Source organism: Streptomyces sichuanensis (assembly GCF_020328095.1).
Taxonomy (GTDB): domain Bacteria; phylum Actinomycetota; class Actinomycetes; order Streptomycetales; family Streptomycetaceae; genus Streptomyces; species Streptomyces cinnamoneus.
The window spans coordinates 1-57,671 of sequence record NZ_JAIXMK010000066.1 but is presented as its reverse complement, the minus strand read 5'-3'; the positions used below and the strand labels follow the sequence as shown (position 1 = coordinate 57,671).

Genomic DNA, 57,671 nt, shown 5'->3' with positions numbered 1-57,671 from the left:
CGCCCGTCGGACGGGGAGTACGCGCGGGCGACGACCGTCTCCCACTCGGCCTTCCCGGCGGTGTACGCGCTCGCGTACACGTCCGGGACGCGGTAGCCGCGCAGGCCCTCGGCCAGCGCCTGAAGGCCCGTGCGGGCGTCGGCGACGAGCGGCAGGCCGGCCATCTTGTGGGCGTCGTCGGGGGTGATGTTGAGGTTGACGAAGCGGACGCCGGGGGCGGTGAAGAGCGTCGCGGAGGCGGTGGTGAAGTCGCTGTAACGGGTGCCGACGCCGATGACCACGTCGGCGGCGCGGGCGAGCGCGTCGGCGACGGCGGTGCCGGTGTGGCCGATGCCGCCGACGTCCGCCGGGTGGTCGTGGCGCAGCGAGCCCTTGCCGGCCTGGGTGGAGGCGACGGGGATGCCGGTGGCGTCGGCCAGCGCGCGCAGCGCGTCCTCCGCCTCGCTGTGGTGCACGCCGCCGCCGGCGATCAGCAGGGGCCGCCGGGCGGACCGCACCGCCCGCACCGCCTCGGCCAGCTCGGCCGGATCCGGGCCCGGGCGGCGCACGTGCCAGACGCGCTCGGCGAAGAACTCCTCCGGCCAGTCGTACGCCTGCGCCTGCACGTCCTGCGGCAGGGCGAGCGTGACGGCCCCCGTCTCGACGGGGTCGGCGAGGACGCGCGCCGCCCGGAGGGCGGCGGGGACCAGCGCCTCGGGGCGGGTGATCCGGTCGAAGTACCGGGAGACCGGGCGCAGGCAGTCGTTGACGGAGACGTCGCCGGCGCCGGGGTGTTCGAGCTGCTGGAGCACGGGGTCGGCGGGGCGGGTGGCGAAGGTGTCGCCGGGCAGCAGGAGGACGGGCAGGCGGTTGACGGTGGCGAGGGCGGCGCCGGTGACGAGGTTGGTGGCGCCGGGGCCGATGGAGGTGGTGACGGCGTGGGCGGAGAGCCGGTCGTGGTGGCGGGCGTAGCCGACGGCGGCGTGCACCATGGCCTGTTCGTTGCGGCCCTGGAAGTAGGGCAGCGCGTCCCCGCTCTCCAGCAGCGCCTGCCCGATCCCGGCCACGTTGCCGTGGCCGAAGATGCCCCAGCAGGCGGCGACCAGGCGCCGGCGGCGCCCGTCGCGCTCGGTGTACTGGCGGGCCAGGAACTCCACCAGGGCCTGGGCGACAGTGAGGTGCCGGGTGGTCATCGGTCCCCTCCGGGGCGGGTCAGCGGCAGGCGCGGGTCGGCGGCCTGACCGGGCCAGGTGGTCCGGATCCAGGCGTGGTCGGGGTGGTCGCGGATGAGCCACTCCCGCTCGGCGCCGGGGCCGGCCATGACGTTGAGGTAGTACATGTCGTGCCCGGGCGCGGCGATGGACGGGCCGTGCCAGCCGTCGGGGATCAGCACGGCCTCGCCGGTGCGGACCTCGGCGAGCACGTCGGTGCCCCCGTCGCGGGAGGGCGAGACCCGCTGGTACCCGAGGCCCGGGCGGCCCTCGGGGGAGTCCGCGATCTCGAAGTAGTAGATCTCTTCGAGCTCGGACTCGCGGCCCGGGTGGTGCTCGTCGTGCTTGTGGGGCGGGTAGGAGGACCAGTTGCCGCCGGGGGTGAGGACCTCCACCGCGATGAGCCGGTCGCACTCGAAGACGCCGGCGGCGGCGAAGTTGTTGACCTGGCGGGAGCAGCTGCCGCTGCCGCGCGTCTCGACGGGCACGGACCGGGCGGGACCGTACCGCGCCGGAAGCCGGCGCCCGCAACGCGCCCCCGCGAGGGCGATGCGCCCGCCGGCGGGCGTGGTGAGGGTGACGCGGGCGTCGCGCGGCACGTAGGCGAAGTCGGTGACGGCGGTGAAGACACCGGCGCGGCCGTGGAGGACGAAGGCGTCGCCGTCGGTGGTGGTGACGGTGACGTCACGGCTGCTGAGGGGAAGGACGATCCACTCGCTGCCGGCGGTGTCGAAGGTGTGACTGCCACCGGGCGGAAGGTCCAGGACGCGCAGGGAACTGTACGCCCAGCCGGCGTCCTCGGGGGCGATGTCCAGCGTGTAGGGGTGAGGGCTGGGCGCGGTCATGCGGGTTCCTCGTCTCGTGACACCGGTACGACACCGCCGGGATCGCCGTGGCGGCGGGCGTTCTCTCGCTGGTGGGCCGGTTTCCCGCCGGGGGGAGGCCCGGGGCCCGACCGGGGGCGGGGCACCGGCGGACGGCCGGGCGCCGGGGCCGAAGCCTCGCCTCGGGGCAGGGGGGCCGGGCAACCGGGACCGAAGCCCCCGCCCCCCGGGGGTCCGGGGCGCAGCCCCGGTTTCGGGAAGGGGCGGGACCGGGGAACCCCCCGCCGCCGCAGCGGCGACCGACCCACCGCGAGGCGACCGGCGGTGCCCAACGACCCGACCACAGGGGGCAGGCGGCCGGGCACCGGCACCGAAGCCCTCACCCCGCCGCAGGGGGCCGGGCAGCGCGAGCCGAAGCCCCCGCCGCCCCGGGGTCCGGGGCGCAGCCCCGGTTTCGGGAAGGGGCGGGACCGGGGAACCCCCCGCCGCCGCAGCGGCGACCGACCCACCGCGAGGCGACCGGCGGTGCCCAACGACCCGACCACAGGGGGCAGGCGGCCGGGCACCGGCACCGAAGCCCTCACCCCGCCGCAGGGGGCCGGGCAGCGCGAGCCGAAGCCCCCGCCGCCCCGGGGTCCGGGGCGCAGCCCCGGTTTCGGGAAGGGGCGGGACCGGGGAACCCCCCGCCGCCGCAGCGGCGACCGACCCACCGCGAGGCGACCGGCGGTGCCCAACGACCCGACCGCCCGGCCGCCGACGCACGTCACAGCAGCCCCACGGCCGTGTCCACGGCCCCCTCGACGTCCCCGTCCGGCGGATACAGCAACGCCCGCCCCACCACCAGCCCCTGAACGCTCGGCAGCCGCAGCGCCGACCGCCACCGCTCGTAGGCCGCCTCCTGGTCCTCCCCCACGTCGCCGCCGAGCAGCACCGCCGGCAGGGTCGAGGTCTCCATCACCCGCGCCATGTCGTCCGCGTTCCGGGTGACGGGCACCTTGAGCCAGGTGTACGCGGACGTCGCGCCGAGCCCGGAGGCGATGGCGATGGACGTGGTGACGGCCTCCGGGCCGAGGTCGTTGCGGACCGTCCCGTCGACGCGCCGGGACAGGAACGGCTCGACGAACACCGGCAGCCGCCGCGCGGCCATCTCGTCGATGGCGCGTGCCGCGGACTCCATGGTGGTCAGCGAGCCGGGGTCGTCGTAGTCGATGCGCAGCAGCAGCTTGCCGGCGTCGAAGCCGCGCCGGACGAGGTCGTCGGCGCGGGGGCCGGTGAAGCGGTCGTCCATCTCGAAGGAGGCGCCGAAGAGACCGCCGCGGTTCATGGAGCCCATGACGACCTTGTCCTCCAGCGCGCCGAGCAGCAGCAGGTCGTCGAGGATGTCGGCGGTGGCGAGCACGCCGTCGACGCCGGGGCGCGTGAGGGCGCGGCAGAGCCGCTCCAGGAGGTCGGCGCGGTTGGCCATGGCGAGGCTCCGCCCGGCGACGTCGAGGGCGCCGCGCGCGGTGTGGTCCGCGGCGATGATCATGAGCCGCCCGCTGTCGCCGAGGAGCGGCCGCCGCACCCGCCGGGCGGCGGCCTCGGCGATGGCCTCCGGATGCCGGCTGCGCACCCGGGTCAACTCCCCGATGCGCACGCCCTTCACGCGCCGCCCCCGGACAGCCGGCTCCCTGCCACGGGGCCACCGCCGGCGGTCCCGTTGCCCGGGCGGGCACCCGGACCGGCCTCGGGACAGTCGGCCTTGGGGCCGTCACTCCGGACGACCCCGAGGCCGGCAGCCCGGCCGCTGCCCGGGCCGGACGCCGGCCCCGGGCGCGGCCCGGCCTCGTCGGACGCCCCCGCACTCGCGGAGCTGGCACCGGCGCTCGCGCCGGGCATGGCGAGGCCGCAGGTCGCGGGGCCACCCCCCGGGCGGCCGGACCCAGGACCGTCCCCCACGCCGCCACCACCCACCGTCCCCCCGCCCCCCAGTACCTCCGCCACCTCGTCGCGCCCCGGCATCGCCGACGAGCACGCCAGGCGCGATGCCACGATCGCGCCCGCCGCGTTGGCGTAGCGCACGGTGCGGGGCAGGTCCCAGCCGGCGAGGAGGCCGTGGCAGAGGGCGCCGCCGAAGGCGTCGCCGGCGCCGAGGCCGTTGACGACCTCCACTTCCACCGGCGGGACCCGCACGGCGGTGCCGTCGCGGTGGACGGCGAGCACGCCCTCGGGCCCCTGTTTGACGACGGCGAGCTCCACGCCCGCGGCCAGCAGGGCCCGCGCCGCCGCGTGCGGCTCGCGCTCCCCGGTGGCGACCTCGCACTCCTCCGCGTTGCCCACCGCCACGGTGGCGTGGGCGAGGGCGGCCGCGTAGTGCGGGCGCGCGGCCGTCGCGCCGCCCGCGGCGGCCCAGAAGACCGGCCGCCAGTCGAGGTCGAAGACCGTCACCGCCTTCCGCGAGCGCGCCGCGAGCGCGGCGAGCGTCGCGCCGCGGCTGGGTTCCTCGCTCAGGCCCGTGCCGGTCATCCAGAAGACGCGGGCGGCCCGTACGGCGTCCAGGTCCAGCTCGTGGGCGTGGATCTCCAGGTCCGGCGCCTTGGGCCGGCGGTAGAAGTAGAGCGGGAAGTGGTCCGGGGGATGGATCTCGCAGAAGGTCAGGGGCGTGGGATAGGCGGCCACGGGCGTCACCCAGCGGTCGTCCACGCCGAAGTCGCGCAACGCCCGGTGCAGGAAGCCGCCGAAGGGGTCGTCGCCGGTGCGGCTGATCAGGGCGGTGCGGCGGCCCAGCCGGGCGGCGGCGACGGCGACGTTGGCGGCCGACCCGCCGAGGAACCTGCCGAAGGTCTCGGCATCGCCCAGCCCCACCCCGGTCTGCAGCGGATAGAGGTCCACCCCGAGCCGGCCCATGGTGATGAGGTCGTAGGGACCGGTCATGGTCTTCCCCTCCGCGCTTCGGCTCGCTCCGGGCTCAGGTCTAGCCGGGCGCGCACAGCCGTGTCAAGCATTTGTCCTTACATAAGGACGTGGCCACATCGGGGCGCCACCGAGGGAGGATTGACGTTACGTCCATATGTCCGGACGAAACCTTGACACTCCCCTGCCCAGCCAGGAAGCTACGGGCATCCCAGCCCTTGCCCGGTCACCGCCGGCCGGCGAGAGGAGAGCCGCCGCATGGATGCCGCCGCCCGACCGCCCCTTGCTCCCGCTCTGGACCGCATCCGCGTGGGCTCCGCGCCGGATTCGTGGGGCGTCTGGTTCGCCGACGACCCGGCCCAGGTCCCCTGGGAGCGCTTCCTGGACGAGGTCGCGGAGGCCGGCTACGAGTGGATCGAGCTGGGCCCGTACGGCTACCTGCCCACCGACCCCGCCCGGCTGCGCGACGAGACCGGCCGCCGCGGCCTGCGGGTCTCCGCGGGCACGGTCTTCACCGCCCTGCACCGCGGCCCCGCCGTCTGGGAGGAGACCTGGGAACAGGTGTCGCGCGTCGCGGCGCTGACGCGGGCGACGGGCGCGCACCACCTGGTCGTCATCCCCTCCTTCTGGCGCGACGACCGGACGGCGGAGATCATCGAGAGCCCGGAGCTGACCGCCGAGCAGTGGCGCCACCTCAACACCGGCATGGAGCGGCTGGCCGAGCGGGTCCTGGGCACGTACGGGCTGTCCATCGCCGTCCACCCGCACGCCGACACCCACATCGACACCGAGGCGCACGTCGAGCGCTTCCTCGACGCCACCGACCCCGGCCTGGTCAACCTCTGCCTGGACACCGGCCACTACGCCTACTGCGGCGGCGACAGCGTCAAGCTCATCAAGACCTACGGCGAACGGATCGACTACCTCCACCTCAAGCAGGTGGACCCGGCCGTCCTGTCCGACGTGCGCGAACAGGGCCTGCCCTTCGGCCCGGCCGTGCAGCGGGGCGTGATGTGCGAACCACCCCGCGGCGTACCCGCACTGGAGCCCGTACTGGCGGCGGCACAGGGCCTGGGCGTGGACCTGTTCGCCATCGTCGAGCAGGACATGTACCCCTGCCCGCCCGACCGGCCCCTGCCCATCGCCCGGCGCACCCGCGCCTTCCTGCGCTCCTGCGGCGCATAGCCCAGCGGTAACGAGCCTTCGAGGAACGAGCAATGACGCACAACGGAACCCTGGGCGTGGCCGTGATCGGCACCGGCCGGATGGGCTCGGACCACGTCCGGCGCCTCGACGAGGTCGTCAACGGCGCCCGCGTGAGCGCCGTGGTGGACATCGACGCCGCCCGCGCCGAGGCGGTGGCCGCCCGCATCCCCGGGTGCACCGCCTGGACCGATCCCGCCGCCGCCATGGCCTCGCCCGACGTCGACGCCGTGCTCATCGCCTCCCCCGGCCCGGCCCACGAGGCCGCGCTGCTGGCGGCGTTCGCACACGACCTGCCGGTCCTGTGCGAGAAGCCGCTCACCCCGGACGCCGCCTCCGCCCTGCGAGTGGTGGAGGCGGAGGTCCGGCTGGGACACCGGCGGGTACAGGTGGGCTTCATGCGGCGCTACGACGCCGAGTTCCGGCAGCTGAAGGCACTGCTCGACGGCGGCGGGCTCGGCCGGCCACTGATGCTGCACTGCACACACCGCAACGCCTCGACACCACCGGGCTTCACCAACCCGATGACGATCAACGACTCGGTGGTGCACGAGATCGACGCGACCCGCTGGCTGCTGGGCCAGGAGATCACGGCCGTCACCGTCCTGCGGCCCGCCCCCTCGGGCGGCGCGCCCACAGGGCTGAGCGACCCGCAGCTCGTCCTCCTGGAGACCTCGGGCGGCGCGGTCGTGGACGTCGAGATCTTCGTCAACTGCGGCTTCGGCTACCAGGTGCGCTGCGAGGCCGTCGGCGAGCGCGGCACCGCCCGGGCCGGTGACGCGCACGGGCTGTACGTCAACGCCGCCGGCCGGTGGGGCGGGGAGATCGCCCAGGACTTCGTGGTGCGCTTCCGGGACGCCTACGACCGCCAGCTGCAGAGCTGGGTCGACGCCACGCGGCGCGGCGAGACCGTGGGGCCGAGCGCCTGGGACGGCTACGCGGCCGCCGCCGTATGCGAGGCGGGCGTCCGGGCCCAGGAGACCGGCCTGCGCACACCGGTCGCCCTCGCCGAACGCCCCGGCCTGTACGCGGCCGACGAGACGAAGACCGACGAAGCGAAGGCCGACGAGACGAGGACCCACGAAGTGAAGGCGGGCCGGATGACGGCGGGCGGGATGACGGCGGGCGCGGCACAGGCCGACGAGACCCGGGCGGGGGCGGCGCAGGCCGACGCGGCGACGGCCCGCGAGGCGACGGCCCGCGAGGCGACGGCGGGTGAGCACCGTGGCCGGTGACCGTCTGCGGATCGGCGTGCTGGGCGCCGGCCGCATCGGCTCGTTCCACGCCCGCACGCTGGCCGCCGCCGCGGGCGTCGGGGAGCTGGTGATCGCCGACGCCGACCCCGCCCGGGCCACCGATCTGGCCGTCTCCCTCGCCGGATCCTCCGCGCAGGTCCGTACCGCCGCCTCGGCACAGGAGGTGCTCGCGGCGAGCGACGCGGTGGTCATCGCCACCGCCACCGCCGCGCACGCGGACCTGATCACCCGGGCGGCCCGGGCCGGGCTGCCCGTGTTCTGCGAGAAGCCCCTGGCCCTGGACCCGGCGGGCACCCGCGCCGCGCTGCGCGAGGCCGAAGCGGCGGGCATCCTGCTGCAGATCGGCTTCCAGCGGCGCTTCGACGCCGGGTTCCGGGCGGCACGCGAGGCGCTGCGGGCGGGCGCGCTGGGGCGGGTGCACACCATCCGGTGCGTGAACTCCGACGCCGTGCCGCCACCGGCCTCCTTCGTACCGCTGTCCGGCGGGCTGATCCGCGACTGCATGGTCCACGACGTCGACACCCTGCGCTGGCTGACGGGACGTGAGGTGGTGGAGGTGTACGCGCGGGGCTCCAACGGCGGCGCGGCCTTCTTCCGCGAGGCGGGCGACGTGGACACCGCCGCCGCGCTGCTCACCCTCGACGACGGCACGCTCGCCACGGCCACCGCGACCCGTTACAACGGCGCCGGCTACGACGTGCGGATGGAGCTGTCGGGCGAGCGCGACCAGTGGGTCGTGGGGCTCGCCGGGCGGACGCCCGTGACCTCGGCCGAGCCGGACGGCCCCGCAGCACCCGAACGGCCCTGGCCCGGCTTCCTGGAACGGTTCGCGGACGCCTACCGCGCCGAGGTGGCGGCGTTCCTGCGGGCCGTGCGGGGCGAGGAGGAGAACCCCTGCCCCGGCGAGGAGGGACTGCGGGCCCTCCTCGTGGCGGAGGCGTGCGAGCTCTCGCGCCGGGAGAACCGCCCGGTGCGGGTGGCCGAGGCGGCCGAGGCGGGCTGAGGGACCGGGGTGGGCCCGGGCCGCCGTCACCGCGCCCGTTGCGTCACTCCCGTGTAACGGTCGTCACACTCGCGCCGGGCTTCCGTCACAGAAGCCCGACAGCCCTCCGTCACGGTCACTCTCCGTCGTGGCCCGGGGACAGGCTTGCGGTCGAGAACGGCCGCGCCGCAGCTCCCCCAACGGACCCCCTCCGTGGCTGCGGCGCAGCGGAGAGGCGCGAGAGATGACCGACCGTCGACTCTGGTCCTACAAGGAGATCGCCGCGCACATCGGCGTGCAGACCGACACCGTGCGCTCGTACCGCAAGCACGGACTGCTTCCCTCCCCCGACCTCACGGAGGGCGGCAGACCCTACTGGTTCGCCGACACCATCCGCACCTGGGTGACCCAGCGGCCCGGCCGCAACGGACGCGCGCGCGGCCGGTCCTGACCCTTCTCCCCACCCACCGCCCCACCGGCCCGCAGAAACCTTCAATCCCTGCCCTTCACCCCCCGGGGAATACCCCCGGGGGGTACAGTGCTGTGACGTGCCGGACGGCACGAGCACGACACTTCCCGAGGAGTACGCCCATGACCACCACCGTCTACAAGGTGACCGGCATGACCTGCGGCCACTGCGAGTCCGCGGTCACCGAGGAGGTCTCCGCGCTTGCCGGCGTGACCTCGGTCGCGGCCGTGGCCGCCACGGGCCTGGTCACGGTGGTCTCCGCCGCACCGCTGGACGACGAGGCCGTCCGCGCCGCCGTGGACGAGGCCGGATACGAGCTCACCGGCCACGCCTGAGCCGTCCGGGCCGGGCCTTTCTTCACGCAATCCCCACAAGTAGGGTCTTGCCCTTTTACGCCCCGTTGCTCCGCGAGACCTAGATCACAGGGATTGGGAGGTAACCATCCCGGGGGGACATTGGTCTAACCAGGCAGTGCTGGATCGTCTTGGGGGACGGACCGGCCACGCGTGGCCGGGGCACGTACCCGGGGAGCTTTGAGCGGCCCTCCCGTACGTACGCGTCCCGGCAGATCGCGTCCGTCCGCTCCTGGCCGGATCCCGTGGGGGGAATCCGCGCCGGGACAGGAAAGCGCCTCGCTCCGACCCGTGGGGGGATCGGAGCCGGGGCGCTTTTCACTTGGTGCCTACACGTACGCAGTGCCCGCGTGTGCGGCCGCGGACATACGACGGCGCCCCGCACCGTGACGGTGCGGGGCGCCGCTGTACAGAGGGGCTGCGCCGGGGTCAGCGCTGCTCGACCGGCACGAAGTCGCGCTCGACGACGCCCGTGTAGATCTGGCGCGGGCGGCCGATGCGGGAGCCGGGCTCCTTGATCATCTCGTGCCACTGGGCGATCCAGCCGGGGAGCCGGCCGAGCGCGAAGAGCACGGTGAACATCTCGGTCGGGAAGCCCATGGCCCGGTAGATCAGACCGGTGTAGAAGTCCACGTTGGGGTAGAGGTTGCGCGAGACGAAGTAGTCGTCGGAGAGCGCGTGCTCCTCCAGCTTCAGCGCGATGTCCAGCAGCTCGTCGGACTTGCCGAGCGCCGAGAGGACATCGTGCGCCGCCGCCTTGATGATCTTCGCCCGGGGGTCGAAGCTCTTGTAGACGCGGTGGCCGAAGCCCATCAGGCGGACGCCGTCCTCCTTGTTCTTCACCTTGCGGATGAAGGAGTCGACGTCGCCACCGTTGGCCTGGATGCCCTCCAGCATCTCCAGCACCGACTGGTTGGCACCGCCGTGCAGCGGGCCCCACAGGGCGCTGATGCCCGCGGAGATCGAGGCGAACATGTTCGCCTGCGAGGAACCGACCAGACGCACGGTCGAGGTGGAGCAGTTCTGCTCGTGGTCGGCGTGCAGGATCAGCAGCTTGTCCAGGGCGCTGACGACGACCGGGTCCAGCTCGTACTCCGCGGCGGGCACCGAGAAGGTCATGCGCAGGAAGTTCTCGACGTAGCCGAGGTCGTTGCGCGGGTAGACGACCGGGTGACCGATCGACTTCTTGTACGCGTAGGCCGCGATCGTCGGCAGCTTGGCGAGCAGCCGGATCGTGGAGAGGTGGCGCTGCGTCTCGTCGAACGGGTTGTGGCTGTCCTGGTAGAAGGTGGACAGCGCGCTGACGACGGACGACAGCATGGCCATGGGGTGGGCGTCGCGCGGGAAGCCGTCGTAGAACCGCTTGACGTCCTCGTGCAGCAGCGTGTGCTGGGTGATCTCACCCTTGAACGCCGCGAGCTCGTCGACGGTCGGCAGCTCACCGTTGATCAGCAGGAACGCCGTCTCCAGGAACGAGCTGCGCTCGGCGAGCTGCTCGATCGGGTAGCCGCGGTAGCGCAGGATGCCCTGCTCGCCGTCGAGGTAGGTGATCGCGGACTTGTAGGCGGCGGTGTTGCCGTAGCCGGAGTCCAGGGTCACCAGACCGGTCTGCGCACGGAGCTTGCCGATATCGAAGCCCTTGTCGCCGACGGTGCTGTCGACCACCGGGTAGGTGTATTCGCCGTCCCCGTACCGCAGTACTACAGAGTTGTCGCTCACGTCATCCCTCACCGACGTTGTGCCTCTTCTTCGAGGTGCCCTGACTACCCCTACCTTCCCCCATTTGGACGATGTACGTGCACTCGGGGTCGGCCATAGGGCCTAAAGACGGCACTGAGTGCCGTCCAGCCTGCCCATCCTGCCCCCTTCGCCCGGATTGGTAAACCGCTCAGAGACGAATGCCACCTCCGAGGCGGTGATCCAGCGCCGTGCAACGCCTGCCCGCCGACACCGTGCGCACCGCCTGTGCCAGCGCACGCCGGGAGCCGACCAGCACCACGAGACGCTTTGCCCGGGTAACGGCCGTGTAGAGAAGATTGCGCTGCAGCATCATCCAGGCACCCGTGGTGACGGGGATCACCACCGCCGGATACTCGCTGCCCTGCGAGCGGTGGATGGTCACGGCATAGGCGTGGGCGAGCTCGTCCAGCTCGTCGAAGTCGTAGCCGACCTCCTCGTCCTCGTCGGTGCGCACGGTCAGCCGCTGCTCGACGGCGTCCAGCGCCGTGACCACGCCCACCGTGCCGTTGAAGACTCCGTTCTGCCCCTTCTCGTAGTTGTTGCGGATCTGGGTGACCTTGTCGCCGACGCGGAACACCCGGCCGCCGAAGCGCCGCTCGGGCAGGTCGGGCCGGGCGGGCGTGATCGCCTGCTGCAGCAGCCCGTTGAGCGTTCCCGCTCCTGCCGGACCGCGGTGCATGGGTGCCAGCACCTGCACGTCACGCCGCGGGTCGAGCCCGAACCTGGCGGGGATGCGCCGGGCGGCCACGTCCACGGTCAGCCGGCCCGCCTCTTCGGTGTCCTCCTCGGCGAAGAGGAAGAAATCCTTCATCCCCTGAGTGATGGGCGGCACCCCGGAGTTGATGCGGTGTGCATTCGTCACCACGCCGGACTGCTGTGCCTGCCGGAAGATGCGCGTGAGCCGGACGGCCGGGACGGGGCTGCCCGGGGCCAGGAGGTCGCGCAGCACCTCGCCGGCGCCCACCGAGGGCAGCTGGTCCACATCCCCGACGAGCAGCAGGTGGGCGCCCGGGGCCACGGCCTTGACCAGCTTGTTGGCCAGCAGCAGGTCGAGCATGGACGCCTCGTCGACCACCACCAGGTCGGCGTCCAGCGGCCGGTCGCGGTCGTAGGCGGCGTCACCGCCGGGCTTGAGCTCCAGCAGCCGGTGGACGGTGGAGGCGTCGGCGCCGGTGAGCTCGGACAGGCGCTTGGCGGCCCGGCCGGTGGGCGCCGCCAGCACGACCTTGGCCTTCTTCGCCCGGGCCAGCTCGACCACCGACCGCACGGTGAAGGACTTGCCGCAGCCCGGCCCGCCGGTGAGGACCGCGACCTTGCTGGTGAGGGCGAGCCGGACGGCCTCCTGCTGCTCGGGCGCGAGCTCCGCGCCCGTCCGGCCGGCGAGCCAGTGCAGGGCCTTGACCCAGTCGACGTCCCGGAAGGCGGCCAGCCGGTCGTCCGGGGTGCGCAGCAGCCGGGTCACCTGCCCGGCGAGGGAGAGCTCCGCGCGGTGGAATGGGACGAGGTAGACGGCGGTGACCGGCTCCCCGCCGTCCGGCCCGGGAACCTGCTCGCGGACCACTCCCGGCTCGTCCTCGCCGTCACCGCCCGGCGCGGCCAGCTCGGCGAGGCAGTCGATGACGAGGCCGGTGTCGACCTGCAGCAGCTTCACCGCGTCGGCGATCAGCCGCTCCTCGGGCAGGAAGCAGTGGCCCTGGTCGGTGGACTGGGACAGGGCGTACTGCAGGCCCGCCTTGACGCGCTCGGGGCTGTCGTGCGGGATGCCGACGGACTGGGCGATGCGGTCGGCGGTGAGGAAACCGATGCCCCAGACGTCGGCGGCCAGCCGGTAGGGGTGGTTGCGGGTGACGGAGATGGAGGCGTCGCCGTACTTCTTGTAGATGCGCACGGCGATGGAGGTGGAGACGCCGACGCCCTGCAGGAAGAGCATCACCTCCTTGATGGCCTTCTGCTCCTCCCAGGCGGCGCCGATGGACTCGGTGCGCTTGGGGCCGAGCCCGGGGACCTCGATCAGGCGCCGGGGGTCCTGTTCGATGACGTCGAGGGTGTCGGTGCCGAAGTGGGTGACGATGCGGTCGGCGATGCGCGGGCCGATGCCCTTGATCAGGCCGGATCCCAGGTAGCGGCGGATGCCCTGGATGGTGGCGGGGAGGACCGTCGTGTAGTTCTCCACGGTGAACTGCCGGCCGTACTGCGGGTGGGAGCCCCAACGGCCCTCCAGGCGCAGCGACTCGCCCGGCTGGGCGCCGAGGAGCGAGCCGACCACCGTCAGGAGGTCGCCGCCGCCACGGCCGGTGTCGACGCGGGCGACCGTGTACCCGCTCTCCTCGTTGGCGTAGGTGATCCGTTCGAGGACACCTTCGACCACTGCCAGTTGCACCATGCCCCGACGGTACCGCCGGGGTCCGACAGGGCGTTCGGGCCTGTGGATAGCCGGGATTCCGCTTCGCGGACGGCCGGGATTCCGTTCGGCGCCGCGCGGCGGTCCGGACGACGCCCCGTGGCGGCGCACGTGATTCGAGGGGCCCGGTCCGACGACCGAGCCCCTCGCGTTCCCCCCGGAACCGGCTTCCTCCGAATCCCCCCGGATCCCTCCCCAGGAAGCCTGATGTACCTAACGACCCTCCAGACCGCCGAAGGGTTGCAGCGATTTCGAGGCGTTACCATTCCTTTACCTACCGTAGGGAACGTCCGTTCACAGCACGTGCTCGCGATAGCGCTCCAGCACCTCGGCCAGCACCTCCGCGCCCGGCCGCCGCCACAGCGCCGGGCTGAAGATCTCCACTTCGGCGGGGCCCGCGTAGCCCGCGGCGTCGAGCCGTTCGCGGAACCACCGCAGGTCCACGCACCCCTCCCCCAGCTGGCCCCGGCCCAGCAGGACCCCCTCGGGCAGCGGGGTGACCCAGTCGGCGAGCTGGAAGGCCGCGATGCGGCCGTCCCGCCCCGCCCGGACGAGCTGTCGGGCGACCGTGTCGTCCCACCACAGGTGGTACGTGTCCACGACCACGCCCACCTGCTCCGCGGGGAACCGCCCGGCCAGGGCGAGGGCCTGACCGAGGGTGGAGACCACGCAGCGGTCGGAGGCGAACATCGGGTGCAGTGGCTCGATCGCCAGCCGCACCCCGTGCCCGGCCGCGTAGGGGGCCAGCCCGGCGAGGGCGTCGGCGACCCGTTCGCGGGCGCCGTGCAGGTCGCGGCTGCCGGCCGGCAGCCCGCCGGAGACGAGCACGAGGGTGGCCGTGCCGAGGGCGGCCGCCTCCTCGACGGCGGCCCGGTTGTCGGCCAGTGCGGCGGCCCGGCCCGCCGGGTCGGCCGCGGTGAGGAAGCCGCCCCGGCACAGGCTGCTGACGGTCAGTCCGGCACGGCGCACGAGCCGGGCGGCCGCCGCGGTGCCGTACGCCCGCACGGGCTCCCGCCACAGCCCCACGGCGCGCACCCCGGCGGCCGCGCAGCCCGCCACGAGCTCGGGCAGCGACCACTGGCGCACCGTCTGCTGGTTGAGGCTGAACCTCTCCAGGCCCGGCGTCACCGCTCCACCCCGTGGACGGCCAGCAGGGCGGCCATGCGGGCCTCCGCCGCCTCGGGGTCGGGGAACAGGCCGAGGGAGTCGGCAAGTTCGTAGGCGCGCGCCAGGTGCGGCAGCGGGCGGGCGGCGTGCAGTCCGCCGGCCATGGCGAAGTGCCCCTGGTGACCGGCGAGCCAGGCCAGCAGGACGATGCCCGTCTTGTAGCAGCGCGTCGGCGGCGCGAAGAGGTGCCGGGCCAGCTCGACGGTGGGGTCCAGCAGGGCCCGGAAGCCCCGCCGGTCACCGCGGTCCAGGCGCCGCACGGCGTGGGCGGCCAGCGGGCCCAGGGGGTCGAGGACGCCGAGCAGGGCGTCGCTGTGGCCGTGCCCGTCGCCCTCGACGAGGCCGGGGTAGTGGAGGTCGTCGCCCGTGTAGCACCGCACGCCCGGCGGCAGCCGGCGCCGCAGCGCCCGTTCGTGCCCGGCGTCCAGCAGGGACACCTTCACCCCGTCGACCTTGTCCGGGTGGGCGGCGACGATCCTCAGCAGCGTGCCGGTGGCGGCGTCGACGTCGGTGCTGCCCCAGTAGCCCTCCAGGGCGGGGTCGAACACCGGGCCGAGCCAGTGGAGGATCACGGGCGCGGCCGTCTGGCGCAGCAGCCGCCCGTACACCTCCTCGTAGGGCTCCGGTCCGGTGGCGAGGGCCGCCAGGGCCCGGGAGCCCATCAGGACGGCCCGGGCGCCCGCCGCCTCCACGACCGCCAGCTGCTCCTCGTAGGCCGCCGTGACGGCCTCCAGGCGCCCGTACGGCGGCGTCAGCTGGTCCGTGCCGGCCCCGCACACCAGGCGGCCGCCCACGGCCCGCGCCTCGGCGGCGGAGCGGCGGACGAGCTCGGCCGCCGCCGGCCAGTCCAGCCCTGTGCCGCGCTGGGCGGTGTCCATGGCCTCGGCCACGCCCAGGCCGTGCTCCCACAGGTGGCGGCGGAAGGCGAGGGTGGTCTCCCAGTCGAGGGTGGCGGGGCCGTAGGGGGTGGTGTTGCCGAAGGGGTCCGCGACGACGTGGGCCGCCGCGAAGAGCGTCCGGCTCGCGGGAGGCGGCCCCGGCGGCAGGGGCGCCGCCGTCCGCCGGGACTCGTAGCGGCGCAGCGCCCCGGTGGCGTCCGGCAGCCGGATCACGGCGTCGCCTCCGGGACGGTCAGCCGGCGCCCCTCGTCGGAGGAGCGGCGGGCGATCTCGGCCAGCTGCACCCCGCGGGCGCCCGCGAACAGGTCGAAGCGCCAGGGCCCGCCGAGGGCCACGTGCCGCAGGAACAGCTCCCACTGCGCCTTGAAGGCGTTGTCGTCCCGGCCGTCGCCGGGCACCTCGTGCCATTGGGCGCGGTAGTCCTCGCGGGCGGGGGCGTCGGGGTCCCACACGGGCCGGGGTGTGGCGGTGCGATGCTGGGCGCGGCAGTGCCACAGCCCGGCGACGGCCGAGCCCTCGGTGCCATCGATCTGCAGCTCCAGCAGTTCGTCCCGGTGCACCCGTACGGCCCAGGAGGAGTTGAACTGGGCGATGGCGCCGCCCTGGAGTTCGAGGACGGCGTAGGCCGCGTCGTCGGCGGTCGCCTCGTAGGCGTCGCCCTGTTCGTCCCAGCGGCGCGGGATGTGGGTGGCCAGCCGTGCCTGGACGGCCCGTACGGGCCCGCACAGCTCGCGCAGGACGTACTCCCAGTGGGGGAACATGTCGGCCGCTATGCCGCCGCCGTCCTCGGCGCGGTAGTTCCACGAGGGTCGCTGGGCGGGCCGCCGGTCGCCCTCGTGGACCCAGTAGCCGAACTCGCCGCGCACGGAGAGCACCCGTCCGAAGAAGCCGCTGTCGGCGAGCCGCTTCAGCTTGCGCAGGCCGGGCAGGAAGAGCTTGTCCTGCACGACCCCGTGCCGCACCCCGGCCTCCTGTGCGAGCCGGGCCAGGGCGAGGGCGCCCGCGAGGCCGGTGGCGGTGGGCTTCTCGCAGTACACGTGCTTGCCCGCCGCGATGGCCTTGCGCAGGGCCGCCTCGCGCGCGGCGGTGACCTGCGCGTCGAAGTAGACGTCGACGGCGGGGTCGGCGAGGACGGCGTCGAGGTCGGTGGACCAGTGCGCGATCCCGTGGCGGGCGGCGAGCGCCTTGAGCCGGGGCCCGTCCCGTCCGACGAGCACCGGCTCCGGCCACAGCACGGTGCCGTCGCCGACGTCGACGCCGCCCTGCCGGCGCAGGGCGAGGACGGAGCGGACGAGGTGCTGGCGGTGGCCCATGCGGCCGGTGACGCCGTTCATGGCGATGCGCAGGGTCCTGACGGTCATCGGCCGGTCTCCTCCCGCCGTCGGATCGGCCGTCTTCGGCACCAAGGGCATTTCCCGCCGGGATGCGGGGAAACCGATGTGCATGAAGCTGGCGTTCTCCACCCTCGGGGTGCCCGGGATGTCCCTGCCCGACGTGGCGCGGCTGGCGGCCGCGTACGGCTACGACGGGGTCGAGCTGCGCGTCCATCCGGAGGAACCGGTGCACCCCGGTCTCTCCCCCGCCGGCCGGGCCGCCGCGGCCCTGGCCTTCGCGGACGCGGGCGTGGCGGTCCTGGCCGCGGCCGGGTACGCGCGCGTGGCCGCACCCGGGCCCGACGGACCGGTCCTGAAGGAGCTGGAGGACCTGGTCCGGCTCGCCGCGGACCTGGGGGCGCCGTACGTACGGGTGTTCCCCGGCGGCGAGGACCTGCCGGCCGGCGAGGCCGACGAGGTCGCGGCGCGCCGGCTCGCGACGGTGGCGCCGCTCGCGGCGGACACGGGCGTGCGGGTGCTGATGGAGACCCATGACTCGCACCGCCGGGCGCAGGACGCCGTGCGCGTCCTGGGCCCGGTGGGGCACGGCAGCGTGGGCGCGCTCTGGGACGTGCTGCACACCTGGCTGGGCGGGGAGGAACCCGCCGCCAGCTTCCCCGCCCTGGCCCCCCACCTGGGCTACGTGCAGGTCAAGGACGTCGCCTCGGCGGAGGAGACGGCGCCGCTGCCGCTGGGCGCGGGGGTACTGCCCCTGGGTGCCTGCGTGGGGACGCTCACGCGGGCCGGCTGGGACGGCTGGCTGTGCTGGGAGTACGAGAAGCGCTGGCATCCGCAGGCGGCCGATTTCCTGCAACTGGCGGGGCCGGGGGCCGAGTACCTGCGGGGGCTGCTGGCCGCCGCCCCGCGCGGGAGGTGAGCGCGACGCCGCCCACCAGCAGCACCGCCGCGGACCAGCGCAGCGCGCTCACGTGCTCCCCGAGCAGCAGCGCGGCCGACGACATGCCGAAGACGGGCACCAGCAGGGTGAAGGGGGCGACGGCGGAGGCGTCGTAGTGGCGCAGCAGGAAGCCCCAGGCGCCGAAGCCCAGGACGGTGGAGACCCAGGCGACGAAGAGGACGGCTCCCACGCCGGTCCAGTCGAGCGAGCCGAGCGCCTCGGCGTCGGCGTCCGGCCCTTCGAAGAGGAGCGAGAGCAGCAGCAGGGGCAGCACGGGGACGCAGCTGACCCAGACGATGAAGCGCAGCGCGTCCGGGGGCGCCGCCTTGCGGGTCAGGACGTTGGAGACGCCCCAGAAGGCGGCCGCGGCCACCACGAGGGCGAAGCCCAGGAGCGGCCCGGAGGTGCCCTCGTCGACGGCCGCCACGACGATGCCGGCCAGGGCCACGCCCATGCCGGCCAGCCGGGACCGGCCGGTGCGTTCGCCCAGGGCGGCCATGGCGAACAGGGCGGTGAAGACCGCCTGGATCTGGAGCACCAGAGAGGACAGCCCGGCCGGCATGCCGGCCCGCATCCCGATGAACAGCAGGCCGAACTTGCCCACGCCGAGCACCAGCCCCACGCCGATGATCCACCGCCACTTCACCGGTGGCCGTCCGACGAAGAACACGGCGGGCAGGGCGGCGGCGAGGAAGCGCAACGCGCAGAACAGCAGGGGCGGGAAGTGGTCGAGCCCCGCATCGATGACGACGAAGTTGACGCCCCACAGGGCGGCTATGAGGACGGCCAGGACGATGTGCAACGGACGCATGCGAGGAGCATCACGGCAGCCGACCATGTAGCACCAGCACACATTTCTTCATGATGGAGTTCAGCAGCGCTCAAACGACGCGGGCGCTGGGACCATGGGGGTGGGAAGACCATGCTGGACCTGTCGCGCCTACGGGCTCTGCACGCCGTCGCCGTGCACGGTTCGGTGAGCGCCGCGGCCGACGCGCTGGGATACACCCCCTCCGCCGTCTCGCAGTCGATCACCAAGCTGGAGCGGGAGACCCGCACCACGCTGCTCGAACGCCGCGGCCGGGGCGTGGTGCTGACCGACGCGGCGGCCCGGCTGGCGGCGACGGCGCAGGAGTTGCTGGCCATGGTCGAGCGGGCGGAGACCGACCTGGAGGAGCGGCGCGGGGTGCCGGCCGGCCGCCTGGTCATCGGCGCGTTCGCCTCCGCCGCCCGCGGCCTGCTGCCCGGTGCGCTGGCCGGGCTCAGCCGCGAACACCCCGCCCTGGACGCGCGTCTGGTCGAGGTCGACCCGCACCTGTCCGTCGGCCAGGTGGCCCAGGGCGTCCTGGACCTGACGGTCACCTTCGAGTGGGACATCAACCCGTTGCCCGCTCCGGAGGGCCTGGAGCGGGTGTGGATCGGCGACGACCTGTGCGACCTGCTGGTGCCGGCGGGACACCCGCTGGCCGGCCGGGAGGGCCTGCACCACCGGGACCTGGCGCACCAGCGCTGGATCTGCCAGCCGGCCGACACGGTCTGCCACGACTGGCTCGTGCGCACGCTGCGGGCCGCCGGCGCCGAGCCGGACCTCGCCTACCAGACGGCCGAGAACCACACCCAGGTCGCGCTCGTGGCGGCCGGCCTGGGCATCGCCCTGATGCCCAGGCTGGGCCGCGGCCCGCTGCCGGAAGGGGTCGTGGAGGTCTCCCTCGATCCCGTCCCGGTGCGGCGCCTGTTCGCGTACTGGCGCACGGGCGCCTCCCGCCGGCCGGCGATCACCGAGACGGTGCGGCACCTGCGGTCCGTCTGGCCCCGGCGCACCGTCTGAACTCCCTGTGCCGGCGGCGGACCGCCCGGTGGACGGCCGCGGGGGGCGCGGCCACCCTCCGCACACCCTCCCGCACGCCTGGCGTGCGCTGGTGGCCATCGGGTAACTCTTGAGGCTCGCACGGCGGGTTGGGGGAGATCATGCGCCATCGCGCGCTGCCGGAGGCGCTGTTCGCGTTGGCCGTCCTGTGCGGTGCGTGCGCACTGACGGGCTGTCACGCCCCGGCCCGTTCCGGCGCGGGGAACGTCGCCCAGGGCGAGAAGGCCGCCCTGTCGCCGGCCGAGGCGGGCCGCAACCCGACGTTCCTGGGCCGTGGTGCGTGCACGGGCCGGGGCCGGCCGGCCTACGAGGAGGTGGACTGTGCGAGCGAGCAGGCCGCCGCGAGCGTCCTCGCCCGTTATTACGGCCCGCAGGCCGGGGGTCCGCGCTGCCCCGAGGCCACCGACTTCGTCCTGCACATCACGGCCGTCAACACCGGCACGTCGGAGTCCGAGAGCGCCCCGGAGGGCTACGCCTGCATGCGCAATCTGCGGCCCCCGCACCCGGGCGACCCCGGCAGGGGCGGCGGCCCGCTGACGGTCGCGGGCGACTGCGTGTACACCGAGCGGCGCGGGGTGGTGAAGGAGACCGCCTGCGAGGGGGCACAGGGCCCCGCCCCGGAGTTCCGGGTGGAGGAGACGGTCGCCGCCCGCGAGGACTGCCCGCCGGAGACGGACCTGTACGTACAGGTGGGCGGCGGGGCACCCGTGGGGTGCGCCCGCCGCCTGCCCTGAAGGGCCTCGGCCCCGGGGGCCGGGCACGGCGTTACGGCCGCAGGGTGTTCCGCTTCTCCACCGGCGTGCGGTCGAGCTTGGCGTCGTACGGCGCCAGCGGCTTGGCGTGCTTCTCGTCCTTCTGCACGGCGGCGGGGGCGACGCCCGCCCAGCGCAGGACCTCGGCGGTGGCCACGGCGCGCTCGTCGGCGACGAGGTCGGAGATCTTGCTGCCGTGGTTGCCGCCCGGCGCGTAGAACCGGAAGTCGTGCCGTGCCGCGGCGTTCTTGCCCAGGCGGAACGGTTCAGCACTCCACGGGTCGTTCTGCCCGTAGACGAACAGCATGCGCTTGCTGTCCTCGCGCACCCAGCGGTCGACGTCCGCCATCGCACCGTTGCGGAAGGTCATCGGTATGTCGCGCGGCACGTAGTTGCGCGGCTGGTAGATGCCCGGGTACCGCAGCAGGCCCTTGAGGTGCGGCGACCTGAACGTCGGCGCGCCGAGCTCGGTGCCCGCCTGGTAGTAGTACGGCGTGAACTGCTCCAGGCCCTGGTCGGTGTACGCCTCGAAGCCGGAGATGTCGTCGATGAACTTGTAGAGCTCGTCCGTGGACGCCTTGGTCGCCGGGACGGTCTTGCAGTCGCTCTGCAGGTGGTACTGCCAGAAGGCCCACACCAGGTCGAGGACGACGTTCTCGTACGCCTTGTCGGCGCTGCCGACGACCTTGAACGTCTTCTTGTTGGCGTCCGCCCACTTCTGGTAGCGGGCGACGATCTCGTCGCGGCGCACCAGCGCCTCGCGCTGCACGGACTCCAGCTGCGTGCGGCACGCCTTGTCGCCGACGCCCGCGAAGAAGCGGTCGTAGGCGGAATCCTCGTTGTTGACCACGTCGTTGGGTGCGACGTAGGCGACGGTGCCGTTCATGTCGTCAGGGTAGAAGCGCCGGAAGTAGGTGGCCGTCATGCCGCCCTTGCTGCCCCCGGTGGCCAGCCAGTTCTTGTTGTAGACCGGCTTGAGCGCCTGGAAGAGGCGGTGCTGGTCGCTGGCGGCCTGCCAGATGTCCAGCTTCGACCAGTCGGCGGGCTGGGGCCGCGACGGGGTGAAGTAGCGGTACTCCATCGACACCTGGTTGCCGTCGACGATGCGGGTCGGCTCGCTGCGCGACGGGTTGGTGCTGACGTTGTAGCCGGAGGTGAAGAAGACCGTCGGCCGGTCCGTGGCCTTGTGCAGCAGGGTGAAGCGCTGCTCGAAGGTGCCCTTGGCCGGGTTGCGGTGGTCGACGGGCTGTTTGTAGTTCAGGACGAGGTAGCGGTAGCCCTCGTAGGGCTTCTCCTCGACGAAGGTCATCCCCGGAATGCTCAGGATGCGTTGCTTTATGTCCGGCGCGGTGTCGGCGGTCGTCGCCGCACCCGCCGTCGCGCCGCCGGCACCGACCGCCCCTATGGACATGGTCAGTGCCAGCAGCGCTCTGACAGCCTTGCGCATGCGCCCTCCCCTGGGTTCGCAAAGGTCGCCGCGAACCTACCGGGGGCAACATCCGCCACGCCAGGGGCAGTCGGTTGTGATCTTGGCAGCGCCGGTCCGCGCCGGCCTGCGCCGGTGCTGCGCCTGCCTGCGCCGGGCTCAGGCGGCGGGGACGACCTCCCCCTTGAACGTCCGCCACAGCTCCGCGTACCGCCCGTCCTGCGCCAGCAGCCGCTCGTGCGGACCGTCCTCCACGACCCGGCCGTGGTCGAGGACGACCACGCGGTCCGCGCGGGCGGCCGTGGTCAGCCGGTGCGCCACCACCAGGGTCGTGCGCCGCCCTGCGAGCCGGTCCGTGGCCTGGTTGACCAGTGCCTCGGTCGCCAGGTCCAGCGCGGCCGTCGCCTCGTCCAGCAGCAGCACGTCCGGGCCGACCAGCTCGGCACGGGCCAGGGCGATCAACTGCCGCTGTCCGGCGGAGAGGTTGCGGCCCCGCTCGGCGACCGTGTGCAGGTAGCCGCCGTCCAGGGTGGCGATCATCTCGTGCGCGCCCACCGCCCGGGCCGCCGCCTCGACCTCGGCGTCGCTCGCGTCCGGGCGCCCGTAGGCGATGGCGTCGCGCACGGTGCCGGGGAAGAGGTACGGCTCCTGCGGCACGACGCCGAGCCGGTGCCGGTAGCCGACCGGGTCCAGCTCGCGCAGGTCGCGGCCGTCGACCAGAACGGCCCCCGAGGTGGGGTCGTAGAAGCGCGCCACCAGCTTGACCAGCGTCGACTTGCCCGCGCCGGTCTCGCCGACGAAGGCGACGGTCTGACCGGCGGGGATCGTCAGCCGGATGCCGGAGAGGGCGGGCTGCTCGTCGCCGGCGCCGTAGTGGAACGACACGTCGTCGAAGACGACTTCGCCGCTCAGTCCGCTCACCGCGCGCGGCTCCCGGGCCACCGGCGTCGTCGTCGGTTCGCGCAGCAGGTCCTGCACCCGGCCGAGCGAGACCGTCGCCTGCTGGTAGCCGTCGAAGATCTGCGAGAGCTGCTGCACGGGCGCGAAGAACAGGTCGATGTAGAGCAGGTACGCCACCAGCGCGCCGGCCGTCAGCGTGCCGTCGCTCACCCGGCCCGCGCCCACGATCAGCACCGCGGCCGCGGCGACGGACGACAGCAGCTGGACGAACGGGAAGTACACCGAGATCAGCCACTGCCCGCGCACCCGCGCCTGCCGGTAGGACGCGCTGCGCTCGGCGAACCGCCGGGCGCCCGGTGCCTCGCGGCGGAACGCCTGCACGATGCGCAGCCCCGCGACGCTCTCCTGCAGGTCGGCGTTGACGACGCCGACGCGCTCGCGGGCGAGCTCGTACGCCTTGACGCTCTGACGGCGGAAGAGGACCGTGCCGAGGATCAGCGGGGGCAGCGTGGCGAGCACGACCAGGGCCAGCTCGACGTCGAGGACCAGGAGGGCGACGAGTATGCCGAAGAAGGTGAAGACGGAGACCACGGCCGTGACCAGACCGGTCTGCAGGAACGTCGACATGGCGTCGACGTCCGTCGTCATCCGGGTCATGATCTTGCCGGTGAGCTCGCGCTCGTAGTAGTCGAGGCCGAGCCGCTGCAGCTGGGCGAAGATCTTCACGCGCAGCGCGTAGAGGACGCGCTCGCCCGTCCGCCCGGTCATCCGCATCTCGCCGACCTGCGCGGCCCACTGTGCCAGCACGACGAGCAGGGCGAGGCCGGACGCGGCCCACACGGCGCCCAGTGCCATGCGCTGGACGCCCTGGTCGATGCCGTGCCGGATCAGCACGGGCAGCAGCAGGCCGGCGACGGCGTCGAGGGCCACGAGCAGCAGGCTGACCGCCAGCGGCGCCCCGAAGCCGCGCAGCAGGTGCCGCAGGCCGTACGACTCCTCCGGCCGTGCGGCCTGCTCCTCGTCGATGCCGGGGGTGTCGGTGGCGGGCGGCAGGGCGTCCACCGCGGCGAGCAGCTCGGGCGTGGCGGGCATGCCGGCGAGGGCGCCGTGCCCGTGCCCGGGGACGTCGGGGGTCTCCTTGCGGATCCACAGGTGGGGGGTGACGCCGTCGGCGACGGGGCGGCCGCCGGAGTGGCCGGAGGCGTCGGCCAGGGTGTCGGCCAGGACGGCGCCAGCGGGGTCCTTGCCGACTCCGGCGAGCTCCTCGGGGTCCGTCAGCAGCGTGCGGTAGCGCTCGCAGCGGGCCTGGAGCTCCTCGGCGGTGCCGACGTCGACGAGCCGGCCGCCGTCGAGGACGGCGATGCGGTCGGCCAGGGCGAGGGTCGAGGCCCGGTGGGCGATGAGCAGGGTGGTCCGGCCGGCCATGACGCCGCGCAGGGCCTCGTGGATCTCGTGCTCCACGCGGGCGTCGACGGCCGAGGTCGCGTCGTCCAGGAGCAGCAGCCGCGGGTCGGTGAGGATCGCCCGGGCGAGCGCGATGCGCTGGCGCTGGCCGCCGGAGAGGGTCAGGCCCTGCTCCCCGACGCGGGTGGCGTAGCCGTCGGGGAGGGCGGTGATGAAGCCGTCCGCCTGGGCGGCCCGGGCCGCCGCCCGGACCTGCTCGTCCGTGGCGCCGGGGACGCCGTAGGCGATGTTGTCGCGGATGCTGTCGGAGAACAGGAAGCTGTCCTCGGGCACGAGCCCGATGGCCGCCCGCAGCGAGGACAGCGTCAGGTCGCGCACGTCGTGGCCGCCGACCTTCACGACGCCGGAGGAGGCGTCGTAGAAGCGCGGCAGCAGGAGGGCGAGGGTGGACTTGCCGCTGCCGGAGGCGCCCACGACGGCGACGGTCTCGCCGGGCTCGACGCGCAGCGAGAGGCCGTCGAGGACGGGGTGGGCGGGGTCGTAGCCGAAGGTGACGTCGTCGAACTCGACCATGGCGGGAGCGTCCTCGGGCAGCTCGTGCGCCCCGTCGCGCTCCTGCACCACCGGCTCGGTGTCGATGAGCTCCAGGACGCGCTCGACGCCGGCCCGGGCCTGCTGCCCGACCGTCAGGACCATGGTCAGCATCCGTACGGGCGCCACGAGCTGGGCGAGGTAGGTGGAGAACGCCACGAACGTGCCGAGCGTGACCTGCCCGCGGGTGGCCATCCAGCCGCCGAGCGCCAGCATGGCGACCTGCCCGAGCGCGGGCACGGCCTGCAGGGCGGGGGTGTAGCGGGCGTTCAGCCGGACCGTGCGCATCCGGCCGGCGAAGAGCCGGCGGCCGACCTCGCGCAGCTTCCCGGCCTCCTGCGCCTCCTGCCCGAAGCCCTTGACGACGCGCACGCCGGTGACGGCACCGTCCACGACGCCCGCGACGGCGGCGGCCTGTCCCTGCGCGTACCAGGTGGCGGGGAAGAGCTTGGTGCGGCTGTGCCGGGCCAGGAACCACAGGGCGGGGGCGACGGCGAGGGCGACGACGGTGAGCAGCGGCGAGAGCACCGCCATCACGACGAGCGAGATGACGAAGAGGAGGATGTTGCCGATCATCATCGGCAACATGAACAGCAGGCTCTGGATCAGCTGGAGGTCGCTGGTGGCCCGGCCGACGACCTGCCCGGTGGACAGCTCGTCCTGCCGTTTGCCGTCGAGGCGGGCGAGCGCCGCGTACATCTCGGTGCGCAGGTCGTGCTGGACGTCGAGCGCGAGCCGGCCGCCGTAGTAGCGCCGGACGTAGGTCAGGGCGTAGACCACGACCGCCGCGGCCACCAGGAGGGTGGCCCAGGGGGCGAGGGGACGCTGGTGGGAGCCTATGACGTCGTCGATGATCAGCTTGGGTATGAGCGGGACGAGCGCCATGACGGCCATGCCGGCGAGGGACGATCCGAGCGCGAGCAGTACCGCGGTGCGATACCGCCAGCAGTACGACGTGAGCCTCCTGGCCCACCCCTGACCGGTTGTGTCCGTCGCCGCCACCCGAGACCTCCCGCTGCCCCGCTCCCCTGTTCTGACGGAAGGCCCCAACGCTCCGGTCTGCGGATTTCATCCCGCCGCAACGAAATCGGCAGGCCGGGTACGGGTCACATGCCCGGTACGTACTGGATGAGCAGGTCGATGAGCTTGATCCCGGCGAAGGGCGCGACGAGGCCCCCGAGCCCGTACAGGCTCAGGTTGCGGCGCAACAGCGCATGGGCGGAGGAGGGGGCGTAGCGCACGCCGCGCAGCGCCAGCGGGATCAGTGCGACGATGACGAGCGCGTTGAAGACGATCGCGGAGGCGATGGCGGACGTCGGGCTGTGCAGGCCCATGACGTTGAGCTTCTCCAGGCCCTCGTAGCCGGCGACACCGCCGAACATGGCGGGGACGATCGCAAAGTACTTGGCGACGTCGTTGCAGATGGAGAAGGTGGTCAGGGCACCGCGGGTGATCAGCAGCTGCTTGCCCACCTCGACGATCTCGATGAGCTTGGTGGGGTCGGAGTCGAGGTCGACCATGTTCCCGGCCTCCTTGGCGGCGGAGGTGCCGGTGTTCATGGCCACGCCGACGTCGGCCTGGGCGAGGGCGGGGGCGTCGTTGGTGCCGTCGCCGGTCATGGCGACGAGGTTGCCGCCGGTCTGCTCCTCCTTGATGCGGGCCAGCTTCTGCTCGGGCGTGGCCTCGGCCAGGTAGTCGTCGACCCCGGCCTCGGCGGCGATGGCACGGGCGGTGCGGGGGTTGTCGCCGGTGACCATGACGGTCTTGATGCCCATGGCCCGCAGCTCCGCGAAGCGCTCGGCGATGCCTGGCTTGACGACGTCCTTGAGGTGGACGGCGCCCAGCACCCGGGGCCCGTCGGCGTCCTCGACGGCGACGAGCAGGGGGGTGCCGCCGCCGGCCGCGACGGAGTCGGCGATCCATTCGGCCTCGGCGGGGACCGTGCCGCCGCGCCGGGTGACCCAGGCGCCCACCGCGCTCGCCGCGCCCTTGCGGATGCGGCAGAAGTCGCCCTCGAAGGAGAAGTCGACGCCGCTCATGCGCGTCCCGGCGCTGAACGGCACGAAGCGGCCGTGCACGAGCTCGCCCTCCGAGCGTTCGATGCCGAACTCCTGCCGGGCGAGCTCCACGATGGAGCGGCCCTCGGGCGTCTCGTCGGCGAGCGAGGACAGCTGGGCGGCGTCGGCGAGGAGCTCGGCGGGGATGCCGTGGACGGGCAGGAAGGCGGCGGCCCGGCGGTTGCCGAGGGTGATGGTGCCGGTCTTGTCCAGCAGAAGTGTGTTGACGTCGCCGGCGGCCTCCACGGCCCGGCCGGACAGGGCGAGGACGTTGCGCTGCACGAGCCGGTCCATGCCGGCGATGCCGATGGCGGACAGCAGGGCGCCGATGGTGGTCGGGATGAGGGTGACCAGCAGGGCGACCAGCACGGTGATGGTCTGCGGGGCGCCCGCCCAGCCGGCCATGGGCTGCAGCGACACCACGGCCAGGATGAAGATCACGGTGAGCGAGGCCAGCAGGATGTGCAGCGCCAGCTCGTTGGGGGTCTTCTGCCGACTGGTGCCCTCGACCAGGCTGATCATGCGGTCGAGGAAGGTGTGGCCGGGGCGCGAGGTGATGCGGACGACGATGCGGTCGGAGAGCACGGTCGTGCCGCCGGTGACGCCCGAGCGGTCGCCGCCCGGCTCCCGCACGACGGGCGCGGACTCCCCCGTGATCGCCGACTCGTCGATCGCCGCGACGCCGTCGACGACCTCCCCGTCGCCGGGCACGGTCTCGCCCGCCTCGACGACGACGAAGTCGTACGGCCGCAGGTCGCTCGCCGGGACGCGCTCCTCGGCCCAGTCCCGGCGGTCCATGCTCACCCGCCAGGTGCGCAGCCTGCGGGCCACGGTGGTGCTGCGGGTGCGGCGCAGCGTCTCGGCCTGGGCCTTGCCGCGTCCTTCGGCGACGGCCTCGGCGAGGTTGGCGAAGACCACGGTGAGCCAGAGCCAGACGCTGATGAGCCAGGTGAAGACGGAGGGGTCGAGGAGCGCGGAGACCGTGGTGAGCACGGAGCCCGCCTCGACGACGAACAGCACGGGGTGCCGGACCATCACCCGCGGGTGCAGCTTGCGGACGGCCTCCGGGAGGCAGGTGATCAGCTGCCGTGGCTCGACGAGCCCGCCGCCGACGCGGCGGTGCCGGCGGGCTCGTCGGGACACGGCAGCCCGGCGCGGTGCCGGGGCCTGCGGTGCGGGGTGCTGTTCGGGGGCTTCGGGCGCCAGGGGCAGCATCAGCGGAGGTGGCCTTCGACGGTCGGGGTGCGGCGGTCGGGATGACCGCCTCAGCAAACCGTCCGGACACGGGGCGTGGTCGCGTCCTGACGCCCCCTTGTCGTCGGCGGGGCACGGCCTTACGTGGCCTTTACGCCGCCACGTGGCCGCCCCGGGTGCGCGAACGCCGGAGGGGCCGGGATGGCGGCCCCTCCGGCGGGTGCGGAGCGGGGGTCCGGGGCCATGGCCCCGGGTGGGCTCAGCCGCGGGCGGCGGCGATCTGCCGGGACATGATCGTCGTCAGCTCGTACGCCGCGTGCGAGGCCGCCACGGAGGTGATCTCGGCGTGGTCGTAGGCCGGGGCGACCTCCACCAGGTCCGCGGAGACCAGGTTGCAGGAGGACAGGCCGCGGATGATCTCCAGCAGCTCGCGGGAGGTCAGGCCGCCCGCCTCGGGCGTACCGGTGCCGGGCGCGTGGGCCGGGTCCAGGACGTCGATGTCGATGGAGATGTACAGCGGGCGGTCGCCCACGCGCTGGCGCAGCTGGTCGGCGATCTCGTCGACGCCGCGGCGCATCACGTCCGCGGAGGTGACGATGCCGAAGCCCATCTTCTCGTCGTCCGTGAGGTCCTTCTTGCCGTACAGCGGGCCGCGGGTGCCGACGTGGGACAGCGCCTCGGTGTCGAGGATGCCCTCCTCGACGGCGCGGCGGAACGGCGTGCCGTGGGTGTACTCGGCGCCGAAGTAGGTGTCCCAGGTGTCCAGGTGCGCGTCGAAGTGCAGCAGGGCGACGGGGCCGTGCTTCTTCGCCACCGAGCGCAGCAGCGGCAGCGCGATGGTGTGGTCGCCGCCCAGGGTCATCATGCGGGCGCCGGTGCCCAGCAGGTCGTCCGCCGCACCCTCGATGGTCTCGACGGCCTCGTCGATGTTGAACGGGTTCGCGGCGATGTCACCGGCGTCCGCGACCTGCGCGAGGGCGAAGGGCGAGGCGTCCTGGGCCGGGTTGTACGGGCGCAGCAGGCGCGAAGCCTCGCGGATCGCGTTGCCGCCGAAGCGGGCGCCCGGGCGGTAGGAGACGCCGGTGTCGAAGGGCACGCCCACGACGGCGACGTCGGCGGTGCCGACCTCGTCGAGGCGCGGGAGGCGCGCGAAGGTCGCCGGGCCCGCGTAGCGCGGGATGCGGGAGGAGTCGACGGGGCCGCGCGGTTCACGGGGGGCGGGGGTGCTCATGCGGGAAGCCTCTCGGATCACGGACGGGGCGCCGACGGGTCACGGTCACGTCAACGTCGGAGCAGCGGCGATGGACGTACCCGAGGGTAGGCAGGGAGGCGGATTCCGCACATGTACGGAACTGAAGGGTCCGGCTTCGCCATATGGACACGGCGTCCATCGCGCACTCCGGGGGGAGAATGAGCCCATGCCGATACCACCCAGCCGTACCGAACTGATCGATCACCTCGTCCGTACGCGTATCGCGGGCCTCGTCGCCACGCCCCGTGAGAACAACCTCGCCCACTACCGCAGGCTCGCGCAGGGCGACCGGCACTACTGGTTCGGTGTGGAGCTCGGCGACCGCTGGCGGGACGAGCAGGACGTGCTGGCCGTGATGGCGGAGCGCTGCGGCGTGAGCGACGACCTGGACCACCGGATGGGCCAGGACTCGATCGACCCGGAGCTGACGGTGGCCGCGCTGGAGCGGATGGCGGCGTTCCTGCGCAAGGCGGCGGAGGGCCGGCAGCGGGTGCTGTTCGCCACCGGGCACCCGGGCGGGCTGCTGGACGTCCACCGCACGACGGCGGCCGCGCTGCGGGCGGCGGGGTGCGAGATCGTCTCGATCCCCAGCGGGCTGCGGGCGGACGACGGCTCGGTGTACCAGGTCGCGGACGTGGCGGTGTACGAGCGCGGGGCGACGCTGTGGCACACGCACTCCCCGGCCCCGATGGCCGCGATCCTGGACGGTCTGCTGCGCGAGGGCCGGCTGCTGCCGGACCTGGTGGTGGCCGACCACGGCTGGGCGGGGTGCGCGGCCCAGCGCGGCATCGACACGGTGGGTTACGCGGACTGCAACGACCCGGCGCTCTTCCTCGCCGAGGCGGAGGGCACCCTGCAGGTGGCGGTGCCCCTGGACGACCACGTCCTCGACCCGCGCTACTACGAGCCGATGACGGCGTACCTGCTGGATGCGGCGGGGCTGGCTGGCTAGGCCGCGCTGCGGCCGCCGTTCCATCCCCGGACGACCAGCCAGGAGCCGCCGTAGAGCACGGCGGCTTCGGCCGCCCGCAGGCCGAGCCCGGACACGACCCTGGCGGAGCCGGTGAGTTCGACGACCTCGGCGTGCCAGAAGAAGAACAGCACGATGCCCAGCGCCAGCATCACCACTCCCGTGGTGATCAGCAGGGCCCTCGTCACCATCGGCATCGTCGCTGCGGCGCGCGTCATCGTCGTCCTCTCCCCGGTGACCGTCCCCCTGACGGCCGGTCACCAGGGTAAGACGGCCGCTCAGCCCCGCGGCACGCGGACGACGCCCTCCTGGATGACCGAAACGGCCAGCTTCCCGTCCGCGGTGAAGATCCTGCCCTTCGCGAGCCCCCGGCCGCCCTGCGCGGTGGGGCTCTCCTGGTCGTACAGCAGCCATTCGTCGGCGCGGAAGGGCCGGTGGAACCACATGGCGTGGTCCAGGCTCGCGCCGACGACGTCGCCGACGGCCCAGCCGCCGCGCCCGTGGGCCAGCAGGACGGAGTCCAGGAGCGTCATGTCGGAGACGTAGGTGGCCAGGCAGATGTGCAGCAGCGGGTCGTCCGCCAGTTTGCCGTTCGTCCGGAACCACACCTGCGACGTGGGCTCGCGCGGCTCGCCCACGCTGGCGAACGGCGGCGCGTCGGCGTAGCGCAGGTCGACGGCCCCGCGGGCCTCCAGGATGCGGTCCACGACCTCCTGGCCGCCCAGCCGGCCGGCGTAGCGGGAGAGCAGCTCGGCGGGGGTGGGCAGGGTGAGCGGGTCCGGTGCGGGCGGCATCGGCTCCTGGTGCTCCAGCCCCTCCTCGTGCGTCTGGAAGGACGCGGAGAGGTGGAAGATCGGGTGGCCGTGCTGGACGGCGACCACGCGCCGGGTGGTGAACGAGCGGCCGTCGCGGATGCGGTCGACGGTGTACACGATCGGCACGTCGGGGTCGCCGGGGCGCAGGAAGTAGGAGTGCAGTGAGTGGGCGGGGCGGTCGGCGGGGACGGTGCGGCCCGCGGCCACCAGCGCCTGGGCGGCGACCTGCCCGCCGAAGACGCGCGGTACGAGGACCTGGCCGGCGGTGGTGCCGCGGAAGATGTCCCGCTCGATCCGTTCCAGGTCGAGCAGGCCCAGCAGGTCGTCCAGGGGGGTGAGGGGCTCGCTCATCGGCCGGTGGTCCTTTGACAGGCGGGGGTGCGGTGGTGGGGGTTCCGGGGCTGCGGCGGGTGCGCCCTACAGGCCCATGGACTTGGCGATGATCGAGCGCATGACCTCGCTCGTACCGCCGTAGATGCGGGTGACACGGGTGTCCGCGTACAGGCGGGCGATGGGGTACTCCATCATGTAGCCGTATCCGCCGTGCAGTTGCAGGCACTTGTCGATGACGACGGCCGCGCGCTCGGTGGTGAACAGCTTCACCGAGGCGGCGTCGGCCGCGGACAGCCCGCCCGCGTCGTGGGCCTCCAGGGCGCGGTCCACGACGGCTTCCATCGCGTCGACGTCCGCCCGGCAGTCGGCCAGGACGAACTTGGTGTTCTGGAACGAGGCCACGCTCCGGCCGAAGACCGTGCGGTCCTGCACGTACTCCTGGGCGAACCGCAGGGCGGCGACCGACTGGGCGTAGGCGTTGACGGCGATGCCCAGGCGCTCCTGCGGGAGGTTGTGCGTCAGGTAGCCGAACGCCTTGCCCTCCTCGCCCAGCAGGTCCCCGGCGGGGACCTTGACGTCGGTGAAGGAGAGCTCGGCGGTGTCGGAGGTCTTCAGGCCGAGCTTCTCCAGCTTGCGGCCGACCGCGTAGCCCTCGGAGGCGGTGTCGACGACGAGGATCGACAGTCCGCCGCGCCGGTCCTCGGGGGTGGCGGGGGCGGTGCGGGCGCAGACGAGCACGCGGTCCGCCTGGACGCCGCCGGTGATGAAGGTCTTGGCGCCGTTGAGGACGTAGTGCGTGCCGTCCTCGGAGAGCCTGGCTGTGGTCTTCATGCCGGCCAGGTCGGAGCCGGTGCCGGGCTCGGTCATGGCGATGGCGGTCATCATGTCGCCGGAGACGAACGGCGGCAGCCAGCGCCGCTTCTGCTCCTCGGTCGCGTAGGCGAGGAGGTAGGGCAGGCACAGCGCGGTGTGAACGCCGGCGCTGCCGAAGCTGACGCCGGCGCGGGCGCACTCCTCGGTGAGGACGGCCTGGAACTTGAACGTGCGCTGGCCGGCGCCGCCGTACTCCTCGGGGACCTCGATGCCGAAGACGCCGAGTGCGCCGAGCTTCTTGTAGAAGTCGCGCGGGACCGCGCCCGCCTCGCGCCACTCCTCGTGGAAGGGCACCACTTCGGCGGCGATGAAGTCGCGGACGGTCTCGCGGAACGCCTCGTGGTCCTCGGTGAAGACGGTACGGCGCATGACGCTCCCTCCGGCTGTGTAAGCGCTTGCTCAGCGAAGCTACCGGCCGGTCACCGAGGCTGTCCAGATCCCGTCGGCGCGAAACCGCCGCCGGTCAGGCGGACAGCGCGCCCAGCGCCCCCAGGGCGAGGCGGTGCAGCAGCGCGGCGGTGGCGGCCCGCCCGGAGACGACGCCGGCCCGGCCGAGGTGGGGGGTGGAGTTGAGCAGCCCGAAGACGGCGTGGACGGCGGTGCGCACCTCGGCCTCGGTGGCGCGCGGGTGCAGGGCGCGGACGACCTCGACCCACAGCTCCACGTACTGGCGCTGCAGGGAACGCACGAGCTTGCGGTCGCTGTCGCGGAGCTGGTCGAGCTCGCGGTCGTGGAGGGTGATGAGCGCGCGGTCGTCGAGGGCGAAGTCGATGTGCCCGCCGATGAGCGAGTCGAGCACCTCGGCCGGGCCCGCGCCCGCTTCGGACGCCTCGGCCACGCGCTTGCGGCCACCGGCGAAGAGCCGCCCGCTGATGCCCACCAGAAGCTCGGCGAGCATCGCGTCCTTGCCCGCGAAGTGGCGGTAGAGCCCGGGCCCGCTGATGCCCACCGCGGCCCCTATCTCGTCCACGCCGACACCGTGGAAACCGCGCTCGGCGAAGAGCCGGGCGGCCTCCCGCAGGATCTGCTCGCGTCGGGTGGGGGCGGGGGGAGCCGCCTCGGTCCGGGTCACTGCTTCTTTCACGAAAACAATTCTAGACAGCCGGGTTAGTGGTCGTTAACCTGAAGGAAAGTGTTAACGCTCATTAACCGAGCAAGGGAGCTCGTGGACATGCAGCAGGCACCGGTGCTGGGAAGCGCCGCGGATCCGGCCTCCGACGCCTGGCGGGCCAACGAGGCGGCGCACGGGGAGCTCACCGCGCAGCTGCGCGGGAAGCTCGCCGCGGCGCGCCTGGGCGGGGGCGAGAAGGCCCGGGCGCGGCACACCGCGCGCGGGAAGCTGCTGCCCAGGGACCGGGTGGACGCCCTGCTGGACCCCGGCTCGCCGTTCCTGGAGATCGCGCCGCTGGCCGCCGACGGGATGTACGGCGGGGCGGCGCCGGCCGCGGGGGTGATCGCCGGCATCGGCCGGGTCTCCGGCCGCGAGACGGTGATCGTCGCCAACGACGCCACGGTCAAGGGCGGCACGTACTACCCGATGACCGTCAAGAAGCACCTGCGCGCCCAGGAGATCGCCCTGGAGAACCGGCTCCCGTGCCTGTACCTGGTCGACTCCGGGGGCGCGTTCCTGCCCCTGCAGGACGAGGTCTTCCCCGACCGGGAGCACTTCGGCCGGATCTTCTACAACCAGGCCCGCATGTCCGGCGCCGGCATCCCGCAGATCGCCGCGGTCCTCGGGTCGTGCACGGCGGGCGGCGCCTACGTCCCGGCGATGAGCGACGAGGCCGTGATCGTGCGCGGACAGGGCACGATCTTCCTGGGCGGACCGCCGCTGGTGAAGGCGGCCACGGGCGAGGTCGTCACGGCCGAGGAGCTCGGCGGCGGCGAGGTCCACTCGAAGGTGTCGGGCGTCACCGACCACCTGGCCGAGGACGACGCCCACGCCCTGCGGATCGTGCGGACCATCGTCTCCACGCTTCCACGGCGCGGCCCGCTGCCGTGGTCCGTGGAGCCGGTGGAGGAGCCGAAGGCCGATCCGTCGGGGCTCTACGGCGTGGTGCCGGTGGACTCCCGGACGCCCTACGACGTGCGCGAGGTCATCGCCCGGATCGTCGACGGCTCCCGCTTCGCCGAGTTCAAGGCCGAGTTCGGGCAGACGCTGGTGACGGGCTTCGCCCGCATCCACGGTCACCCCGTGGGCATCGTCGCCAACAACGGCATCCTCTTCTCCGAATCCGCCCAGAAGGGCGCCCACTTCATCGAGCTGTGCGACCAGCGCGGCATACCCCTGCTCTTCCTGCAGAACATCTCCGGCTTCATGGTCGGCCGGCAGTACGAGGCCGGCGGCATCGCCAAGCACGGCGCGAAGATGGTCACGGCCGTCGCCTGCACCAGGGTCCCCAAGCTCACGGTCGTCATCGGCGGCTCCTACGGCGCGGGCAACTACTCCATGTGCGGGCGCGCCTATTCGCCGCGCTTCCTGTGGATGTGGCCCAACGCGAAGATCTCGGTGATGGGCGGCGAGCAGGCCGCCTCCGTCCTCGCGACCGTCAAGCGCGACCAGCTCGAAGCCCACGGCGAGCAGTGGAGCCAGGAGGACGAGGACGCCTTCCGGGCCCCGATCCGCGAGCAGTACGAGACCCAGGGCAACGCCTACTACGCGACCGCCCGGCTGTGGGACGACGGGGTCATCGACCCGCTGGAGACCCGGCAGGTGCTGGGTCTGGCCCTGACCGCCTGTGCCAACGCCCCGCTGCCCCAGAAGGACAGCGCGGCGCCCGGCTACGGCGTCTTCCGGATGTGAGGCGGAGCATGTTCGACACTGTCCTTGTCGCCAACCGGGGCGAGATCGCCGTACGCGTCATCCGTACGCTGCGCGCCCTCGGGATCCGTTCGGTCGCCGTCTTCAGCGACGCCGACGCGGACGCCCTGCACGTCCGCGAGGCGGACACCGCCGTCCGCATCGGCCCCGCGGCCGCCGCCGAGAGCTACCTCTCGGCCGAGCGCCTGCTGGCGGCCGCCGCCCGCACCGGCGCCCGGGCCGTCCACCCCGGCTACGGCTTCCTCGCCGAGAACGCCTCCTTCGCCCGCGCCTGCGCCGACGCCGGGCTCGTCTTCATCGGCCCGCCCGCCGGGGCGATCGAGCTGATGGGCGACAAGATCCGCGCCAAGGAGACGGTCCGCGCGGCCGGCGTGCCGGTCGTGCCCGGCTCCTCCGGGAGCGGCCTGAGCGACGACGAACTCGCCGCGGCCGCCCGCGAGATCGGGATGCCGGTGCTGCTCAAGCCCTCGGCGGGTGGCGGCGGCAAGGGCATGCGGCTGGTCCGGGACGCCGCGCTGCTCGGCGAGGAGATCGCCGCCGCGCGGCGCGAGGCGCGCGGTTCCTTCGGCGACGACACGCTGCTCGTCGAGCGGTGGGTCGACCGCCCCCGCCACATCGAGATCCAGGTGCTGGCGGACGGCCACGGGAACGTGATCCATCTGGGCGAGCGCGAGTGCTCCCTGCAGCGCCGCCACCAGAAGATCATCGAGGAGGCGCCCAGCGTCCTGCTCGACGAGGCCACCCGTGCGGCGATGGGCGCGGCGGCGGTCCAGGCGGCCCGCTCCTGCGGCTACACCGGCGCGGGCACGGTGGAGTTCATCGTGCCGGGCAACGACCCCTCGTCGTACTACTTCATGGAGATGAACACCCGCCTCCAGGTCGAGCACCCGGTGACGGAGCTGATCACCGGGCTGGACCTGGTGGAGTGGCAGGTGCGCGTCGCGGCCGGGGAGCGGCTGGGCCTCGCCCAGGAGGACGTCACCCTGACCGGCCACGCCGTGGAGGCCCGCATCTGTGCCGAGACCGCCCGGGTCGCGGGCGACCGCGTCGACTTCCTGCCGTCGGCGGGCACGGTCCTGGCCCTGCGCGAGCCGGCGGGCGAGGGGGTCCGGGTGGACTCCGGCCTCGTGGAGGGCGTCGAGGTCGGCACGTCCTACGACCCGATGCTCGCCAAGGTGATCGCCCACGGCCCGGACCGCGCAACGGCCCTGCGCCGCCTGCGGGCGGCCCTGGCCGGGACGGCCGTCCTGGGCGTGGACACGAACGTGGGCTTCCTGCGGCGGCTGCTGAGCCATCCGGCGGTGGAGGCCGGGGAGCTGGACACGGGCCTGGTCGACCGGGACGCGGCGACGCTCGTCCCGGCGGAGGTGCCGGAGGAGGTGTACGTGGCGGGCGGGCTGCTGCGCCAGCGGGGGCTGTTCCCCGGCGGGGAAGAGCCCGGGCCCGCCACGTGGGTGGACCCGTTCTCGGTCCCGACCGGCTTTCGCCTCGGCGGCGAAGCCGCCTGGACGCCCCACCACTTCCGCGCCCCGGGTCACACCCCGATGACGGTCCGCGTACGCGGTGACGTCTCGGAGGCGGAGTTCCTGCTGACGCCGGTGGACGAGCCCGTCCCCGCCGCCGCCCCGGCCGGCGCAACGCATCCGCCCACCACCGAGCAGCCCCCCGCCGGCGCGAAGCCGCTGTCGGCCGGGGCCTTGGGGGCCACCGCCGCGGACGACGCAGCGCATCCGTCCGCCACCGGCGCGAACCCCCTGCCGGCCGGTGCCGGGCGGACCACCGCACCCGGCACGCAGGCGCAGCCCGGCGGCCGCCCGGTGCCCGCCACACCCGGCAGCGCGAAGCTGCTGCCCTCCCGGGGGCCCGGGGGCCTGCCCCCCACGCGGCGGAGCCGCACATCGGTGGCGCCGGGACGGGGCGGGGTGGGGGAACAGCTCACGTTCCAGCTCGGCGGCAGCACCCGTACCCTCACCGTCGCCCACGCCCCCGACGGGGGCATCTGGCTGGCCCGCGACGGCGACGCCTGGCACCTCGTGCCGCACGACCCCGTGGAGGCCGCCCTGGGCGGCAGCGGTGCCGCCGCCCACGCCGGCGCCCTCACCGCCCCCATGCCCGGCACCGTCACCGTCGTCAAGGCGGCCGTCGGGGACGAGGTCGAGGCCGGGCAGAGCCTCCTCGTCGTGGAGGCGATGAAGATGGAGCACGTCATAGCCGCCCCGCACGCCGGCACCGTCACCGAGCTCGACGTGACCGCCGGCAGCACGGTCGCCATGGACCAGGTCCTCGCGGTCGTGGCCCCGAGGGAGGAGGCGTGATGAACGGCCTGCCCATGACCGTGCCCGACCCGGCCCTGCCCACCCGCGTCCGCATCCACGAGGTGGGCCCCCGCGACGGCCTGCAGAACGAGAAGACGATCGTCCCGACGGAGGTCAAGGCCGAGTTCGTCCGCCGCCTCGCCGACGCGGGCCTGACCACCGTCGAGGCGACGAGCTTCGTGCACCCGCGATGGGTGCCGCAGCTGGCCGACGCCGAGCAGCTGCTGCCCATGCTGGACGGCGTCGCGGCACGGCTGCCCGTGCTGGTGCCCAACCGGCGCGGCCTGGAGCGCGCCCTCGCGCTCGGCGCCCGCGAGATCGCCGTCTTCGGCAGCGTCACGGAGTCGTTCGCCAAGGCCAACCTCAACCGCACCGTCGACGAGTCCCTGGAGATGTTCGCCCCCGTCGTGGCGACGGCCCGCGAGGCCGGTGTCCGGGTGCGCGGCTACCTCTCCATGTGCTTCGGCGACCCCTGGGAGGGCCCCGTCCCCCTCGGGAGCACCGTCCGCGTCAGCCGGCGCCTCCTCGACCTGGGCTGCGACGAGCTCAGCCTCGGCGACACCATCGGCGTCGCCACGCCCGGCCACGTCACGGCGCTGCTGACCGCCCTCGGCGAGGCCGGCGTGCCCGCCGACCGGCTCGCGGTGCACTTCCACGACACCTACGGCCAGGCCCTCGCCAACACCCTCGCCGCCCTGCGGCACGGCGTGAGCACGGTCGACGCCTCGGCCGGCGGCCTCGGCGGCTGCCCCTACGCCAAGAGCGCCACCGGCAACCTCGCCACCGAAGACCTCGTGTGGATGCTCGACGGACTCGGCATCAGCACCGGGGTCGATCTCGGCCGTCTCACCGCCACCAGCGTGTGGATGGCCGGCCAGTTGGGCCGACCCAGCCCGTCCCGCACCGTGCGTGCCCTCTCCCACCAGGAGTCCTGAACCATGTCGCTGGACCACCGCCTCTCCCCCGAGCACGAGGAACTCCGCCGCACCGTGGAGGAGTTCGCACACGACGTGGTCGCCCCGAAGATCGGCGACTTCTACGAGCGGCACGAGTTCCCGTACGAGATCGTGCGGGAGATGGGCCGTATGGGCCTGTTCGGGCTGCCGTTCCCCGAGGAGTACGGCGGCATGGGCGGGGACTACCTCGCCCTCGGCCTCGTCCTCGAAGAGCTCGCCCGGGTGGACTCCTCCGTGGCGATCACCCTGGAGGCCGGGGTGTCGCTGGGCGCGATGCCCATCCACCGCTTCGGCACCGAGGAGCAGAAGCGCACGTGGCTGCCGAAGCTCTGCTCCGGCGAGATGCTCGGCGCGTTCGGCCTGACCGAGCCCGACGGCGGCTCGGACGCCGGCGCCACCCGCACCACGGCCCGTCTGGACGAGGCCACGAACGAGTGGGTGATCAACGGCACCAAGTGCTTCATCACCAACTCCGGCACGGACATCACAGGCCTGGTCACCGTCACCGCGGTCACCGGCCGCACGGACGACGGCAAGCCGCTGATCTCCTCGATCATCGTGCCGTCCGGCACGCCCGGCTTCACGGTCGCGGCCCCCTACTCCAAGGTCGGCTGGAACGCCTCGGACACCCGCGAGCTGTCCTTCTCCGACGTCCGGGTGCCGGCGGCCAACCTGCTGGGCGAGCGGGGCCGGGGCTACGCGCAGTTCCTGCGGATACTCGACGAGGGCCGCGTCGCGATCTCGGCGCTGGCCACGGGTCTGGCCCAAGGCTGCGTGGACGAGTCGGTGGTCTACGCGAGGACACGGCGGGCGTTCGGCCGGCCGATCGGCGCCAACCAGGCCATCCAGTTCAAGATCGCCGACATGGAGATGCGGGCGCACACGGCCCGCGTCGCCTGGCGCGACGCGGCCTCCCGGCTGGTGCACGGCGAGCCGTTCAAGAAGCAGGCGGCGCTGGCCAAGCTCTACTCCTCCGAGATCGCGGTCACCAACGCCCGCGAGGCCACCCAGATCCACGGCGGCTACGGCTTCATGAACGAGTACCCCGTGGCCCGCATGTGGCGCGACTCCAAGATCCTGGAGATCGGCGAGGGCACCAGCGAGGTCCAGCGCATGCTGATCGCCCGCGAGCTGGGCTTCACGGAGTGAGCCACCGGAGGGCCGGCTTCCGCCCGTCGGCCCTCAACCGGGCAAGATCCACCTGCGAGAATCCCGTCCATGGCTGAGATTTTCCAGACGGACGGCACGTGGTCCTTCGACGGCGTCGCGATACGCGTCGTGCCCGGCCGGGAGCGCGGGGTGCACCTGCTGCGGCAGACCCTGGGCGAGCTCACCGTCCCGCTGGCGGCCGTGGCGGGGATCGCCTTCGAGCCCGGCCGCAAGGGCGGCCGGCTCCGGCTGCGGCTGCGGGACGGCGCCGACCCGCTCACCCGGGCGACCCGCGGCCGGCTTCCGGACTCCGCCGATCCGTACCAGCTGGCCGTCGAGCCGGACCGCACGGGCGTCGCGGAGTACTTCGCCGAAGAGGTGCGCAACGCCCTGCTGCTGGAGCAGGTCCCGGCCGGGCCCACCGACCGCTACCTGCTGCCGGGCCCCTCCCTGCCGATCTCGGTGGGCGCGGGCGACGGCACGGCCACGTTCGACGGCGAGCGCGTCCGGCTCGAATGGAACTGGAAGACCGAGGAGGGCAAGAAGTCCGCCGGCACGCGCGTCCTGACGCTCGCCGACATCTCCGCGGTCGAGTGGCAGCCCTCCGCCGGCCTGGAGAACGGCTACCTCCGCTTCACCGTGCCGCCGGCGCCGGCCGGCATCCCTCCCAAGCACGACCCGCACGCGGTGGAGCTGTACGGCTTCAAGAAGGACCCGCTGATGGCGCTGGTGGCCGCCGCCGTCACCGCCCGCCTGCCGCATCCCTCCGCGCCCGCCCCGGGCGCCGGGGGCGGGCAGCACGGCGGCCGGCCCGCGCTCGCCAAGCCCGGACCGGACGCGGCCGGGGCCGCCCTCGCCCCGGCGGACCACCGGCCGCCCTCCGCGGCCGCCGACGATCACGACGCGCTGCTGCGCCGGCTGCGCGAGCTGGGCGAGCTGCACCGGTCGGGCGTCCTGACCGACGAGGAGTTCACGGCCGCGAAACAGGCCATCCTGCGTCGTTTCTAGGCGTTTCCAGGCGGTTCCGTCCGTTTCACATCACATTCGCTGGCATTCCTGCCCGAAATCGGGCAGGATTCTTGCGTAAGACCGGGGTACCCCTCAGTATCGACGGGTGCTCGAACGCCGTATGTCCCACGACGACCTGGTCGACCACCTGGTGCGCAGCACGCCGCTTCAGCGCGGCGAGGCCGCCCGGGTGGTGCTGGACGTGCTCGCGTACTTCGACGAGACGGCCGAGGAGTTCGTCCGTCGCCGCCACCGCGAGCTCCAGTCCGGCGGACTGAACAACGCGGAGATCTTCGAGCGGATCGCGGCAGAGCTGCCGCACCGCGCGGTGGCACCCCCGGAACTCTCACTGCGGCAGCTGCGCCGCATCGTCTACGGCTGACCGGCCGGGACGACCGGCACGGGTGAGGCGGTCCGCACACCGCCCCCGCTGCCGTTGCCGCCATCGGCACCACTGAACGTCTACCTGGGAGGGTCTCACCTATGTGTGGAATCGTCGGATACATCGGCAAGCGTGACGTCGCACCGCTGCTGCTGGAGGGGCTGCAGCGCCTGGAGTACCGCGGCTACGACTCCGCCGGTATCGCCCTGCACGCCAGCGGCAAGACCGGTGGCCTGAAGGCCGCCAAGGCCAAGGGCCGCGTCCGCGAGCTGGAGTCCCGCCTTCCCAAGCGCTTCAACGGCACCACCGGCATCGCCCACACCCGCTGGGCCACCCACGGCGCGCCGAACGACGTCAACGCCCACCCGCACCTGGACGCCGACGAGAAGGTCGCCGTCGTCCACAACGGCATCATCGACAACGCCTCCGACCTGCGCGCCAAGCTCACGGCCGAGGGCTTCGTCTTCGTGTCCGACACCGACACCGAGGTCCTCGCCCACCTCATCGCCCGCTCCGAGGCCGGCACGCTGGAGGAGAAGGTCCGCGAGGCCGTCAAGCACATCGAGGGCACGTACGGCATCGCCGTCCTGCACGCCGACTTCCCGGACCGCATCGTCGTGGCCCGCAACGGCTCCCCCGTGGTGCTGGGCATAGGCGAGAAGGAGATGTTCGTCTCCTCCGACGTCGCCGCCCTGGTCTCCCACACCCGCCAGGTCGTCACCCTCGACGACGGCGAGATGGCCACCCTGCGCGCCGACGACTACCGCACGTACACCACCGAGGGCTCCTCCACCTCGGCCCAGCCGACCACCGTCGAGTGGGAGGCCGAGTCGTACGACATGGGCGGCCACGACACGTACATGCACAAGGAGATCCACGAGCAGGCCGACGCCGTGGACCGCGCCCTGCGCGGCCGCATCGACGACCGCTTCTCCACCGTGCACCTGGGCGGCCTGAACCTCGACGCCCGCGACGCGCGCGCCGTGCGCCGCGTCAAGATCCTCGGCTGCGGCACCTCGTACCACGCCGGTCAGATCGGCGCCCAGATGATCGAGGAGCTGGCCCGCATCCCCGCGGACGCCGAGCCGGCCTCCGAGTTCCGCTACCGCAACCCGGTCGTGGACCCCGACACCCTCTACATCGCCGTCTCCCAGTCCGGTGAGACCTACGACGTGCTCGCCGCCGTCCAGGAGCTCAAGCGCAAGGGCGCCCGCGTCCTCGGCCTGGTGAACGTCGTCGGCTCGGCGATCGCCCGCGAGACCGACGGCGGCATCTACGTGCACGCCGGCCCCGAGGTCTGCGTCGTCTCCACCAAGTGCTTCACCAACATGGTGGTCTCCTTCGGCCTGCTCGCCCTGCACCTGGGCCGCACCCGCGACCTGTCCGTCGCCGACGGCAAGCGGATCATCGAGGGCCTGCGCAAGCTCCCCGGCCAGATCGAGGAGATCCTGGCGAACGAGGCGCAGATCGAGGAGCTGGCCAAGGAGTACGCCGAGGCCAAGTCGATGATGTTCATCGGCCGCGTCCGGGGCTACCCGGTGGCCCGCGAGGCGTCGCTGAAGCTCAAGGAGGTCTCGTACATCCACGCCGAGGCGTACCCCGCCTCCGAGCTCAAGCACGGCCCGCTGGCCCTGATCGAGCCCGCGATGCCGACCGTCGCGATCGTTCCGGACGACGAGCTGCTGGAGAAGAACCGCGCCGCGCTGGAGGAGATCAAGGCCCGCAGCGGCCGCATCCTCGCCGTCGCGCACCAGGAGCAGGAGAAGGCCGACCACACGATCGTCGTGCCGAAGAACGAGGACGAGCTGGACGCCATCCTCATGGGCATCCCGCTGCAGCTCTTCGCGTACTACACGGCGAAGGCCATGGGCCGCGACATCGACAAGCCGCGCAACCTGGCGAAGTCCGTCACCGTCGAGTAGTCCCGCCCGGGGCCCGCTCCTGCGGGCCCCCTCGGACCTCTCGGACCTGTCCGCACCTGTCCGCGACAGGTACGAGAGAACGGTCCCCCGCGCGTGCCACCACGCGCGCGGGGGACCGCCTCCCCTGCGCCGGCGTCGCCCTCACGCCGGCGGCGAGCCGCCGGTCCCGGGAACCGTCACCTCCCGTCCGGCAGCACGGCAGCGCCGTGTGCCGGGGTTGTACCCGCACCGCGCGCGCCATCCACCTCTACGCGCGAGTAGATTTCCGCAGGTGGCCGAGGCGTTCCGGCGTCATCGCCCGCCGCGAGCACGCCAGTTGGCGCATCTCCCCGGAGCGTGAACGATCTTCCGTACCCGTACGGGCGTCCCCCCGGGGGCTACGGGATGACGACCACGGGCCGCTGCGCCCGCCGCGCCAGCCGGCCCGCCACCGAGCCGAAGATCCGGCCGACCAGGCCGTGCGTGGAGCCGACCACGATCGCGTCGGCGGCGTACTCCCGCCCGACCTCTTCGAGCTCGTGGCAGATGTCCCCGCCGCGCTCCACCAGGATCCACGGCACTTCGGACAAATAGTCCGCGCAGGCCAGCTCCAGGCCCAGCACCTCGGTGCGGTGATCGGGTACGTCCACGAAGACCGGCGGCTCACAGCCCGCCCACACGGTCGTCGGCAGCCGGTTGGCCACATGGACGATGATCAGCCCCGAGCCCGAGCGCCGGGCCATGCCGATTGCATACGCAAGCGCTCGCTCGCTCGACGTGGAACCGTCGAAGCCCACCACGACGCCGTGCTGGAACGCCGGATCGCAGGAACGACGTGTTTCTTCCGCCGCTTCGGGATGCGCCGTCTGATCGGCGATCCGCTTGCGGTCCGCGGGTTCGGAGAATTCGTGACCGGCCATCGGTGTCTCGGCGAAGGAAGCCTCTTGTCGAGGGGAACGGCGGTGGACTGGTTGGAGTTGTCGAGGGGTGCGCCCGGCGATGGATCATGGACGGCGAAATCCGTCCGGGATTCATCTTTTCAAGGGCTTACCCCCCAGGGTACGGCGACACTCGCTGCCTGCCCAGAGGCTGCCCGACGGGGCCGGGACCCCGTGGGCGTTCCCCGGAGCATGCACGAGCGCGGCGCGTAGCGCAATGGCCCCGGCTCCGCTCCCCGGCGGCCGTTCCCCAGTGACCCCTGCCCCCGGGGCGCCGTTGTAATACCGCCAGCAGCCGCCAGCAGGGAGCCGCTCCGTGCCCGGAACCCGTGATTACGCCCGTGAGGACGCCGCCGAGGGGGAGTCCCCCGATCCGGTGAGCGACGTCGTGCGGTGGGCGGCGTTCAGCTGCGCCCTGGTCCCCGTCGTGCTGCTGATGTGCGGTCAGTCCTTCGGCGGCGCGGCCGGCACCGCGGCCGGTCTGGTGGCCCTCACCTGTGTCTGCCACGCCCTGCTGCGGCAGTCCGCGCGGACCGCCGCCAGGGTCTCCGCCGAGCAGTCCGTCCCGCACCGCGGACGGCGCGGCCGGACGGGCGGCGGCAGCCATCGCGGGGCCCGCCATCCGGGGCCCGGTAGCCCCGTCGACTGACCCCGTCGCACGCCTGGACCCGTAGGTTTTCAGCCAAGTTCAGGCCGAACTTCATACCTTGGCCGGAGGGCCCTCCAACAGCCGGTCGACCAGCAAGGAAAGCACCGCGGAGGGCGGTTGCCGCCTACGGACAGTGGGCATGGGCGAGAGGCGTACTTTTCACCGGAGCCTGCAGGTGCAACGCTTCGTGATCGAACGCTTCGCGCCAAGTTGTCATGTCGACTTAGAGGCGGGTGGTGAACTGGTCACCGCGTCTCCAAGCGACGCAGTAGATTCGATCTTGGCCATGACCGGCGGGGGAACCGTTCAGGACCGAGGGGAAACGTGCAGGACCGAGAGGACTCGACCGCCGAGGGGGGCTTAGCGCCATGAGCCAGGACTCCACGACCGTACCGGAGACCGCGCGCAAGCTCTCCGGACGCCGCCGCCGGGAGATCGTCGCCGTACTTCTTTTCAGCGGCGGCCCCATCTTCGAAAGCTCCATCCCGCTCTCCGTGTTCGGGATCGACCGACAGGACGCCGGAGTTCCCCGCTACCGATTGCTGGTGTGCGCGGGCGAAGATGTGCCATTGCGAACAACCGGCGGCCTGGAATTGACCGCACCGTACGGCCTGGAGGCACTCTCCAGGGCCGGCACCGTCGTCGTACCGGCCTGGCGGTCGATCACGCAGCCGCCACCGGCCGCCGCGCTCGACGCACTGCGCCGGGCCCACGAGGAGGGCGCCCGCATCGTCGGGCTGTGCACCGGGGCCTTCGTACTGGCCGCCGCGGGGCTGCTCGACGGCAGGCCCGCCACCACCCACTGGATGTACGCGCCCACGCTCGCCAAGCGCTACCCCTCGGTCCACGTGGACCCGCGGGAGCTCTTCGTCGACGACGGCGACGTACTGACGTCCGCGGGCACCGCGGCAGGCATCGACCTGTGCCTGCACATCGTCCGCACCGACCACGGGGCCGACGCCGCGGGGGCCCTGGCCCGCCGCCTCGTCGTCCCGCCGCGCCGCAGCGGAGGACAGGAGCGCTACCTCGACAGGTCTTTACCGGAGGAGATCGGCGCCGACCCGCTGGCCGAGGTCGTCGCCTGGGCGCTGGAGCACCTCCACGAGCAGTTCGACGTGGAGACCCTGGCCGCCCGCGCGTACATGAGCCGTCGCACCTTCGACCGGCGGTTCCGTTCGCTCACCGGGAGCGCCCCGCTGCAGTGGCTGATCACCCAGCGGGTACTCCAGGCGCAGCGGCTCCTGGAGACCTCGGACTACTCCGTGGACGAGGTCGCCGGGCGCTGCGGGTTCCGTTCGCCGGTGGCCCTGCGGGGTCACTTCCGGCGGCAGCTGGGGTCCTCCCCCGCCGCCTACCGGGCCGCCTACCGGGCGCGCCGGCCGCAGAGCGGCGCGGTGGACCGGCCGGAGCGGGGCGAGCGGGCGGAGCGCGCGGAGCGGCCGGAGCGCTCCGACCGCTTCGACCGGCCGGAGCCGGTGGAGCCCCGGTCGGGGGAGGCGCTCATGGCGATGCGGCGCACGGCCATGGCCCCGGCCCACGCGGTGACGGGCGCGTCCCTGGGCGCTCCCCCACCCCATGGGGGTCATGGCGGGCATCTCGGCCATATGCCGGGCCATGCCGGTGGACCCGGGACGAACATCCCGGATCCGGGCACACCGGAGTCGGACCTCTACGCCCCACGCCTGCCCGGTCAGCGGGAGCGCCCCGTAGGGTGAGACGTATGAACGATCGCATGGTGTGGATCGACTGCGAGATGACCGGGCTCTCGCTGTCGACCGACGCGCTCATCGAGGTGGCCGCACTGGTCACCGACTCTGAGCTGAACATCCTCGGGGACGGCGTGGACATCGTCATCCGCCCGCCCGCCGAGGCGCTCGCCACCATGCCCGAGGTGGTGCGCCAGATGCACACGGCCTCCGGGCTGCTGGCGGAGCTGGACGGCGGGACCACGCTCGAAGAAGCGGAGCGGCAGGTCCTGGCGTACGTCCGCGAGCACGTCCCGGAGCCGGGCAAGGCCCCGCTGTGCGGAAACTCGGTCGGCACCGACCGCGGCTTCCTGCTGCGCGACATGCCCGGCCTGGAGAGTCACCTGCACTACCGGATCGTGGACGTGTCCTCGGTGAAGGAGCTGGCGCGCCGCTGGTTCCCGCGCGCCTACTTCTCCAGCCCGAAGAAGAACGGCAATCACCGGGCACTGTCCGACATCCGCGAATCGATCGCCGAGCTCCGCTACTACCGCGAGGCGATCTTCGTACCGCAGCCCGGTCCGGACTCCGACACGGCGAAGGCCATCGCGGCCAAGCACGTCCTGCCCGTCCAGGCGTGAAAAGACGCAGCCAGGCAGAGTGACGCAGCTCGCTCCCGGCACGGCGAAAGCTGGGAGCGAGCACCCCTCCGGACCCTGTACACTTTTTCTCGGCCGGTGGGAAACACGGAAACAAACGCCGGACGTGGTGGGTATAGCTCAGCTGGTAGAGCACCTGGTTGTGGTCCAGGATGTCGCGGGTTCGAGTCCCGTTACTCACCCTCACCGAGCAAGGGCCCGGTTCGCGCAAGCGGACCGGGCCCTTGTCGTTTTGTAGTCCCCAGGAGTGACGCAGGGCGCGTACGGGGGAAGTTCGGGCCGGGTCCGGGGAATGCTGAGGTGCCGATACCGGACGAAGGGTCATGACCGATGGCAACAGGCACTGTGAAGTGGTTCAACGCCGAAAAGGGGTTCGGCTTCATCCAGCAGGACGACGGCGGCCCGGACGTGTTCGTCCACTTCTCCGCCATCTCGGTCCAGGGCTACAGGTCACTGGAAGAGAACCAGAGAGTCTCCTACAACGTCACCCAGGGGCCGAAGGGCCCGCAGGCCGAAGACGTCGTGCCTGAGTAGTGACCCCGGCCTGGTCGAGCGGCCCCTACCGGCGCCGGGCACTGCTGCTCCTCGCGGCCGCCGCGCTCGTCCTCGTCGTCACTCTCCTCGACGGCTGCACCCGGGACGGCGGCGACACCGATCGTCCCGGCGGCAGTGGGCGGACCACGGTCACCATCGGCACCTTCGGTGTCTTCGGCTACAAGCAGGCGGGCCTCTACGAGGAGTACGAGCGGCTGCACCCGGGCGTCACCATCAAGGAAAGCGTGATCGAGCGCAATGACGCCTACTACCCCCAGCTCCTCACCCACCTCGCGGCGGGCAGCGGGCTGGCCGACATCCAGGCCATGGAGGTCGGCAACATCCACCAGGTGACGGCCGCGCAGGGCGACCTCTTCGTCGACCTGGGCCGGGTGAAGGGGGTGCGCAGCAGCGACTGGCTGCCGTGGAAGTGGGCACAGGCCACCACCCGGGACGGCCGCACCATCGGCCTCGGCACGGACATCGGGCCGATCGCCGTCTGCTACCGCAAGGACCTCTTCCGCAGGGCCGGGCTCCCGACGGACCGGGAGGCGGTCGGCCGGCTGTGGGCCGGTGACTGGCGGAAATACATCGACACCGGCCGGGCCTACGCCCGGCGGGCCCCGGCGGGCACCGTCTTCACGGACTCGGCGGCGGGGATCTACAACGCCTCCGTCCACGCCTACCCGGAGCGCTACTACGACCGCCGCGGCAGACCCGTCTACGCGAACAGCCCGGCGGTCAGGGCCTCCTGGGACCTGGCCGTGCAGGCCGTCCGGGCCGGGCTGACCGCGCGGCTCAAGCAGTTCGAGAAGCCCTGGGACCAGGCGTACGCCAACGGCCGCTTCGCCACCGTCGCCTGCCCGCCGTGGATGCTCGGCTACATCAAGGAGAAGTCGGGTGCCGCGGGCCGGGACAAGTGGGACGTGGCCGCCGCGCCCCGGCCCGCCAACTGGGGCGGCTCCTTCATCGGCGTCCCGAAGGCGGCCCGGCACCGGGCCGCGGCGATCGAGCTCGCGGTCTGGCTGACGGCGCCCGCCCAGCAGGCCCGGCTCTTCGAGCGCCAGGCCGGTGTCCCCTCCACCCCGGCCTCCTATGCGATGCCGCAGGTCAGGGACGCCCGGAACGCCTACTTCGGCAATGCGCCCATCGGGGCGATCTTCACGGCGGCGGCCCGCTCCATCCCCACGCTCGTCCACGGCCCGATGGAGGCGCAGATGGGGACGGCCTTCACCGACGTCGGCATCCCGCAGGTCGAGCAGCAGGGCCGGCCGGCCCGGGCGGGCTGGCGGGCGGCGCAGAAGGAGATCGAGAACGCGGTGGACGGATGACCGCCACCACCACGGTGGTGGAGGGCGCCCCGGCCGGCGAGGCCGCGGGCCGGCGGCAGGGCCGGGCCGGCCCCGGCCCCTGGCGCAGCCGCCTGTACCGCTGGGACCTGCGCTACAGCCCCTATGCGTTCGTCGCGCCGTTCTTCCTCTTCTTCGCCGCATTCGGGCTCTTCCCCCTCCTCTACACGGGCTGGGCCTCACTGCACCGGGTGGAGCTGACCTCCCCCGGCCGCATGGAGTGGGTGGGGCTGCACCACTACGCCCGCCTGCTGGGCAACGACTTCTTCTGGAACGCCCTGCGCAACACCTTCACCATCGGCGTCCTCTCCACCGTCCCCCAGCTGCTGATGGCGCTGGGCCTGGCCCATCTCCTCCACCACCGGCTGCGCGCCGCCACGTTCTGGCGGGTCGCCCTGCTGGCCCCCCACGCCACCTCCGTCGCCGCGGCCACGCTCGTCTTCGTCCTGCTCTACGGGCGGGACTACGGCATGGTGAACTGGGCGCTGGACGCGGCGGAGATCGGCCCGGTCGACTGGCAGAACGGCACCTGGTCCTCCCGGTGCGCGGTGTCCTCGATCGTCATCTGGCGGTGGACGGGCTACAACGCGCTGATCTACCTGGCCGCCATGCAGGCGGTGCCGGACGAGCTGTACGAATCGGCGGCGCTGGACGGCGCCTCGCGGCTGCGGCAGTTCCGGCACGTCACCGTGCCGGCGCTGCGGCCGACCATCCTCTTCACGATCGTCGTCTCGACGATCGGGGCGACCCAGCTCTTCGGCGAACCGCTGCTGTTCGGCGGGGCCGGAGGGCAGAAGGGCGGCGCCGCGCACCAGTTCCAGACGCTCGGTCTCTACCTCTACGAGCAGGGCTGGTTCAACTTCCACCTGGGGCGGGCCTGTGCCGTCGCCTGGACGATGTTCCTGATCCTGCTGCTGATCGCCGCCGTCGGCGGGCTGATCGCGCGGCACCTGCGGAAGGAAGGGTGAGTCAGGGCCGTGACCTCCGGCAGCCCGAGGCCCGCGACCGCGGCGCGACCGCTCGTCCCGGCCCCCCGCGCGGGGCGGCAGCTGCACGGCGGGCCCCTCGCCTACGCCGTGCTGACGCTCTTCACCGCCGGCTCGCTCCTCCCCCTGGTGTGGACGGCGGTCGCGGCCTCCCGGGACAACGCCCGCCTGGCCCGCACCCCACCGCCCCTGTGGTTCGGCGGCAGGCTCCTGGAGAACCTCGGCTCGGCGTGGACCGACGCCAACATGGGGCTCGCGCTGTTCAACACGACCCTGGTCGCCGGGACCGTCGCGCTGGGCACCGTGCTCTTCTCCACCGTCGCCGGCTTCGCCCTCGCCAAGCTGCGCTTCCGCTTCCGCCGGGCCCTGCTCCTGCTGACCGTCGGCACGATGACGGTCCCGCCGCAGCTGAGCGTGGTGCCGTTGTTCCTGGTCGTCGCCCGCCTCGGCTGGACCGACCAGCTGCAGTCCGTCGTCCTGCCCACCCTGGTCAGCGCCTTCGGCGTGTTCTTCATGCGGCAGTACCTCGTCGAGGCGCTGCCCACCGAGCTGATCGAGGCGGCCCGCGTCGACGGCGCGAGCAGCTGGCGCGTGGTGTGGCACGTCGTCCTCCCCGTCGCCCGGCCGGCCATGGCCGTGCTGGGCATGCTCTCGTTCGTCCAGGCGTGGAACGACTTCTTCTGGCCCGTCATCGCCCTGACCCAGGAGAACCCGACCGTGCAGGTGGCCCTCACCGGACTCGGCCGCGGCTACGTCCCCGACCAGGCCGTCGTCATGGCCGGTGCGCTGCTGGGCACCCTGCCGCTGCTGCTCGCCTTCACGCTCTTCGGCAGACAGATCGTCGGCGGCATCATGCGGGGTGCGGTCAAGGGCTGATCCCGTCCTCCCTCCCCCCTTTCTCTCCCACCTCCCGGAGCGCTCTCGTGACCGTGAACTTCCCGTCCGGCTTCCTCTGGGGTGCCGCGACCGCCGCCTACCAGGTCGAAGGCGCCGCCCGGGAGGACGGCCGCACCCCGTCCATCTGGGACACCTTCGCCCGTACCCCCGGCAGGGTGCAGGGCGGCGACACCGGGGACGTCGCCACCGACCACTACCACCGCCGCCGGGAGGACGTGCGCCTGATGGCCGGGCTGGGCCTGGGGGCCTACCGCTTCTCCGTCTCCTGGCCGCGCGTCCAGCCCACCGGCCGCGGGCCCGCCTCCCGGCGCGGGCTCGACTTCTACCGGGCGCTCGTCGACGACCTCCTCTCCCACGGCATCAGGCCGGTGCTGACCCTCTATCACTGGGACCTGCCGCAGGAGCTGGAGGACGCCGGCGGCTGGCCCGAGCGCGAGACGGCCCACCGTTTCGCCGACTACGCGCACCTGGTCGGCGAGGCACTGGGCGACCGCGTCGAACTGTGGACCACCCTCAACGAGCCCTGGTGCAGCGCCTTCCTCGGCTACGCCTCCGGGGTGCACGCCCCGGGCCGCACCGACGACGAGGCCGCCCTGCGGGCCGCCCACCACCTCAACCTCGCCCACGGGCTGGGCGCTCAGGCGCTGCGCGCCGTCCTGCCCGCCCGGGCGCTGCTGACCGTCGCCCTCAACACCTGCGCCGTACGCGCCCGTACGCCCTCCCCCGCGGACGCGGACGCCCGGCGCCGCATCGACGCCCTCTCCACGCGTATCTTCACCGGGCCCATGCTGCGCGGCGCGTACCCCGCCGACCTGCTGGCCGACACGGCGACGATCACCGACTGGTCGTTCGTGCGCGACGGAGATCCGGACGTCATCAAGCACCCCCTCGACGTGCTGGGCATCAACTACTACGCACCGACAGTGGTATCAGCCGCCACTGACAGCCGCCCCGCCCGCGCCGACGGCCACGGCGGCGAGCGCTCCCCGTGGCCGGGCGCCGACGGCGTGGCCTTCCACCAGCCGCCGGGCAAGCGGACCGCGATGGGCTGGTCCGTCGACCCCACCGGCCTCCACGACCTGCTGATGCGCTTCTCGCGCGAGGCCCCGGACCTGCCGCTCGTCATCACCGAGAACGGTGCCGCCTACGACGACAAGCCGGGCGCGGACGGCACGGTGCACGACCCCGAACGCATCGCCTACCTGCACGCCCACCTGGAGGCCGTGCTGCGCGCCCTGGGCGACGGTGCGGACGTCCGCGGCTACTTCCTGTGGTCCCTCCTGGACAACTTCGAATGGGCGTACGGCTACAGCAAGCGCTTCGGTGCGGTCTACGTCGACTACGCCACCGGGGCCCGCATCCCCAAGTCCAGCGCCGACTGGTACGCCCGCCTGATCCGGACGGGGCAGCTTCCGCCCCCCTGAGGCCGCGGCTACTCGAAGACCGAGGGCGGCGGCGCGGGCGAGGGCCGGGCGTCGGCATCGGTGACGGGCGCCGCGCCACCGGTGAAGTCGTCGAGGGCCCGGCCGTGTTCGACCCGCCCCTGGTGCGGGTCGGTGGCCGCCCGGCGGGTGAGCTCGGCGACGGGCAGCTCGCGGTCGGCGGCCAGCAGGACGGCGTTGCCGAAACGGCGGCCGCGCAGCACCGCCGGGTCGGCGGTCAGGCACAGCTCCGGGAAGACGGTCCGTACGGTCGCGATCTGCGCCTTGAGGTGGGCGAGCGGCGGGCCGTCGGCGAGGTTCGCGGCGTAGAAGCCGCCCGGCCGCAGCGCGCGCCGCACCTCGGCCGTGAACTCGGTGCTGGTCAGGTGGGCGGGGGTGCGGGCGCCGCTGAAGACATCGGCGATGATCAGGTCCGCCCAGCCGTCCGGCACCTTGGCGAGCCCCTCGCGGGCGTCGCCGCCGCGCACCCGGATGCGCCAGCCGCTCTCCAGCGGCAGCTCGGCGCGGACGAACTGCACGAGCGGGGCGTCGATCTCCACGATCTGCTGGGTGGAGCGGGGCCGGGTGGCGGCGATGTAGCGGGCGAGCGTGAACGCGCCACCGCCGAGGTGCAGCGCCTGGACGGGCCTGCCGGGCGGCGCGACGAGGTCGGCGATGTGGCCGAGCCGGCGCTGGTAGGAGAAGTCCAGGTGCGCGGGGTCGTCGAGGTCCACATGGGACTGCGGGGCACCGTCGATCAGGAGGGTGCGGGCGCGCGGCCGGTCACGGTCGGGGACCAGCTCCGCGAGACCGCCCGCCACCTGCGCGGATATCGCTTCCGCGGTGCGCCCGCGCGCTTGTTTCTGCTTGCCCTTCGCCACCCGTCCAGTATCGCCGCTGCCGGCGGCCCGGCTTAACGGCAGCGGTCGACGGCCTCGATGGTGCGGGCGGCCTCGCCGAGCGCGGCGCGCAGCACCACGGGGTCGGTGGCGGTGCCGTAGGCGGCGTCCGGCGCGACGAGCCAGCCGGTGCCGGTGACGGGCGGCTCGGCGGGGGCGCCGGTGCGCAGCCCGCGTCCGTAGGTCTGGGTGCAGGCGCTGCCCGGCACGTCCCAGCCGTCCGCCGTGCCGGCGGGCACGAGGAAGCCGAGGGTGTCGCAGTCGCCGTCGTGCAGGACGGGTCCGACGCCGTCGCGCAGCCGCAGGATGTCCACCGCCTCCAGGCCCTGGCGGGCGGGGACGGTGACGAGGTCGCAGGGCCGGCCGTCGGCGGCGTCCTCACCGGCGGCCGGGGGCGGGGAGGCGCTGCGGTCCTGACGCGGCTGGTGCAGAGCCGTCGTCCGCGAACCGCCGCCGATGTCCAGTCCGGCCTCCGCCACGGGAAACCCCTCCTCACGCCGTGCTGTCCGCATCGGGTCCACATCGAGCCCGCGCTCACGCTGCACGGGGTTCAACGGCCGGGGGCGTCAACGGCTACGGCGCCATGCCGCTGCAAAGGATGGCAGTTCATGGCGGATGACAGGTGGGATATCCGTTTTGTAGCCAAACCGGACCTGGGCGCGCCGGTGCAGCCGGTACGGTCATCACGCCACACGGCAGCACAGCCGCCCGCCCCGCGGGTTGCCCGAGGGGCGGCTCGCCAGGGAGAGGGTCCGCCATGGCGTCGCACAGCGCGTCCTCGTCACCGCGTCCGAACACCGCCTTCCGGAAGCTGCGGGGGCAGCGCTCACCAGGCGAGTTCGCGGCGGCGGTGCGCCGGGCGGCGCGGGAGATCGGTGAGCACGTCTCGTGTGACGCGCGCTACGTCGGGCGCGTCGAGTCGGGCGAGATCCGCTGCCCCAACTACGCCTACGAACGGGTGTTCAGGCATATGTTCCCCGGCCTCGAACCGGCGGACATGGGCTTCGCACCGCGCGAGGCGGTGCGCGGACGGGGGGCGCGCAAGCAGAGCTCCGCGCCCCCCGGGCCATCCGAGAGCCCGGCCGAAAGCCGTACCTCCGGTGCGGTGGGCGACACCTTCGACAGCACCGAGGAGAGCGACGTGTTGCGTCGCGCGTTCATGACCACTGGTACGGCCGCCGTGGCCGCCGCCTCCCTGGGCCCCGCCCCCGCCGCCCTCGCGTCCTCGCAGCGCCGCGCGGGCGCGGCCGAGGCCGCCGCCGTGGAGCAGGCCGTGCGGCGCATCCGGCTGCTCGACGACCGGCACGGCGCCGACGGGCTGTACCGGCGCGCCACCCGCCCGCTGAAGGCGGCGTACGAGCTGCTCGACGCCCAGACCCGGCGGCGGTCGGTGGCGGACCGGCTGCACGCGGGGGCGGGTGAGCTGGCGATCTCCGTCGGCTGGCTGGCCCATGACTCGGGCCGGTTCGCCGACGCCCGTTCGCACTACGCGGAGGCCCTGGCCACCGCGCGGGTCGCGGGCGATCCGGCACTGGAGGCGCACGCCTTCTGCAACACCGCCTTCCTGGCGCGGGACGCGGGACGGCCGCGCGAGGCCGTGCGCGCCGCGCAGGCGGCCCAGCGGGCGGGGCAGCGACTGGGGTCGGCGCGGCTGCTGTCCCTGCTGTCCCTGCGCGAGGCGGGCGGCTGGGCCCTGCTGGAGGACCGGGCGGCGACGGAGGAGGCGCTGCTGCGGGCGCGGGCGCTGTTCGACCGGGGCACGTGCGAGGCGGACCCGGAGTGGATGAGCTTCTTCGGCGAGGCGGAGCTGGAGGGGCTGGAGTCGCAGTGCTGGTCGGCGCTGGGCGACTGGCGGCGCGCGGCGGAGCACGCGGAGCGGGCGGTCGGCCTGCAGGACCCGCACTTCGCCCGGAACACCGCCCTCTACACGGCGCAGCTGGCGGGCGACCTGGCCCGGGGCGGCGCCCCGGACGAGGCCGCCGCCGCGGGCGGGCGGGCGCTGAGCCTGCTGGGCCAGGTCCGGTCGACCCGTATCCGCGGCATGCTCTCGGCCACGACCCAGCTGCTCGGGCGGCACGCGGCCAACCCGGCGGTGGCCTCGTTCCTGGCCCGCCACCGGATGGCCGCACGGTCGGCGTGAGCCCCGGGGCCCGGCTCCCCGGGCGGGGTGGCCCGGCTCGTCAGGCGAGGTGGCCCGTGTCGTTCCAGCGCTCCAGCGCGGGGGCGCCGTAGGCCCAGCCGAGGACGGACAGCGACGTGGGGTCGAGGCGGATGCGGGAACCGAAGAAGACGTCCTCGCCCAGCCAGCGGGCCGCGATGGTGCGCAGGATGTGGCCGTGGGCGAAGATCAGCACGTCGCGGTCGGCCTCGCGGGCCCACGCCACGACCTCGTCGGCCCGCGCGGCGATCTCCGCCCGGGTCTCGCCCTCGGGGACGCCGTCGCGCCAGATGAGCCAGTCGGGGCGGCCCGCCTTGATCTCGGCCGGGGTCATGCCCTCGTAGGCGCCGTAGTCCCACTCCATGAGCGCGTCCCACTCGCTCGCCCGGTCGCCGAAGCCGGCCAGTTCGCAGGTCTCCTTGGCGCGCACCAGCGGGCTGGTGCGGACCTCCACGCCCGGCAGGGCGTCCCAGGGCGTCCGGTGCAGCCGCTCGCCCAGCAGCTTGGCGCCGCGCCGGCCCTCGTCCAGCAGCGGGATGTCCGTGCGGCCGGTGTGCTTCCCGGACAGCGACCACTGCGTCTGTCCGTGCCGGGCCAGCAGGATGCGCGGTGCCATGGCGAGGCCCCTCCAACATTTCGATGACGTTCCGCGTCCATCATCACTCACGTCACACCCAGGCAACCCTCGGGGCAATCCGGGCGTCTCCCTCCGAGCACCTCGGTGTTCGAGTGAACGCCGGGGCGGTGTGCGAGCAATGTGGCGTACACCGTACGGTTGCAAGCGCGCTTTTGGTCGCCTGAACAAATGGAGAGCCGTCCGCATGTACCGCACCGCACCACAAGGCAAGCGGCCGCGCTGGTGGACCGAACTGCCTCTGATAGCCGTGGTGTACGGGCTGTACTCGGCGGGACGGCTGCTGGTCCGGGGCGATGTGCAGTCGGCCGTGGATCACGGCCTCGCAATCCTCGATCTTGAAAAAACGTTCCGAATAAACTTCGAGCACCCGCTCAACCGGCTGTTCACCGAGCACGCCTCGATCGGCATACCCGCCGACTTCGCCTACGCCGCCCTGCACTACCTCCTCACCCCGGCCCTCCTGGTCTGGCTCTTCCGGCGCCGCCCCGACCACTACCGGCGGATGCGGACCTGGCTGATGATCTCCACCCTCATCGGCCTCATCGGCTTCACCCTCCTGCCCACCTGCCCGCCCCGGCTCCTCGACGGCTCCTACGGCTTCGTCGACACCATGCACCAGTACTCGCAGTACGGCTGGTGGGGCGGCGAGGCCAGTGCCCCGCGCGGCCTCGGCGGGCTCACCAACCAGTACGCGGCCATGCCGAGCCTGCACGTCGGCTGGGCCCTGTGGTGCGGGGCCGTGCTCTGGCGCCACAGCCGCGCCGCCTGGGCGCGGATCGCCGGCATCGCCTACCCGCTCCTGATCACCCTCGTCGTGATGGGCACCGCCAACCACTACTTCCTCGACGCCGCCGCCGGCGTCGGCGTCATGGGTGTCGGCTACCTGCTCGCCCGCCCCGCGCTGCGGCTCACCGCCCGCATCCGCGACCGCTTCACCGGCGCGACGGACGCGGAAACCACCGGGACGCCCGCGATTGTCAGTGCCGGGTGCGAGACTGCCGCGGGTACAGCGCTTCCCCGGACCACCGTCGCCGGCTTCCCCGCCGGAGCGGGCCGGCCGGGGGCGCCGGAGAGACTTCGCGAGGCGGACGCCAGTGACCAGATCCCTCGACAGCAGGCCCGGGGCGAGGCCGGGGACGACCGCGCCGACGACGCTGCGGCAGCGGCTCGCTGAGCTGCGCGGCCCCTCGGTCGCACCCCTCCCGCTGGACGCCCGCGCGCTCGCCGCGCTGGCCGCCAACCCCGGCTGCCACCGCCGCGCCCTGCTCGACGGCGCCGGTGTGGACAAGGCCGCCCTCGCGCGGGCCCTCGGCTCCCCGGCGACGTTCGGGCAGTCCCAGTTCGCGTTCGCCCGCGGCCACGCCTTCGAGGCGCGCGTCAAGGCGGACGGCGGCACGGAGCTCGTCCGGCTGCTCCACGCGCGCCTGGCCGGTGACGCGGCGGCGGCCCCGCCGCCCGGGCCGGACGACGTCCGCATCCCCGACCTCACCGCCGCCGGGCCCGAGGGGCGCACGGCCCGTACGGCCCTGGCCCTGCGCGAGGCCACGACCGCCGGCCGGTGGACGCTGCTGGACCACCCCCTGCTGGCCATGGACGTCGCCGGAACGCCCGCCTACCTGGAGCCGGACGCGGTGGTCGTCCACCCCGACGGCGGCTGGACGGTCGTCGAGATCAAGTCCTTCGCCATGGTCGACGGCTCGGCCGACGCCGCGAAGGTGGGCGCGGCCGCCCGGCAGGCGGCGGTGTACGCGCTCGCCCTGGAGCCCCTGGCCGGGCGCGTCGCCTCCGGTGCGGCGGTGCACCACCAGGTCCTGCTGGTCTGCCCCAAGGACTTCTCCAACGTCCCCGACGCCGCCCTCGTCGACATCCGCAAGCAGCTCGCCACCACGCGCCGCCAGCTCGGCCGGCTCACCGGCGTGGCCGACATCGCCGCCGCCCTGCCGGAGGGCACCAGCTTCGACCTGTGCCTGGACGACGACGGCCGCACGCCGCTGCGCCCGTCCGGCGAGCTGGCCGAGGCGCTCGACGCGGTCGCACCGGCCTACGCGCCGGAGTGCCTGGCCGCCTGCGAGCTGGCCTTCCACTGCCGCGCCCGGGCCCGGACGGCGGGCTCCGTGCAGACGCTGGGCCGCGGGGCCCGCGCCGAGCTGGGCGGCCTGACCACGATCGAGTCCGTCCTGGCGGCCGCGGCCGGAGAGGCCGGCGACCCCGGCGACCCCGCCGTCGCCGCCCTGCGCCGCGCGGCG

Annotated in this window: 47 protein-coding genes, 1 tRNA gene and 2 pseudogenes (1 of these 50 running past the window's edge); 28 read left to right on the top strand and 22 right to left on the bottom strand. The window is 73.4% G+C overall.

The window, feature by feature from the left end:
• The 4 genes from iolD to iolC form a co-directional block, all read right to left on the bottom strand.
• On the bottom strand, positions 1 to 1,172 hold the 5' portion of the coding sequence (gene iolD, locus LE181_RS19655) for a 3D-(3,5/4)-trihydroxycyclohexane-1,2-dione acylhydrolase (decyclizing) (RefSeq protein WP_225662619.1). Its footprint begins 712 nt before the window's first position; only the first 1,172 of its 1,884 coding nucleotides appear in the window; its start codon is at positions 1,170 to 1,172; its stop codon lies off the left edge, out of view.
• Positions 1,169 to 2,035: a 5-deoxy-glucuronate isomerase gene (iolB, locus tag LE181_RS19650; protein ID WP_225662618.1), complete on the bottom strand. Its 867-nt coding sequence runs from the start codon at positions 2,033 to 2,035 to the stop codon at positions 1,169 to 1,171. The genes iolD and iolB overlap by 4 nt, the downstream gene beginning before the upstream one ends.
• Positions 2,036 to 2,777: 742 nt before the next feature.
• Positions 2,778 to 3,644: a Cgl0159 family (beta/alpha)8-fold protein gene (locus LE181_RS19645; protein ID WP_443742923.1), complete on the bottom strand. Its 867-nt coding sequence runs from the start codon at positions 3,642 to 3,644 to the stop codon at positions 2,778 to 2,780.
• Between the two features lie 11 nt (positions 3,645 to 3,655).
• The gene (gene iolC / locus LE181_RS19640; RefSeq protein ID WP_225662616.1) at positions 3,656 to 4,927 is read right to left on the bottom strand and encodes a 5-dehydro-2-deoxygluconokinase; all 1,272 of its coding nucleotides are present in this window, start codon (positions 4,925 to 4,927) and stop codon (positions 3,656 to 3,658) included.
• A gap of 237 nt (positions 4,928 to 5,164) precedes the next feature.
• Here iolC and LE181_RS19635 point away from each other — a divergent pair, with 237 nt between their 5' ends.
• The 5 genes and pseudogenes from LE181_RS19635 to LE181_RS19615 all read left to right on the top strand — a co-directional run bounded on the left by LE181_RS19635 (position 5,165) and on the right by LE181_RS19615 (position 9,151).
• Entirely contained in the window at positions 5,165 to 6,091 is a 927-nt protein-coding gene (locus tag LE181_RS19635; protein ID WP_225662615.1) for a sugar phosphate isomerase/epimerase family protein, read from the top strand.
• A gap of 32 nt (positions 6,092 to 6,123) precedes the next feature.
• Positions 6,124 to 7,137, top strand: a pseudogene (locus LE181_RS19630) (Gfo/Idh/MocA family protein); the annotation flags it as partial.
• Between the two features lie 211 nt (positions 7,138 to 7,348).
• Positions 7,349 to 8,368 (top strand): Gfo/Idh/MocA family protein, encoded by a 1,020-nt coding sequence (locus LE181_RS19625; RefSeq protein ID WP_225662626.1) that lies wholly within the window; start codon positions 7,349 to 7,351, stop codon positions 8,366 to 8,368.
• A 223-nt stretch (positions 8,369 to 8,591) separates the two neighbouring features.
• Complete coding sequence (locus tag LE181_RS19620; protein WP_225662614.1) at positions 8,592 to 8,798, top strand: helix-turn-helix transcriptional regulator; 207 nt, start codon at positions 8,592 to 8,594, stop codon at positions 8,796 to 8,798.
• 92 nt (positions 8,799 to 8,890) lie between these two features.
• Positions 8,891 to 9,151: a heavy-metal-associated domain-containing protein gene (locus LE181_RS19615; RefSeq protein ID WP_372458417.1), complete on the top strand. Its 261-nt coding sequence runs from the start codon at positions 8,891 to 8,893 to the stop codon at positions 9,149 to 9,151.
• A gap of 447 nt (positions 9,152 to 9,598) precedes the next feature.
• Here LE181_RS19615 and LE181_RS19610 read toward each other — a convergent pair whose 3' ends face one another.
• The 5 genes from LE181_RS19610 to LE181_RS19590 form a co-directional block, all read right to left on the bottom strand.
• Positions 9,599 to 10,888, bottom strand: coding sequence for a citrate synthase (locus LE181_RS19610; RefSeq protein ID WP_225662612.1), 1,290 nt, complete (start codon positions 10,886 to 10,888; stop codon positions 9,599 to 9,601).
• A 169-nt stretch (positions 10,889 to 11,057) separates the two neighbouring features.
• Complete coding sequence (recD2, locus tag LE181_RS19605; RefSeq protein WP_225662611.1) at positions 11,058 to 13,292, bottom strand: SF1B family DNA helicase RecD2; 2,235 nt, start codon at positions 13,290 to 13,292, stop codon at positions 11,058 to 11,060.
• 312 nt (positions 13,293 to 13,604) lie between these two features.
• A complete protein-coding gene (locus LE181_RS19600) occupies positions 13,605 to 14,438 on the bottom strand; it encodes a sugar phosphate isomerase/epimerase family protein (protein ID WP_225662610.1) in 834 nt (277 codons plus the stop codon).
• Positions 14,435 to 15,589, bottom strand: coding sequence for a dihydrodipicolinate synthase family protein (locus tag LE181_RS19595; RefSeq protein WP_225662609.1), 1,155 nt, complete (start codon positions 15,587 to 15,589; stop codon positions 14,435 to 14,437). Before LE181_RS19595 ends, LE181_RS19600 begins: the two co-directional genes overlap by 4 nt.
• Positions 15,586 to 16,737 carry a Gfo/Idh/MocA family protein gene (locus LE181_RS19590; protein ID WP_225662608.1) on the bottom strand — a complete coding sequence of 384 codons (1,152 nt, stop codon included), beginning with the start codon at positions 16,735 to 16,737 and terminating at the stop codon, positions 15,586 to 15,588. The genes LE181_RS19595 and LE181_RS19590 overlap by 4 nt, the downstream gene beginning before the upstream one ends.
• A gap of 82 nt (positions 16,738 to 16,819) precedes the next feature.
• Here LE181_RS19590 and LE181_RS19585 point away from each other — a divergent pair.
• A pseudogene (locus tag LE181_RS19585) lies at positions 16,820 to 17,602 on the top strand (sugar phosphate isomerase/epimerase family protein); the annotation flags it as partial.
• On the opposite strand, the gene LE181_RS19580 reads toward LE181_RS19585, so the two are convergent.
• Positions 17,484 to 18,458, bottom strand: a complete 975-nt coding sequence (locus LE181_RS19580) for an EamA family transporter (protein WP_225662607.1) — start codon at positions 18,456 to 18,458, stop codon at positions 17,484 to 17,486. The pseudogene LE181_RS19585 and the gene LE181_RS19580 overlap by 119 nt on opposite strands.
• Positions 18,459 to 18,569: 111 nt before the next feature.
• Here LE181_RS19580 and LE181_RS19575 point away from each other — a divergent pair, with 111 nt between their 5' ends.
• Complete coding sequence (locus LE181_RS19575) at positions 18,570 to 19,475, top strand: LysR family transcriptional regulator (RefSeq protein WP_225662606.1); 906 nt, start codon at positions 18,570 to 18,572, stop codon at positions 19,473 to 19,475.
• A gap of 140 nt (positions 19,476 to 19,615) precedes the next feature.
• Complete coding sequence (locus tag LE181_RS19570) at positions 19,616 to 20,248, top strand: hypothetical protein (RefSeq protein ID WP_225662605.1); 633 nt, start codon at positions 19,616 to 19,618, stop codon at positions 20,246 to 20,248.
• Positions 20,249 to 20,279: 31 nt separating this feature from the next.
• Here the strand turns inward: LE181_RS19570 and LE181_RS19565 are convergent, their stop codons facing one another.
• From LE181_RS19565 to speB, 4 genes are all read right to left on the bottom strand, one after another.
• Positions 20,280 to 21,713, bottom strand: a complete 1,434-nt coding sequence (locus LE181_RS19565) for a S28 family serine protease (RefSeq protein ID WP_225662604.1) — start codon at positions 21,711 to 21,713, stop codon at positions 20,280 to 20,282.
• A 138-nt stretch (positions 21,714 to 21,851) separates the two neighbouring features.
• Positions 21,852 to 25,589, bottom strand: coding sequence for an ABC transporter ATP-binding protein (locus tag LE181_RS19560; RefSeq protein ID WP_225662603.1), 3,738 nt, complete (start codon positions 25,587 to 25,589; stop codon positions 21,852 to 21,854).
• 104 nt (positions 25,590 to 25,693) lie between these two features.
• Positions 25,694 to 27,859: a potassium-transporting ATPase subunit KdpB gene (gene kdpB / locus LE181_RS19555; RefSeq protein ID WP_225662602.1), complete on the bottom strand. Its 2,166-nt coding sequence runs from the start codon at positions 27,857 to 27,859 to the stop codon at positions 25,694 to 25,696.
• A gap of 238 nt (positions 27,860 to 28,097) precedes the next feature.
• The gene (gene speB, locus LE181_RS19550) at positions 28,098 to 29,069 is read right to left on the bottom strand and encodes an agmatinase (RefSeq protein WP_190111655.1); all 972 of its coding nucleotides are present in this window, start codon (positions 29,067 to 29,069) and stop codon (positions 28,098 to 28,100) included.
• A 187-nt stretch (positions 29,070 to 29,256) separates the two neighbouring features.
• On the opposite strand from speB, the gene LE181_RS19545 reads away from it, so the two are divergent.
• On the top strand, positions 29,257 to 30,042 hold the full coding sequence (locus LE181_RS19545; protein WP_225662601.1) for a phosphatase: 786 nt from the start codon (positions 29,257 to 29,259) through the stop codon (positions 30,040 to 30,042).
• Here LE181_RS19545 and LE181_RS19540 read toward each other — a convergent pair.
• From LE181_RS19540 to LE181_RS19525, 4 genes are all read right to left on the bottom strand, one after another.
• Positions 30,039 to 30,278 (bottom strand): hypothetical protein, encoded by a 240-nt coding sequence (locus LE181_RS19540; protein ID WP_225662600.1) that lies wholly within the window; start codon positions 30,276 to 30,278, stop codon positions 30,039 to 30,041. The genes LE181_RS19545 and LE181_RS19540 overlap by 4 nt on opposite strands.
• Before the next feature lie 60 nt (positions 30,279 to 30,338).
• Positions 30,339 to 31,226 (bottom strand): acyl-CoA thioesterase, encoded by an 888-nt coding sequence (locus LE181_RS19535; RefSeq protein WP_225662599.1) that lies wholly within the window; start codon positions 31,224 to 31,226, stop codon positions 30,339 to 30,341.
• 66 nt (positions 31,227 to 31,292) lie between these two features.
• On the bottom strand, positions 31,293 to 32,450 hold the full coding sequence (locus LE181_RS19530; RefSeq protein ID WP_225662598.1) for an acyl-CoA dehydrogenase family protein: 1,158 nt from the start codon (positions 32,448 to 32,450) through the stop codon (positions 31,293 to 31,295).
• Between the two features lie 94 nt (positions 32,451 to 32,544).
• Positions 32,545 to 33,165, bottom strand: coding sequence for an SACE_7040 family transcriptional regulator (locus tag LE181_RS19525; protein ID WP_225662597.1), 621 nt, complete (start codon positions 33,163 to 33,165; stop codon positions 32,545 to 32,547).
• A gap of 87 nt (positions 33,166 to 33,252) precedes the next feature.
• Here LE181_RS19525 and LE181_RS19520 point away from each other — a divergent pair, with 87 nt between their 5' ends.
• The 7 genes from LE181_RS19520 (at position 33,253) to glmS (ending at position 42,634) form a co-directional block, all read left to right on the top strand.
• Positions 33,253 to 34,884 carry a carboxyl transferase domain-containing protein gene (locus LE181_RS19520; RefSeq protein WP_225662596.1) on the top strand — a complete coding sequence of 544 codons (1,632 nt, stop codon included), beginning with the start codon at positions 33,253 to 33,255 and terminating at the stop codon, positions 34,882 to 34,884.
• 8 nt (positions 34,885 to 34,892) lie between these two features.
• Complete coding sequence (locus tag LE181_RS19515) at positions 34,893 to 37,217, top strand: ATP-binding protein (protein WP_225662595.1); 2,325 nt, start codon at positions 34,893 to 34,895, stop codon at positions 37,215 to 37,217.
• Positions 37,217 to 38,152, top strand: a complete 936-nt coding sequence (locus tag LE181_RS19510) for a hydroxymethylglutaryl-CoA lyase (protein WP_225662594.1) — start codon at positions 37,217 to 37,219, stop codon at positions 38,150 to 38,152. The genes LE181_RS19515 and LE181_RS19510 overlap by 1 nt, the downstream gene beginning before the upstream one ends.
• A 9-nt stretch (positions 38,153 to 38,161) precedes the next feature.
• Positions 38,162 to 39,322 (top strand): acyl-CoA dehydrogenase family protein, encoded by a 1,161-nt coding sequence (locus LE181_RS19505; protein WP_225662625.1) that lies wholly within the window; start codon positions 38,162 to 38,164, stop codon positions 39,320 to 39,322.
• 69 nt (positions 39,323 to 39,391) lie between these two features.
• Positions 39,392 to 40,330, top strand: coding sequence for a DUF4429 domain-containing protein (locus LE181_RS19500; protein WP_225662593.1), 939 nt, complete (start codon positions 39,392 to 39,394; stop codon positions 40,328 to 40,330).
• A 106-nt stretch (positions 40,331 to 40,436) separates the two neighbouring features.
• Positions 40,437 to 40,712 carry a hypothetical protein gene (locus LE181_RS19495; protein WP_190111646.1) on the top strand — a complete coding sequence of 92 codons (276 nt, stop codon included), beginning with the start codon at positions 40,437 to 40,439 and terminating at the stop codon, positions 40,710 to 40,712.
• A 101-nt stretch (positions 40,713 to 40,813) separates the two neighbouring features.
• On the top strand, positions 40,814 to 42,634 hold the full coding sequence (gene glmS, locus LE181_RS19490) for a glutamine--fructose-6-phosphate transaminase (isomerizing) (RefSeq protein WP_225662592.1): 1,821 nt from the start codon (positions 40,814 to 40,816) through the stop codon (positions 42,632 to 42,634).
• A 377-nt stretch (positions 42,635 to 43,011) separates the two neighbouring features.
• On the opposite strand, the gene LE181_RS19485 is transcribed toward glmS, so the two are convergent.
• Positions 43,012 to 43,533, bottom strand: a complete 522-nt coding sequence (locus LE181_RS19485; protein WP_190111644.1) for a universal stress protein — start codon at positions 43,531 to 43,533, stop codon at positions 43,012 to 43,014.
• Between the two features lie 334 nt (positions 43,534 to 43,867).
• Here LE181_RS19485 and LE181_RS19480 point away from each other — a divergent pair, with 334 nt between their 5' ends.
• From LE181_RS19480 to LE181_RS19440, 9 genes are all read left to right on the top strand, one after another.
• Positions 43,868 to 44,200, top strand: a complete 333-nt coding sequence (locus LE181_RS19480) for a hypothetical protein (RefSeq protein WP_225662591.1) — start codon at positions 43,868 to 43,870, stop codon at positions 44,198 to 44,200.
• A 368-nt stretch (positions 44,201 to 44,568) separates the two neighbouring features.
• Positions 44,569 to 45,915 carry a helix-turn-helix domain-containing protein gene (locus tag LE181_RS19475; protein ID WP_225662590.1) on the top strand — a complete coding sequence of 449 codons (1,347 nt, stop codon included), beginning with the start codon at positions 44,569 to 44,571 and terminating at the stop codon, positions 45,913 to 45,915.
• 5 nt (positions 45,916 to 45,920) lie between these two features.
• Entirely contained in the window at positions 45,921 to 46,526 is a 606-nt protein-coding gene (gene orn / locus LE181_RS19470; protein ID WP_225662589.1) for an oligoribonuclease, read from the top strand.
• 127 nt (positions 46,527 to 46,653) lie between these two features.
• Positions 46,654 to 46,726: transfer RNA gene (locus LE181_RS19465), tRNA-His, on the top strand.
• Between the two features lie 148 nt (positions 46,727 to 46,874).
• Positions 46,875 to 47,078, top strand: coding sequence for a cold-shock protein (locus LE181_RS19460; RefSeq protein ID WP_225662588.1), 204 nt, complete (start codon positions 46,875 to 46,877; stop codon positions 47,076 to 47,078).
• Positions 47,078 to 48,409 (top strand): ABC transporter substrate-binding protein, encoded by a 1,332-nt coding sequence (locus LE181_RS19455; RefSeq protein ID WP_225662587.1) that lies wholly within the window; start codon positions 47,078 to 47,080, stop codon positions 48,407 to 48,409. Before LE181_RS19460 ends, LE181_RS19455 begins: the two co-directional genes overlap by 1 nt.
• A complete protein-coding gene (locus tag LE181_RS19450) occupies positions 48,406 to 49,395 on the top strand; it encodes a carbohydrate ABC transporter permease (RefSeq protein WP_225662586.1) in 990 nt (329 codons plus the stop codon). The genes LE181_RS19455 and LE181_RS19450 overlap by 4 nt, the downstream gene beginning before the upstream one ends.
• Before the next feature lie 9 nt (positions 49,396 to 49,404).
• Positions 49,405 to 50,289, top strand: coding sequence for a carbohydrate ABC transporter permease (locus LE181_RS19445; protein WP_225662585.1), 885 nt, complete (start codon positions 49,405 to 49,407; stop codon positions 50,287 to 50,289).
• A 47-nt stretch (positions 50,290 to 50,336) separates the two neighbouring features.
• Entirely contained in the window at positions 50,337 to 51,734 is a 1,398-nt protein-coding gene (locus LE181_RS19440; RefSeq protein WP_225662584.1) for a GH1 family beta-glucosidase, read from the top strand.
• A gap of 8 nt (positions 51,735 to 51,742) precedes the next feature.
• Here LE181_RS19440 and LE181_RS19435 read toward each other — a convergent pair whose 3' ends face one another.
• Together LE181_RS19435 and LE181_RS19430 are read right to left on the bottom strand one after the other, a co-directional pair.
• Positions 51,743 to 52,612, bottom strand: coding sequence for a spermidine synthase (locus tag LE181_RS19435; protein ID WP_225662583.1), 870 nt, complete (start codon positions 52,610 to 52,612; stop codon positions 51,743 to 51,745).
• A 32-nt stretch (positions 52,613 to 52,644) separates the two neighbouring features.
• A complete protein-coding gene (locus tag LE181_RS19430) occupies positions 52,645 to 53,142 on the bottom strand; it encodes a hypothetical protein (protein ID WP_225662582.1) in 498 nt (165 codons plus the stop codon).
• A 245-nt stretch (positions 53,143 to 53,387) separates the two neighbouring features.
• Here LE181_RS19430 and LE181_RS19425 point away from each other — a divergent pair, with 245 nt between their 5' ends.
• Positions 53,388 to 54,770: an NsdA family TPR-like regulatory protein gene (locus tag LE181_RS19425; protein WP_225662581.1), complete on the top strand. Its 1,383-nt coding sequence runs from the start codon at positions 53,388 to 53,390 to the stop codon at positions 54,768 to 54,770.
• A 40-nt stretch (positions 54,771 to 54,810) separates the two neighbouring features.
• Here LE181_RS19425 and LE181_RS19420 read toward each other — a convergent pair whose 3' ends face one another.
• Complete coding sequence (locus tag LE181_RS19420; RefSeq protein WP_225662580.1) at positions 54,811 to 55,404, bottom strand: histidine phosphatase family protein; 594 nt, start codon at positions 55,402 to 55,404, stop codon at positions 54,811 to 54,813.
• Positions 55,405 to 55,609: 205 nt separating this feature from the next.
• Between LE181_RS19420 and LE181_RS19415 the strand changes: the two genes are divergently transcribed.
• Positions 55,610 to 56,599: a phosphatase PAP2 family protein gene (locus LE181_RS19415; RefSeq protein ID WP_225662579.1), complete on the top strand. Its 990-nt coding sequence runs from the start codon at positions 55,610 to 55,612 to the stop codon at positions 56,597 to 56,599.
• On the top strand, positions 56,520 to 57,671 hold a 1,152-nt coding region (locus tag LE181_RS19410), incomplete at its 3' end, for a hypothetical protein (protein ID WP_225662578.1). The genes LE181_RS19415 and LE181_RS19410, both read left to right, overlap by 80 nt.

Bases quoted from the DNA above. Each gene is read 5' to 3' on its own strand.
- kdpB (WP_225662602.1), bottom strand. From the start codon at position 27,859: ATGCTGCCCCTGGCGCCCGAAGCCCCCGAACAGCACCCCGCACCGCAG.
- LE181_RS19430 (WP_225662582.1), bottom strand. From the start codon at position 53,142: ATGCGGACAGCACGGCGTGAGGAGGGGTTTCCCGTGGCGGAGGCCGGA.
- LE181_RS19520 (WP_225662596.1), top strand. From the start codon at position 33,253: ATGCAGCAGGCACCGGTGCTGGGAAGCGCCGCGGATCCGGCCTCCGAC.
- LE181_RS19475 (WP_225662590.1), top strand. From the start codon at position 44,569: ATGAGCCAGGACTCCACGACCGTACCGGAGACCGCGCGCAAGCTCTCC.
- LE181_RS19530 (WP_225662598.1), bottom strand. From the start codon at position 32,450: ATGCGCCGTACCGTCTTCACCGAGGACCACGAGGCGTTCCGCGAGACC.
- LE181_RS19510 (WP_225662594.1), top strand. From the start codon at position 37,217: ATGAACGGCCTGCCCATGACCGTGCCCGACCCGGCCCTGCCCACCCGC.
- LE181_RS19635 (WP_225662615.1), top strand. From the start codon at position 5,165: ATGGATGCCGCCGCCCGACCGCCCCTTGCTCCCGCTCTGGACCGCATC.
- LE181_RS19540 (WP_225662600.1), bottom strand. From the start codon at position 30,278: ATGACGCGCGCCGCAGCGACGATGCCGATGGTGACGAGGGCCCTGCTG.
- LE181_RS19515 (WP_225662595.1), top strand. From the start codon at position 34,893: ATGTTCGACACTGTCCTTGTCGCCAACCGGGGCGAGATCGCCGTACGC.
- LE181_RS19535 (WP_225662599.1), bottom strand. From the start codon at position 31,226: ATGAGCGAGCCCCTCACCCCCCTGGACGACCTGCTGGGCCTGCTCGAC.
- LE181_RS19570 (WP_225662605.1), top strand. From the start codon at position 19,616: ATGCGCCATCGCGCGCTGCCGGAGGCGCTGTTCGCGTTGGCCGTCCTG.
- LE181_RS19620 (WP_225662614.1), top strand. From the start codon at position 8,592: ATGACCGACCGTCGACTCTGGTCCTACAAGGAGATCGCCGCGCACATC.
- speB (WP_190111655.1), bottom strand. From the start codon at position 29,069: ATGAGCACCCCCGCCCCCCGTGAACCGCGCGGCCCCGTCGACTCCTCC.
- LE181_RS19565 (WP_225662604.1), bottom strand. From the start codon at position 21,713: ATGCGCAAGGCTGTCAGAGCGCTGCTGGCACTGACCATGTCCATAGGG.
- iolC (WP_225662616.1), bottom strand. From the start codon at position 4,927: ATGACCGGTCCCTACGACCTCATCACCATGGGCCGGCTCGGGGTGGAC.
- iolB (WP_225662618.1), bottom strand. From the start codon at position 2,035: ATGACCGCGCCCAGCCCTCACCCCTACACGCTGGACATCGCCCCCGAG.
- LE181_RS19485 (WP_190111644.1), bottom strand. From the start codon at position 43,533: ATGGCCGGTCACGAATTCTCCGAACCCGCGGACCGCAAGCGGATCGCC.
- recD2 (WP_225662611.1), bottom strand. From the start codon at position 13,292: ATGGTGCAACTGGCAGTGGTCGAAGGTGTCCTCGAACGGATCACCTAC.
- LE181_RS19545 (WP_225662601.1), top strand. From the start codon at position 29,257: ATGCCGATACCACCCAGCCGTACCGAACTGATCGATCACCTCGTCCGT.
- LE181_RS19580 (WP_225662607.1), bottom strand. From the start codon at position 18,458: ATGCGTCCGTTGCACATCGTCCTGGCCGTCCTCATAGCCGCCCTGTGG.
- glmS (WP_225662592.1), top strand. From the start codon at position 40,814: ATGTGTGGAATCGTCGGATACATCGGCAAGCGTGACGTCGCACCGCTG.
- LE181_RS19500 (WP_225662593.1), top strand. From the start codon at position 39,392: ATGGCTGAGATTTTCCAGACGGACGGCACGTGGTCCTTCGACGGCGTC.
- LE181_RS19420 (WP_225662580.1), bottom strand. From the start codon at position 55,404: ATGGCACCGCGCATCCTGCTGGCCCGGCACGGACAGACGCAGTGGTCG.
- LE181_RS19575 (WP_225662606.1), top strand. From the start codon at position 18,570: ATGCTGGACCTGTCGCGCCTACGGGCTCTGCACGCCGTCGCCGTGCAC.
- LE181_RS19450 (WP_225662586.1), top strand. From the start codon at position 48,406: ATGACCGCCACCACCACGGTGGTGGAGGGCGCCCCGGCCGGCGAGGCC.
- orn (WP_225662589.1), top strand. From the start codon at position 45,921: ATGAACGATCGCATGGTGTGGATCGACTGCGAGATGACCGGGCTCTCG.
- LE181_RS19590 (WP_225662608.1), bottom strand. From the start codon at position 16,737: ATGACCGTCAGGACCCTGCGCATCGCCATGAACGGCGTCACCGGCCGC.
- LE181_RS19415 (WP_225662579.1), top strand. From the start codon at position 55,610: ATGTACCGCACCGCACCACAAGGCAAGCGGCCGCGCTGGTGGACCGAA.
- LE181_RS19460 (WP_225662588.1), top strand. From the start codon at position 46,875: ATGGCAACAGGCACTGTGAAGTGGTTCAACGCCGAAAAGGGGTTCGGC.
- LE181_RS19425 (WP_225662581.1), top strand. From the start codon at position 53,388: ATGGCGTCGCACAGCGCGTCCTCGTCACCGCGTCCGAACACCGCCTTC.